This window comes from Devosia sp. MC532, from assembly GCF_016461625.1.
Lineage (GTDB): Bacteria > Pseudomonadota > Alphaproteobacteria > Rhizobiales > Devosiaceae > Devosia.
Map to the genome: position 1 here is coordinate 1 of NZ_JAEMNZ010000008.1, position 57236 is coordinate 57236.

Annotated in this window: 54 protein-coding genes, 1 tRNA gene and 1 pseudogene (1 of these 56 running past the window's edge); 29 read left to right on the top strand and 27 right to left on the bottom strand. The window is 57.5% G+C overall.

All coding sequences use genetic code 11. The features are described 5' to 3' along the window. A partial coding sequence (locus tag JHC09_RS11075; RefSeq protein ID WP_199531983.1) for an integrase core domain-containing protein occupies nt 1-154 on the top strand: 154 nt, incomplete at its 5' end. 140 nt (nt 155-294) lie between these two features. On the opposite strand, the gene JHC09_RS11080 is transcribed toward JHC09_RS11075, so the two are convergent. Next, nucleotides 295-717, bottom strand: coding sequence for a MarR family winged helix-turn-helix transcriptional regulator (locus JHC09_RS11080; protein ID WP_199531984.1), 423 nt, complete (start codon nt 715-717; stop codon nt 295-297). A gap of 73 nt (nt 718-790) precedes the next feature. Between JHC09_RS11080 and JHC09_RS11085 the strand changes: the two genes are divergently transcribed. Both JHC09_RS11085 and JHC09_RS11090 read left to right on the top strand, forming a co-directional pair. Beyond that, on the top strand, nt 791-1471 hold the full coding sequence (locus JHC09_RS11085; RefSeq protein ID WP_199531985.1) for an AAA family ATPase: 681 nt from the start codon (nt 791-793) through the stop codon (nt 1469-1471). A 14-nt stretch (nt 1472-1485) separates the two neighbouring features. After that, on the top strand, nt 1486-1746 hold the full coding sequence (locus JHC09_RS11090; protein WP_199531986.1) for a hypothetical protein: 261 nt from the start codon (nt 1486-1488) through the stop codon (nt 1744-1746). Nucleotides 1747-1947: 201 nt separating this feature from the next. Here the strand turns inward: JHC09_RS11090 and JHC09_RS11095 are convergent, their stop codons facing one another. The 4 genes from JHC09_RS11095 to JHC09_RS11110 form a co-directional block, all read right to left on the bottom strand. Then, on the bottom strand, nt 1948-3732 hold the full coding sequence (locus JHC09_RS11095) for an AAA family ATPase (RefSeq protein ID WP_199531987.1): 1785 nt from the start codon (nt 3730-3732) through the stop codon (nt 1948-1950). Nucleotides 3733-3925: 193 nt separating this feature from the next. Then, on the bottom strand, nt 3926-4333 hold the full coding sequence (locus JHC09_RS11100; RefSeq protein WP_199531988.1) for a hypothetical protein: 408 nt from the start codon (nt 4331-4333) through the stop codon (nt 3926-3928). 38 nt (nt 4334-4371) lie between these two features. Continuing rightward, entirely contained in the window at nt 4372-5181 is an 810-nt protein-coding gene (locus JHC09_RS11105) for a hypothetical protein (protein ID WP_199531989.1), read from the bottom strand. A gap of 617 nt (nt 5182-5798) precedes the next feature. Beyond that, nucleotides 5799-6008 (bottom strand): DNA-binding protein, encoded by a 210-nt coding sequence (locus JHC09_RS11110; RefSeq protein ID WP_199531990.1) that lies wholly within the window; start codon nt 6006-6008, stop codon nt 5799-5801. Between the two features lie 182 nt (nt 6009-6190). Between JHC09_RS11110 and JHC09_RS11115 the strand changes: the two genes are divergently transcribed. Then, nucleotides 6191-7483 carry a site-specific integrase gene (locus JHC09_RS11115; RefSeq protein WP_349236541.1) on the top strand — a complete coding sequence of 431 codons (1293 nt, stop codon included), beginning with the start codon at nt 6191-6193 and terminating at the stop codon, nt 7481-7483. A 200-nt stretch (nt 7484-7683) separates the two neighbouring features. On the opposite strand, the gene JHC09_RS11120 is transcribed toward JHC09_RS11115, so the two are convergent. Continuing rightward, nucleotides 7684-9003: an MATE family efflux transporter gene (locus tag JHC09_RS11120; RefSeq protein WP_199531991.1), complete on the bottom strand. Its 1320-nt coding sequence runs from the start codon at nt 9001-9003 to the stop codon at nt 7684-7686. A 180-nt stretch (nt 9004-9183) separates the two neighbouring features. Between JHC09_RS11120 and JHC09_RS11125 the strand changes: the two genes are divergently transcribed. The 14 genes from JHC09_RS11125 to JHC09_RS11190 all read left to right on the top strand — a co-directional run bounded on the left by JHC09_RS11125 (nt 9184) and on the right by JHC09_RS11190 (nt 25055). Continuing rightward, on the top strand, nt 9184-9903 hold the full coding sequence (locus JHC09_RS11125; protein WP_199531992.1) for a FadR/GntR family transcriptional regulator: 720 nt from the start codon (nt 9184-9186) through the stop codon (nt 9901-9903). 81 nt (nt 9904-9984) lie between these two features. Then, nucleotides 9985-12948, top strand: a complete 2964-nt coding sequence (locus JHC09_RS11130; RefSeq protein WP_199531993.1) for an FAD-binding and (Fe-S)-binding domain-containing protein — start codon at nt 9985-9987, stop codon at nt 12946-12948. A gap of 105 nt (nt 12949-13053) precedes the next feature. Then, complete coding sequence (locus JHC09_RS11135) at nt 13054-14730, top strand: thiamine pyrophosphate-binding protein (RefSeq protein ID WP_199531994.1); 1677 nt, start codon at nt 13054-13056, stop codon at nt 14728-14730. A gap of 15 nt (nt 14731-14745) precedes the next feature. Beyond that, nucleotides 14746-15804 (top strand): amidohydrolase family protein, encoded by a 1059-nt coding sequence (locus JHC09_RS11140; protein WP_199531995.1) that lies wholly within the window; start codon nt 14746-14748, stop codon nt 15802-15804. Further along, nucleotides 15804-16886: an amidohydrolase family protein gene (locus tag JHC09_RS11145; protein ID WP_169195405.1), complete on the top strand. Its 1083-nt coding sequence runs from the start codon at nt 15804-15806 to the stop codon at nt 16884-16886. Before JHC09_RS11140 ends, JHC09_RS11145 begins: the two co-directional genes overlap by 1 nt. 9 nt (nt 16887-16895) lie before the next feature. Then, the gene (locus tag JHC09_RS11150; RefSeq protein ID WP_169195406.1) at nt 16896-17309 is read left to right on the top strand and encodes a Rieske (2Fe-2S) protein; all 414 of its coding nucleotides are present in this window, start codon (nt 16896-16898) and stop codon (nt 17307-17309) included. Nucleotides 17310-17323: 14 nt separating this feature from the next. After that, on the top strand, nt 17324-17644 hold the full coding sequence (locus JHC09_RS11155; RefSeq protein WP_169195407.1) for a non-heme iron oxygenase ferredoxin subunit: 321 nt from the start codon (nt 17324-17326) through the stop codon (nt 17642-17644). 154 nt (nt 17645-17798) lie between these two features. Next, a complete protein-coding gene (locus tag JHC09_RS11160; RefSeq protein ID WP_199531996.1) occupies nt 17799-18905 on the top strand; it encodes an extracellular solute-binding protein in 1107 nt (368 codons plus the stop codon). Between the two features lie 92 nt (nt 18906-18997). Further along, a complete protein-coding gene (locus tag JHC09_RS11165; protein ID WP_199531997.1) occupies nt 18998-19960 on the top strand; it encodes an ABC transporter permease in 963 nt (320 codons plus the stop codon). 3 nt (nt 19961-19963) lie between these two features. After that, the gene (locus JHC09_RS11170) at nt 19964-20764 is read left to right on the top strand and encodes an ABC transporter permease (protein WP_169195410.1); all 801 of its coding nucleotides are present in this window, start codon (nt 19964-19966) and stop codon (nt 20762-20764) included. After that, nucleotides 20757-21836, top strand: a complete 1080-nt coding sequence (locus JHC09_RS11175) for an ABC transporter ATP-binding protein (RefSeq protein ID WP_199531998.1) — start codon at nt 20757-20759, stop codon at nt 21834-21836. Before JHC09_RS11170 ends, JHC09_RS11175 begins: the two co-directional genes overlap by 8 nt. Then, nucleotides 21833-22744: an NAD(P)-dependent oxidoreductase gene (locus tag JHC09_RS11180; protein ID WP_199531999.1), complete on the top strand. Its 912-nt coding sequence runs from the start codon at nt 21833-21835 to the stop codon at nt 22742-22744. Before JHC09_RS11175 ends, JHC09_RS11180 begins: the two co-directional genes overlap by 4 nt. 19 nt (nt 22745-22763) lie before the next feature. Beyond that, entirely contained in the window at nt 22764-23957 is a 1194-nt protein-coding gene (locus tag JHC09_RS11185; protein WP_199532000.1) for an FAD-dependent oxidoreductase, read from the top strand. Nucleotides 23958-23981: 24 nt separating this feature from the next. After that, nucleotides 23982-25055, top strand: a complete 1074-nt coding sequence (locus JHC09_RS11190; protein ID WP_169195414.1) for an NAD/NADP-dependent octopine/nopaline dehydrogenase family protein — start codon at nt 23982-23984, stop codon at nt 25053-25055. 154 nt (nt 25056-25209) lie between these two features. On the opposite strand, the gene JHC09_RS11195 is transcribed toward JHC09_RS11190, so the two are convergent. From JHC09_RS11195 to JHC09_RS11225, 7 genes are all read right to left on the bottom strand, one after another. Beyond that, a complete protein-coding gene (locus JHC09_RS11195) occupies nt 25210-26352 on the bottom strand; it encodes an MFS transporter (protein ID WP_199532001.1) in 1143 nt (380 codons plus the stop codon). A gap of 166 nt (nt 26353-26518) precedes the next feature. Continuing rightward, entirely contained in the window at nt 26519-28177 is a 1659-nt protein-coding gene (locus JHC09_RS11200; RefSeq protein ID WP_199532002.1) for an ABC transporter ATP-binding protein, read from the bottom strand. Continuing rightward, nucleotides 28174-29601 carry an MFS transporter gene (locus JHC09_RS11205; protein ID WP_210338155.1) on the bottom strand — a complete coding sequence of 476 codons (1428 nt, stop codon included), beginning with the start codon at nt 29599-29601 and terminating at the stop codon, nt 28174-28176. Before JHC09_RS11205 ends, JHC09_RS11200 begins: the two co-directional genes overlap by 4 nt. Nucleotides 29602-29609: 8 nt before the next feature. Further along, nucleotides 29610-30269 (bottom strand): isochorismatase family cysteine hydrolase, encoded by a 660-nt coding sequence (locus JHC09_RS11210; protein ID WP_169195417.1) that lies wholly within the window; start codon nt 30267-30269, stop codon nt 29610-29612. 26 nt (nt 30270-30295) lie between these two features. Next, nucleotides 30296-31777, bottom strand: coding sequence for an ABC transporter substrate-binding protein (locus JHC09_RS11215; protein ID WP_199532004.1), 1482 nt, complete (start codon nt 31775-31777; stop codon nt 30296-30298). 47 nt (nt 31778-31824) lie between these two features. Continuing rightward, entirely contained in the window at nt 31825-32682 is an 858-nt protein-coding gene (locus JHC09_RS11220) for an ABC transporter permease (protein WP_199532005.1), read from the bottom strand. Beyond that, a complete protein-coding gene (locus tag JHC09_RS11225) occupies nt 32679-33596 on the bottom strand; it encodes an ABC transporter permease (protein WP_169195420.1) in 918 nt (305 codons plus the stop codon). Before JHC09_RS11225 ends, JHC09_RS11220 begins: the two co-directional genes overlap by 4 nt. A gap of 176 nt (nt 33597-33772) precedes the next feature. On the opposite strand from JHC09_RS11225, the gene JHC09_RS11230 reads away from it, so the two are divergent. Next, the gene (locus tag JHC09_RS11230; protein WP_169195421.1) at nt 33773-34492 is read left to right on the top strand and encodes a FadR/GntR family transcriptional regulator; all 720 of its coding nucleotides are present in this window, start codon (nt 33773-33775) and stop codon (nt 34490-34492) included. Here the strand turns inward: JHC09_RS11230 and JHC09_RS11235 are convergent. The 13 genes from JHC09_RS11235 to JHC09_RS11295 form a co-directional block, all read right to left on the bottom strand. Continuing rightward, nucleotides 34489-34926, bottom strand: a complete 438-nt coding sequence (locus JHC09_RS11235) for a flagellar biosynthesis repressor FlbT (RefSeq protein ID WP_199532006.1) — start codon at nt 34924-34926, stop codon at nt 34489-34491. The two genes, JHC09_RS11230 and JHC09_RS11235, sit on opposite strands and share 4 nt — an antisense overlap. 5 nt (nt 34927-34931) lie before the next feature. After that, the gene (locus tag JHC09_RS11240; protein WP_199532007.1) at nt 34932-35843 is read right to left on the bottom strand and encodes a flagellin; all 912 of its coding nucleotides are present in this window, start codon (nt 35841-35843) and stop codon (nt 34932-34934) included. A gap of 14 nt (nt 35844-35857) precedes the next feature. Further along, entirely contained in the window at nt 35858-37579 is a 1722-nt protein-coding gene (gene flgK / locus JHC09_RS11245) for a flagellar hook-associated protein FlgK (protein ID WP_199532008.1), read from the bottom strand. 11 nt (nt 37580-37590) lie between these two features. Next, entirely contained in the window at nt 37591-38037 is a 447-nt protein-coding gene (locus JHC09_RS11250; protein ID WP_199532009.1) for a hypothetical protein, read from the bottom strand. Then, nucleotides 38027-38305, bottom strand: coding sequence for a hypothetical protein (locus JHC09_RS11255; protein ID WP_199532010.1), 279 nt, complete (start codon nt 38303-38305; stop codon nt 38027-38029). The genes JHC09_RS11250 and JHC09_RS11255 overlap by 11 nt, the downstream gene beginning before the upstream one ends. Continuing rightward, nucleotides 38302-39564 carry a flagellar hook protein FlgE gene (gene flgE, locus JHC09_RS11260; RefSeq protein ID WP_199532011.1) on the bottom strand — a complete coding sequence of 421 codons (1263 nt, stop codon included), beginning with the start codon at nt 39562-39564 and terminating at the stop codon, nt 38302-38304. The genes JHC09_RS11255 and flgE overlap by 4 nt, the downstream gene beginning before the upstream one ends. 8 nt (nt 39565-39572) lie before the next feature. After that, on the bottom strand, nt 39573-39848 hold the full coding sequence (locus JHC09_RS11265) for a flagellar hook capping FlgD N-terminal domain-containing protein (RefSeq protein WP_182394321.1): 276 nt from the start codon (nt 39846-39848) through the stop codon (nt 39573-39575). A gap of 476 nt (nt 39849-40324) precedes the next feature. Then, complete coding sequence (locus tag JHC09_RS11270; protein ID WP_199532012.1) at nt 40325-40567, bottom strand: hypothetical protein; 243 nt, start codon at nt 40565-40567, stop codon at nt 40325-40327. 57 nt (nt 40568-40624) lie between these two features. Next, nucleotides 40625-41008, bottom strand: a complete 384-nt coding sequence (locus JHC09_RS11275) for a flagellar protein FliS (protein ID WP_169195430.1) — start codon at nt 41006-41008, stop codon at nt 40625-40627. Next, nucleotides 41005-42720 (bottom strand): flagellar filament capping protein FliD, encoded by a 1716-nt coding sequence (gene fliD, locus JHC09_RS11280; protein WP_199532013.1) that lies wholly within the window; start codon nt 42718-42720, stop codon nt 41005-41007. Before fliD ends, JHC09_RS11275 begins: the two co-directional genes overlap by 4 nt. A 64-nt stretch (nt 42721-42784) precedes the next feature. Next, a complete protein-coding gene (locus JHC09_RS11285) occupies nt 42785-43615 on the bottom strand; it encodes a flagellin (RefSeq protein WP_199532014.1) in 831 nt (276 codons plus the stop codon). Nucleotides 43616-43750: 135 nt separating this feature from the next. After that, nucleotides 43751-44425, bottom strand: a complete 675-nt coding sequence (locus tag JHC09_RS11290) for an RNA polymerase sigma factor (protein WP_248308985.1) — start codon at nt 44423-44425, stop codon at nt 43751-43753. Between the two features lie 260 nt (nt 44426-44685). Then, nucleotides 44686-46572, bottom strand: a complete 1887-nt coding sequence (locus tag JHC09_RS11295) for a diguanylate cyclase (RefSeq protein ID WP_199532015.1) — start codon at nt 46570-46572, stop codon at nt 44686-44688. A gap of 265 nt (nt 46573-46837) precedes the next feature. Here JHC09_RS11295 and JHC09_RS11300 point away from each other — a divergent pair. Both JHC09_RS11300 and dgcA read left to right on the top strand, forming a co-directional pair. Then, nucleotides 46838-46914: transfer RNA gene (locus tag JHC09_RS11300), tRNA-Pro, on the top strand. 111 nt (nt 46915-47025) lie between these two features. Continuing rightward, nucleotides 47026-48012: an N-acetyl-D-Glu racemase DgcA gene (gene dgcA / locus JHC09_RS11305; RefSeq protein ID WP_199532016.1), complete on the top strand. Its 987-nt coding sequence runs from the start codon at nt 47026-47028 to the stop codon at nt 48010-48012. Here the strand turns inward: dgcA and JHC09_RS11310 are convergent, their stop codons facing one another. Continuing rightward, nucleotides 48013-48864 carry a MurR/RpiR family transcriptional regulator gene (locus JHC09_RS11310; RefSeq protein WP_182394314.1) on the bottom strand — a complete coding sequence of 284 codons (852 nt, stop codon included), beginning with the start codon at nt 48862-48864 and terminating at the stop codon, nt 48013-48015. A 261-nt stretch (nt 48865-49125) separates the two neighbouring features. On the opposite strand from JHC09_RS11310, the gene JHC09_RS11315 reads away from it, so the two are divergent. From JHC09_RS11315 to JHC09_RS11350, 8 genes and pseudogenes are all read left to right on the top strand, one after another. Further along, a complete protein-coding gene (locus JHC09_RS11315; RefSeq protein ID WP_199532017.1) occupies nt 49126-50643 on the top strand; it encodes an ABC transporter substrate-binding protein in 1518 nt (505 codons plus the stop codon). 55 nt (nt 50644-50698) lie between these two features. Continuing rightward, nucleotides 50699-51658, top strand: coding sequence for an ABC transporter permease (locus JHC09_RS11320; protein WP_182394312.1), 960 nt, complete (start codon nt 50699-50701; stop codon nt 51656-51658). Next, a complete protein-coding gene (locus tag JHC09_RS11325; protein ID WP_199532018.1) occupies nt 51658-52500 on the top strand; it encodes an ABC transporter permease in 843 nt (280 codons plus the stop codon). Before JHC09_RS11320 ends, JHC09_RS11325 begins: the two co-directional genes overlap by 1 nt. Then, nucleotides 52497-54224 (top strand): ABC transporter ATP-binding protein, encoded by a 1728-nt coding sequence (locus JHC09_RS11330; protein WP_199532019.1) that lies wholly within the window; start codon nt 52497-52499, stop codon nt 54222-54224. Before JHC09_RS11325 ends, JHC09_RS11330 begins: the two co-directional genes overlap by 4 nt. A 4-nt stretch (nt 54225-54228) precedes the next feature. Next, nucleotides 54229-55221, top strand: coding sequence for a serine hydrolase domain-containing protein (locus tag JHC09_RS11335; protein ID WP_199532020.1), 993 nt, complete (start codon nt 54229-54231; stop codon nt 55219-55221). Between the two features lie 9 nt (nt 55222-55230). Beyond that, entirely contained in the window at nt 55231-56349 is a 1119-nt protein-coding gene (locus JHC09_RS11340) for an anhydro-N-acetylmuramic acid kinase (RefSeq protein WP_199532021.1), read from the top strand. 1 nt (nt 56350) lies between these two features. Beyond that, the gene (locus JHC09_RS11345) at nt 56351-56782 is read left to right on the top strand and encodes a GNAT family N-acetyltransferase (protein ID WP_199532022.1); all 432 of its coding nucleotides are present in this window, start codon (nt 56351-56353) and stop codon (nt 56780-56782) included. Between the two features lie 162 nt (nt 56783-56944). Further along, nucleotides 56945-57236: pseudogene (locus JHC09_RS11350) on the top strand (malic enzyme-like NAD(P)-binding protein) (its annotated part continues 941 nt past the right edge of the window); the annotation flags it as partial.

Here is a 57236-nt window from a genome sequence, read left to right on the forward strand (position 1 = left end):
CCTGAACGCGCACTGGTTCCTGAGCCTTGACGACGCACGGGCAAAGATGGAGGAATGGCGTAAGGACTACAACGAGGTCCGCCCACACAGCGCCATCGGCAACAAACCGCCGATATCGCTCATGAATATGTCAGGGGCATCCGGCCATCCCTGAACGCATACCCCCAGAAAAGCCCCAGGCGGGTGGTCCAAGATCTGGGGGCACGTCAGGTCCAAGTGTCCAAGGGTCCAAGGGTCCAAGGGTCCAAGGGTCGGTAGCGTCTGAGAGCTTTCTCGGGTGAAGCGTCGGTGGCCCTAAGTATAACTCTGTGTATTGCTATCGGACTTTTCGAGAATTTGTGGCGCTAAGATCAAGTCCAATTCGTAGATCAGCGTCTTACCTTTCTCAGAAATACCAACCCAGCGATTACGCCGGTCGTTTGGGTCGGTTTCTTTTTCAATAAGGCCCATGCCTGGGACCTGACCGGTGCCTTCACCTAGCAAATCGAGCTGACGAGCAACTGTTGGGTATTTTTGCCCATTTGTTTTAGCAACAATGTCCGAAACGGAGGTGTTTTCACCTGCGTTTTGAGGGGTCATGCCGACGCGCAACAGTGTAGATAATTGCCCAAGAGTCATATTTGGATATCGAGTCTGCACTATGTCTAGAGCGGCTGAAAATCGTTCTAATTCTTGACTTTCGTGCGGCTCCCTAGCGCCTAGGAAAAAGAAAAACATTACTTCCTCTTGACATGTGAATACATCCCCCCTGATATTATACTATAACATAATATTGAAGGAGGTCGTTGTGATGGAGGTAGATGGCTTAGATTCAGGGACTCATGTCTATTCAAAACCTAAAGTAATTATAGTTGCTGCGACCAAAGGTGGAACCGTGAAAAGGACGCTAGCGATAAATCTCGCCGTTGCAGCCCAGAGTCGCGGTATGAAGACCGTCATTATTGATACTGATATTGAAGGGGATAGTGGACAAGGGTCGTGCTTGAAGTGGAAGTCTCGTCGGGAGAAACCGATGCCTTTCGTAAAAGGGGGCAATCTTAACAACCTGGCAGTACTAATTTCCAAGGCGTGGGTGGCTAGGTACAAAGTGGTCATCGTTGATACTGCGGGGCGCAGTACGCCTGACTTTAAGTCAGCGGGGGGCTTTGCGGATTTCATCCTCATTCCTTCGCAAGCAACAATCTTGGACGCCGAGGCTGTCGAAGCAATTCTTCGGCAAGCTCGGGCTTCGGATGTGCGAACAGGTATTGTGCTGACTCAGGTTCTGCAGGAAAATCATCGACGCACCCAGCGCTACCGCCAAAAATACAGCGCGATGGCGACCGTGTTTCAAACCACCATCCGGAGGCGCGTTGATTATGCTGACGCTATTGCACGTGGGCTAGGGGTGACTGAGTACCACGATGATGGAGATTGTGACGTCGAAGTTCAGACGTTGTTGAATGAAATTCTGGACTCAATTAACCAGTAGAAGGCGGAACGATCATGAGTGATGGTTTTGAGGATGGTCCTGACGACTTTGCTTCACCGCACAATGGTAAGTTCGAAGTCCGAGAGTTGCGGCTACGCCTTCCTCCTGCGGTGGTGCAGGCTTTAAAGGCCCAAGCGCAGGCTGAGGGGTTGACCGTCAATGCGCTCGTTTCACGCTACATCGATCAAGGCTTTAAAGCTGACGGGCGTCTTGGTGTGTTTGAGCTCTCAAAGGGGCTCCATGACTACCTAAAACGCAAAGGTGGTCGGCAGTAGTTCAGCAGATTATTGCGTCAGGTGCCCAATGTGTTTGCACTCGAGCGGATGGCGCTTGGCGAACTGCAGGTAGCCGAAGACTACTTCAGTGTTCGAAATGAGCGCCCAGCTTCTCCTCCAGGCAAAGAGTGTTGTGCTTAGCTGATGGCCGTGGGGACAAGGTCTTACCTGCCCCCACACGCTAGGTTTGCGCTATCATTTTTATAGCGAGTGGTGCGTGGAATGGGCGGCAGAAGCTAGAGCACCATGTAATACGGACCCAGTAAGTACGCGATGTGACTGCAATTTGTCTGCGAGTGCCTCAGCCTGCGGGCTGCGGGTTCGTAAAATCTCGGTCGCTCGGTCTTTCAGTTGCTGCAGTTGAAGCTCTATGGACAGAGCAAGCTGCTCCTCCGCCGTTGAACCGAGGAGCCCAGTTTTGAGAGACCGGTAGAAGCCGAGTTCTGTGTGGGCGGAGTGGAGCATTTTGGTGGCGAGCGCTAGGTCCCGTCGTGCTCCGGCGTTTGGCCTGGCGCCAAGCAGTTCGTCTGCGGCTCTGCCAGCCAAAAGCATGGTCACATGGTCTTCGATGCCTTCCCGAGAGAGTAGGTCCTTGTCGCGGAATGTGGTTTTGACCCAACCGCCGTTGTCGTTGAGATCTAAAACTGAGACTTCCAAAACCGGGATGCCGAGATGGGCTGCCACCACGGCGTGGCCTGCCTCGTGGATGGCAATAGCCCGATCAGCCTGAGCTGTGCGTTGGCTCGGCGAGCAAACAACGCCAAGTACATCAGCGAGTTTGAGCTTGGAGCGTTTGCGTTCGGCATCCGGCCGCACCTGTTGGCACCAAGCTTCGATCTGGGCTTGGTTGGCGTGTGGTGTCAGTCGAGCAAGCGTGGAGAGTTCTGACTCTGTCAGACCGCTGCCAAGGTAAGCTCGAAACAGGCGTTGGCGTGTGTCCTCATTGGGTGGTTGAAGAACGATATGCTGTTCCAATCTCCCGGCTCGGACCAATGCAGGATCGAGTCGCTCTGGGTGATTGGTCGCCCCAAGCAAGAGGACGTCGGGGCACGTCTTACGGGTGCGATCAATTTCCGTGAGCACAAAGGTAACCAGCGGCGCCCACCAACTTGCCTCCTTGGCATCGAGTGCCATGCGGTTGGGGAGTGCATCAATCTCGTCAATGAGCCCGACAATTTTCCCGCTGTTTATATCAAGCGATGAAAAGAAGGATTGCGCGCCGCGAATGGCGTCGCCGAGATTGCCTTTCCCGATGCTCAGCCATTGTGCAACAGAGGTGACGACAATGGTACAGTTGGCCGTGGTCGCCAGTGCTGCAGCTAAGGTGGTCTTTCCAGTTCCAGGCACACCAGAGAGCAGTGCATAGGGCAGGTAGGGCGTGTTCGAAGCTTTCAGTTTTGCCACTGTTTGCTCTGCCCACGCTTCTACGTTTCGGTCCAGAACAAGGTTTGAGAGCTTTGGACCGCGCTGAGGAGCCGCCGTTAGCCGCCTCTTGCTCGCTTGGATACGGCGAAGCGTGGCAATCACGGCTGTTTGCGAAACACCTAGCCGGATGGCATTCAAAAGATCTTGGGTGTCTAAGCCAGTAATGTCCCGTTTGGTCAGCTGAGGGAGCTTCTCACTGGTGACTTCTTGGATGCATTGCCGGACGATGGGCCAGTCTGCGGGTTCAATGGTGAGCTGCAGATCCGCCAAAGTTGAAAGGCTTTCCGGAACAGCGCTTGTTGCACCTATGCTCACGCAGCAAACGCTCTGACCTGTTTGCAGCGCTGCAAAGATTTGCTTTTCTTGGCGTGCTCGGTCTGCCTCTTGGGTCAGGCTGTGACATTGCACAACCAGCATTGCAGGATACATCGCGGTGACGTGCTCGCAGATGACCCTTTCCACTGCTTCATCGCAAGTTCTCAGAACGATCAATGCCGCAGGTGCATTCAATGCGTCAGCATTCGTTTTGCGCAAAGCCTTCTCAAGCATGAGCCGTGCCATCACCTCTTTGGCTAAAACTGGTCGCCGGCCTAGAGGTGTGAGCAGATTGTCTGGAAAATCGACGTCATCGAATTGGTGAAAGTTTGGTAGCCGCGCACTGCGGTTGAGGGACCTTAAGGACATGAGAGTACTCCCGGGCCGCGGCTTTCGCCGCGCCCTTAATGTGCTGTGGATGTTGGCGACTGGAAGGGGTTTAGCGCACCGGCGCTTCGAGCTCTTCCGCGGGAGTGCTCAGTCTTGTCCATTCGAGCTTGCTGATATTGCTTCGGCCCGAGAAGAACTGCGCTAGCTGACGGTGGGATTTGAAGACAAGATCGCGCATGACGATGTAGCTTCTTCCGTCCTCGGCCTTCTCGAGTATGCCACTATAGTTGCCATAAGCTCTTAGGAATGAGATCGCGGCAGGTGATTTAGAGCAGGCGGTTAGCGCAATTTCAGACCCACGCAACAGAAGCGAGGTTCCGTTGTTCTGCTCCGCTGCCAAAGCGGTCATTTCGTTGTAGGTGCTCTCGTAGACAACACCGGGTGGCAACTCAGACCAGTCCCTCCGTTTGCCGAGCATTTCTTGCTCGAAAACAGGGCCAGCGAACATCTTGCGCAATGTGCTTTGCGTAAAGGCGATGCCAGCTTGTCTCAGGATTAAGAGGGCCTCAATGGCAAAGAGCGTGATCTGCTCATAGCGATCGTCGCCAACATGCCGGCATCTGGAGTGTCTTGGGTCATGAGATTGTGCCCGGCAGCCTTCATCCGGTCCCACAAAATGCGTTCAAGAATATAAGCGTCATCGACGGTGAGCCTGTTGTTGGCGTCCGTGATGACAAAGATCTCGTCTGGTTTCCTGTTGAGACCATTGGGTGCCACATTGAGGCGCGACTTAACGCGACTACCGCAGCCAACATAAGCGATGTCGCCAAAGATCTTGATATAGACCCCCGCCTGCTCAAGTTGACGATTGACCCCCACTCCCCTGAGGCGCCGATCGGTGGTGACATGAACCTGGGCACGAAGTTCAAGTGTGTCGAGCGCGAAGAAGGAACACTTGGCATTCTCTTGCTCGATGTCAGCGACAGGTCCGTTCGCGACAGGGGCAGTCGGCGTTCCGTGGTGGGTGCGCTGGCCAATTGGATTGGGGTTCTCACAACGACGAAAGACGAGTGTATTTACGTCGACGAGTTGGTGTTGCCCGAACTCGAGAGTCCCTGCATGAACAAGGGCGGTGACGGCCTCAACCGGTTCTGGATGTCCTTCGAGCACGGCAAGAATGTCCCCGAGGGGAGCTGAACCGGTCTCGTCGACAACGGCAAGAATTCTCACTTGATCGGATGGCGATAACGTCTGGTGGATCACGAAGCCATTTTCGAAATGGGGAAGAGTATTCGTCTGTGCTGTAGATGCTGACGAATAGGCCTTGCGGGCCGCGGTGCGGCCGTTCAAACTGCTATTATGCATTTTTCATGTCCTTCATCGACATTGAATGATGCCTAGGCTGCTGTAGGTGTTCTAGCACCTATGGCAGCCGCCCTTTTATGGGCCACCACCAACCCCTGCATTACACAAGGACCACCTTGGCATCACTGTCAGCGGAATTGCTGATACTTGCTATGTGTAAATGATAATTGTTAATTTCAACTTAATTCGGTTCGAAATACTTCGAACTGAGCCAGTATTTCTTGTTTTGCTTTTTAACTAAATTGTGTTTTTGTGGATTTTGTTAGTAATGTCGGGTCTGCGCGTGTGTGTTGTTGGTGTTTGTCGTGGAGCGGGTAGCTATGTTTTCGTTGTGACGGTTGCCTCAGATTTCATAACGAGGCGCAGAGGCGGGTTGTCGCTCTGCTTGTAGCCAAGAAGGGGCAAGGCCACAAAACCTACGTCATACTGGTTTCACCTAGAAACACGCTGATATGGCTAACCGTAGGGCACCCTGCACCAAAGATTGATACTTATGGGCGTTACGTTTCTTTGACGGCGGAGCAGAACACTTGTCCTCCGCCACCAGTTTGTTGCTGCGCTTCGCAGATGATTGAGCCTGTTCCACTTTGTTTTCTGTGGTTTGGCATAACTTTGATTTATCGCAGGTTTTCAGCGCGTATACTTTCGCTTTGAAAGAATTGGTTCAGCTCACTTTTGCGCGCTGTCCATAGGTGGCCAACCTTTTTACCGGGGATTTGTCCCTTGGTGAGCAGGTGCTTGGTTTGCCGCGGGGTTCGATTGATCGTCGCTGCGATGTCATCGATGCTCCAGACAATATCTGTTGCTAAATTCTCTTCTTGGGACATTTGAACGCCTTTGCTTGAAATGAGCCGCAAGCAAGTCCCTGGTCTAATCAATCTAGATCATCGGCCTGCCCGTATCCGCTCGTCATGAAATTTCGAATTCCAACACATCAACTTGTATACAACTCTGCCATTGCGAATCTAATCTAATGATATTATATTATCACATAATGAAGTTCTGGCAAGTGGCAGTTCGGTTGTTGCTTCTGGCGAACTTTTTGAAGGCACATCGCATGACGCGCGTGTGGCTCGAAGCAAGGTCGAATGGGCAGCAGATGAGTGTACGGAAAAGAACATGGGGAGACCCCAAGGCGCCGCAAACTGCTTGGATTGCGGACTATAAGGACGAACAGGGTAAACGGCGTCAGCAAAGTTTTAAGCTGAAACGGGATGCGGATGAGTTTCTGCAAAAGGCGTCAGTTATGATCCGTGAGGGAACGTTCATCTCGAACAATAATACCGAGACCGTCGCTCAAGCCGGCGCTGCGTGGCTTGAAAAGAGTAAAAGCAAGGGGCTTGAGCTCAGTACAATCGCGCAGTACCGGCAGCACCTTGAGTTTCATATTGCCCCATTCATTGGCAGTCGCAGACTAACGTCACTAACCAGCCGAACAGTCCGCGAATTTGAAGACACCCTTATAAATGCGGGGCGTTCAGGTGCCCTCACCGTTAAGGTGCTGACGAGCCTCAGTTCAATTATTGCTGATGCTAAGGAACGAGGGAAAGTCCAACAGAACGTGGTTCTCGATGTGAAGAGAGATCGTTCAGGAGCTGCTTCCCGACTGGCCAGGCGCAACAAACCTAATCTGATAGTCGGCAAGGACGTGCCGACTCCAGACGAGATTAGACGCTTTATCGCCGTTTCGGACCAAAAGTGGCGGCCATTCTTTATGACCGCAATTTTTACGGGCCTTCGGGCATCAGAATTGCGAGGCTTATCTTGGCGAGACGTCGACCTGAAGAAACAGCAACTCCACGTTCGTCAGCGCGCTGATCGGTATGGTGTGATTGGTGTGCCAAAGTCTGCTGCCTGTTTGAGGACTTTGCCTTTATCGTCAGAGTTGGCTCGGGAGTTGGCTCGATGGAAGCTGGTGTGCCCTCGTCCAGCAGCACCAACGATGACGGAAGATGGATTGGGCCTCGTTTTTCCAAACGGCGCTGGCAATGTTGAGAGCCTAGCCAATCTCATCAATAGGGGGCTGGTGCCACTTATGCTCAAGGCGGAAATTGTAGCGGCCAGAGATGGGCGTGCGAAATACACCGGACTGCATACCCTTAGGCATTTCTATGCATCGTTCTGCATAAACCGCAAGGAAGATGGCGGCCTCGGTGTAAATCCAAAACTTCTGCAAAAACGCATGGGGCATGCGACTATCGGGATTACGCTCGATACCTATTCGCATCTGTTTCCAGTTGAGCATGATCCCGAGGAGCTCGAACATGCTGAGCGCGTTCTGCTGGGGACCCAGCGAATGTGACGCAGGTAGCTGGGGTTAATTTGGTTTCTGTGCAACATGGGTGCAACAAAAGCTCGGTAAGCAGCAGAAATCCTAAGGATTACGCGGATTGAAAATCCGCGTGTCACTGGTTCGATTCCGGTTCCGGGCACCATTTTTTCCTTCACAAAATTCAAAACGTTTCCAGCGATGCCGGTTTTGGCGTTTGTGCGGCTTTGCGCCTAGAAATGGGTCTGCATTTGGTGGCGTAGGCGCATGGCGAGAAGCAGGCCGCGGGACGCCATAAAGCTGACGAGTGCGATCCAAAGGCCGTGGTTATGCCAGAGCGGGATGATCGTGGCGGTGAGGCCGAAGAAGATCAGGGCCGACGCGAACATCATATTACGCAGATCGCGCGACCAACTGGCGCCGATAAAAACACCATCCATGAGGAAGGCGAGGAGGCCTGCAATCGGGATGAGCAAGGTCCACCAATAATAGGTTGAGATAAGCTCGGACACCGTTTCGTTCGGCGACATGGTGGAGATGAGGACATCTTTGCCAAGGAGCAGAACAGCGACATAAATTGCCGTCGCTATGGCGCTGAATTTGGCGGCCAGAGCAATGGCGGCTTTAAAGCCCGCCGCATCGCGCCCGCCGACAAAGCGGCCCGAAAGCTGCTGGGTTGCTGTCGCCAAGCCATCCATGACCGCGCCGGACATATAAAAGACCGTCATCAACACGGCATTGGCGGCCATGACGTCGGGCCCGAAACTGGCGCCGATGCTGGTGAACGAGGCCAAGACGATAATGAGCGCGAGCGAGCGCAGAACCATATCGCCATTGACGAGCAGCATGCGACGGACCGCTGTCCAGTTCGGCACGGCGGCAAAGGCGCGTCGCCAGTTTGGTCGCAGCTGAGCGGTGAGCAGGGCGGCTCCGAAGAGTGCGGTGAGCGTTTCCGCGCAAACAGTGGCAAAGGCCGCGCCTTGTAGCCCCCAATCCAGATGCCAGACGAAAAAGATCGAGAGGGCGATATTGCTCAGGTTGAGCACGAGTTGCAGAGCGAACCCCTTGTGCATCTCGCCTCGCCCGAGCACCCAGCCGGTGAAGCAATAGGTGAGGAGCAGCATGGGCGCTGACCAAACACGAATGCTGAAATAGGTCGCTGCGGCTGCGCGGATCTCGTCGCTGAGACCCATCAGGCCCAGCCCGAGATGCTCAGCGGGAACCTGCAGTCCGATGGCGAGAAGGCCCAAGGTGAGGGCGATGACAATGGCCCGGAGGGGAACGGCCAGGGCTTCGCTGGTGTCTCCGGCGCCAAGGGCCTGAGCGGTCATGCCTGTGGTGGAGGAGCGCAGAAAGTTGAGGCTAAAAAAGAGGAAGTTCAGGAGGATATTGGCGGCGGCGACGCCGCCGAGCAATGCTGTGTCGCCAAGGGGCGCGAGTACTGCCAGGTCAACCGCACCGACGAGCGGCGTCGACATCGACGCCAACATGACGGGGGCGGCCATGACCAAGAGCGTGCGTGCAGTGACTTGTGGCTGCCGGCGGTCATGCATGTGCTCGAAGTCCAAAATCGCTAAATTGGTCGTGTGGTCATATCACCTGATAAAAACTTGCCATATAGTGGGTTATGGTTTTCTTTTCGCTGGCTGTGCTGGGCAAGAGCGCGTATTTTGCGAGCTGGACAAAAGAATTTGGGGGCGGGGATGGCAGATAACGGTGGAAGCGCCGGTGGTGTGAGTCAGTTATCTCGCCGTGTTGAAAAGAGTCCAACGCTCGTCGAGGAAGTTACCACTCGACTATTAGCCGATATTCGCACTGGCAACTTGCAGCCAGGCGCGCGCCTGCCAACCGAACGCGAAATGATGCAGCAACTGGGCGTGTCACGAACAGTGATCCGCGAAGCCGTTGCGCAATTGCGTGCGAGCGGCGTGGTGACGACGCGTCAGGGGCTTGGTGCCTTTGTGTCGGCCGGTGCCCATCACCGGACTTTGCAGATTTCTCCCAATGACATGAAAGTCGTGGGCGACCTGATCAATTTGAATGAGCTGCGACTGGCGATCGAGGTCGAGGCGGCAGCGCGTGCGGCGGCACGGGCCAGCGCTGAAAGCATAGAACGCCTGCGCACGGCTCTGGACGATATTTCTGCAGCAATTGATCGCGGTGAAGACGGTGCTGAGGAAGATTTCCGGTTCCACCAAGCTGTCGCGGAAGCATCTGGCAATCCACATTTCCCTCGAACCTTGGATTTCCTCGGCCAGTATAGCGTGCCACGCCGAGCGACCAATATTGGTGGCGTGAAAGACGCATCCTATCTCAGCCGACTTCAGAACGAGCATCAGCAGATTTTTGATGCGATCAACGATGGCAATGCCAATGCTGCGCGTGATGCGATGCGCCAGCATCTCGAAGCGAGCTTGGCGCGGCTAGGGCGGTTGGCGCAGCAGGCGCTCTAACGTCGGGCGGACGACGATGCAGGCTGAAACACTGCTTTCTGGGGCTTGAGCTCGGGTCGTCGTACAAGTAAAGCTGGGCCCATGATACCAGCTGTAAAATCGCCCGATGTGATGGCCGTGAGCTATCAAAACTTCCTCGATCACCTCAGGGTTGCGGGATTTTCGGGTGATTTGGAAACAGGCTTAGGCCATCGCCTTGTCCAGTCGACGGACAACTCGATCTATCAAATCGTTCCGGACGCTGTCGCTTACCCGCGCAGCATTGTTGATTTGCAACTGATCGCCAGCCTTGCGCGCGAGGAACAGCATCGCGCGATCATCCTGCGGCCTCGTGGCGGCGGCACCGGCACCAATGGTCAGTCGTTGGGCAATGGGGTGATTGTTGATATGTCTCGGCATATGAACAAGATCTTGGCGATTGACCCGGTTCGTCGCGTTGCCATTGTTCAGCCCGGCGTCGTCAAGGATCAGCTGCAAAAGGCGCTCAAGCCTTACGGTCTGTTTTTCCCACCTGAACTCTCAACCTCTAATCGGGCGACGATTGGCGGGATGATCAGCACGGACGCCTCGGGGCAGGGATCTGTGCTCTATGGAAAAACCAGAGATCACGTTCGCGCGGTCAAACTGGTGTTGAGCGATGGGTCTGTACTCGATACGGGCGCGCATGGCGATTTGGACCTCGCGCAGGAACTCGACGCGCTGGAAAGAGACGTTGCTGAGCGCTGGCTGCGCGATGTGCCTCAGCTTAATCGCAATGTGACCGGCTATGATCTGGGGCATCTGCGCAAAGCCGATGGTTCGCTGGACTTGAACTCGGTCATCTGCGGTTCTGAGGGGACGCTCGGGCTCATCGCCGAGGCCGAGTTGGCGTTGACGCCTATTCCGGACCATATGGGTCTTGTGACCATCGTCTATGCGGATTTTGTGTCCATGCTGCGGGAAACAAAGAAGTTTCTCGGTTTTGGTGCGGCGTCGGTCGAGGTGGTGGATGAGCGCGTTCTTGGGCTGGCGCGAACCGATGCGGCCGGTGAGAAAGTCGCGCATTTCTTTAGGCCAAGTGCCGATGGGCGATTTGGCAGCGCCTGCATGGTCGAATTTGTCGCCGATAGCGCCGATGGGCTCGAGCAGCAGATGTTGCGCCTTGTTCAGGCGGTTAAGGCCGATGGGCAGTATTTGTCATTGGCGACCACGAATTCGCGCGCCGATATTGCCGATATATGGGCGATGCGGAAACGCGCAGTGGGCATATTGGGCAATGTGACGGGCACGAGCGCCCCGGTTGCCTTTGTCGAAGATACGGCGGTGCCGCCCGATCAACTGGCGGACTATATTCAGGAATTCCGGGCCCTGCTTGATAGTTTCGGGCTTGGCTATGGCATGTTTGGACATGCGGATAGTGGCGTTATTCACGTCCGCCCGGACATGGACCTTTATGTGCCCGAGCGGCGCGAGCAGGTGCAGGCCATTTCTGACAGTGTCTATGCGCTGACGCAGAAGTATGGCGGGGTGCTGTGGGGCGAGCATGGCAAGGGCGTGCGCGGGGCCTATACGCGCGCGTTCTTTGGGGAGCTTTATCCTGCGATCCAGCGCGTGAAGGCGCTGTTTGATCCGCATGAGCAGTTCAATCCGGGAAAGATTGCCAGCAATTTTGGCCCTCTGACAGATGTTGGGGATGTGCCGATGCGCGGCGAGCGCGAAGCGGGCTTGGCCCACGCGCATAGCGATGGCTATAGCCGTGCGCTGACGTGCAATGGCAATGGCGCGTGCTTCGACTTCGAATTTGACGCGCCCATGTGTCCGAGCTGGAAGGCGACGCGGGACCGCCGCCAATCGCCCAAGGGTCGCGCGACTTTGGTGCGCGAGTGGCTGCGCTTGGTGCAGGCGGCGGAGGGCACTCAATCCGGTACGCGGTCTCGGTCATGGCGTCCGCGACTGTTTGCGCGGATGAGCAAAGGCGCTGACTTTTCTCACGAGGTAAAGGCGGCGCTCGACACCTGCCTTGGGTGTAAGGCGTGTAAGGGCACTTGTCCGGTTAAGGTCGATGTTCCCGCGTTTAAATCGCGATTTCTCGAACAATATCATACGCGCTATTGGCGCACGCCGGCTGATCGGTTGATCGCTGAGATTGAATTGTTCTTGCCTCTTCTGCCGCTCGTTGCGCCGGTTTATCGCCTCATGGCGAATACCAAACTGGGGCAATCTGGCTTGCGGCTCTTGGGGCTTGAGGCGCTGCCTTCTTTGCCTAGAACACCGCTGAAAAGTGAGCTGGCCGAGCGTGGGGTCGGGGCCTTGGCTCCATCGGACATCGAGGCCCTGTCGCCGCGTGAGAGGCAGGATCTCGTTGCTATCGTCCCCGATGCCTTTGTGGCGATTTTTGAGCCAGCGCTGTTGTTGGATCTGGTTGATCTCTTGCAGAGCTTGGGCTTCCGGCCCTTCATTGTGCGGGTGCAAAACGGCAAGCCATTGCATGCCAAGGGGTTGCTGAAGCGTTTTGACGCCGTGGCGCGTCGGACCGCAGCGCGGTTGCGCGCTTACGATGCGCTCGGTGTGCCGCTGATCGGTGTCGATCCGGCGATGACCTTGGTCTATCGCGATGAATATGCGCCGATTGTCAATGGCGCGGTCAATGTCAAAACCATTGAAGAGTTTCTCTCGCAGAACCTTCATCGTCTGGCGGATGCGCGTCGTGATGCGGGGGCGATGAAGGCACGTTTGGCCAATCATTGTACCGCTACGACGAACCTCTCTGCCTCGTCGCGGCAGTGGGGTGAGGTGTTGGCAGCGGCTGGGATTACCACGCAAACTGAAAGTCTGGGCTGTTGCGGCATGGCTGGGACCTTTGGGCACGAGGCCAAGAACCGGCGCCTGTCGCAGCAGATTTATGGGCTCAGCTGGCGGTCTCGCGTTGAGGAGCCCTCTCTTGAGGCAGGCGAGCTGGTAGCGACCGGGTTTTCGTGCCGCTGCCAGGCGAAAAAAGAGAGCGATGCGCGTCTGCGGCACCCGGTTTCGCTGATTTTGGAGCGGCTGCGCGCACGGGGCGCATGAGCGGAGTTTTCAACGCGCGGCGGGCATGGCCTTGACATGGGTCATTTGTACGATAACCATATAACCAATGATAATGCCTCAGTGTTTTAAAGAAGGGCAGGACGAATGGTAGTGCGTACTGGCGGCCGTATTCTGGTTGATCATCTCATCGCTTACGGTGCCAGGGTGAGCTATTGCGTTCCTGGTGAAAGCTTTCTTGGTGCGCTCGACGCATTTTACGACAGTGCTGAGCAGATCTCTCTCATCGCCTGCCGCCACGAAGGTGGCGCTGCGAACATGGCTGAAGCGTATGGCAAGCTGACCGGCGAGCCGGGCATTTGCTTTGTCACGCGCGGTCCTGGCGCGACCAATGCCTCCATTGGTCTGCATACGGCGCGCCAAGATTCGACGCCGATGGTTTTGTTCATTGGCCATGTTTCGCGCGAGCAGATCGGCCGTGAGGCTTTCCAGGAAATTGACTACAGACGCATGTTTGGCGAAGTCGCTAAGCACGTGGAGCAGATCGACGACACCAAGCGGATACCTGAAGTGGTGGCGCGCGCCTTTGCAATCGCAACGAGTGGCCGCAAGGGCCCTGTGGTTGTGGTGCTGCCGGAAGATGTGCTCACCGAATGCGTGGACGTGGCCGATGTGCCGCGCCCAGCGCGCGTTTCAGCAGCGCCGACCTCGCGGGCAATTGATCAGCTTTTGGCCGATTTGAGTGCAGCGGAGCGACCACTGATGGTAGTGGGGGGCTCTGGCTGGAATGATGAGGCACGCGTGCAGGCACAGAGGTTTGCGGAAGCTTATGGCTTGCCTGTGGTTGCGGGTTTCCGGTGTCAGGATCGGTTCGATAACGCGCATCCTCTCTATGTCGGTGAGCTCGGTACATCGGTGACGCCGGACCTTAAGGCGCGCGTGAGCCAGGCTGATTTCCTGCTAGTTGTGGGGGATCGCCTCGGCGAAATGACGACGGCCGGTTACACGATCATTGCGTCACCCGTTCCGACGCAGAAGCTTGTGCATGTCCATGCTGGCGCAGAAGAACTTGGTCGCGTGCACCATGCGGATCTAGCGATCAATGCCGATGTTGCAGCGTTCTTTGATGTTCTTTCGGCAGCGCCCGTGGTTGAGCATAACGACTGGGCTGAATGGGCCGAGGCAGGGCGTGCGGAATTTGACAAGGGTCGCGTAGCGCGTGCGTTTGGCACGGAACTCGAACTCGGTGCGGTGATGGAGCAGCTGAGTGCTCTGGCCGATGAGGATGCGATCTTCACCAATGGGGCCGGGAACTACACGGCCTGGTTGCAGCGTCATTATCTCTTCCGCCAGTATCCGACCCAGATCGCGCCACTGAGCGGGGCCATGGGCTATGGCGTGCCAGCGGCTATCGCGGCGAAGTCTCTTTTCCCCGATCGTCAGGTCTTCTGCTTTGCCGGTGACGGCTGCTTCATGATGACCTCACAGGAAATCGCGACGGCCATGCACTATGGTCTCAACCCGATCTTTATTGTGTTTGATAACGGCATTTACGGCACCATCCGCATGCATCAGGAGCGGGAGTATCCGGAGCGCGTTGTGGCGACGGAATTGACCAATCCAGATTTCGCCGCTTATGCCCGCTCGTTCGGCGCACTCGGAATAACGGTGAAAAAGACCGAGGAATTCACGCCTGCGCTGCAGCAGGCCTTGGCAAGCGATGTTCCGACTGTGCTTCATCTGGTCATACAACCTGATGTCGTGTCTGTTCGGGCGCGACTGTCGGAGATTCGCGCTGCGTCGCTCGCCAAGGCGACGGCTTAAGTGCAGGAGATGAAAATGGCGTACAACACCATCGACTGTGATGTTCACCCGGCCATTAGCGGGTTGCAGGATCTACTGCCCTATTACGATGACTATTGGCGTGACTTCGTCTCGATGCGTGAGCTGAACGGCATGGATCTGGGCATTTACCGCCCATCTTTGCCTTTGAGTGCTCGCCCAGATTGGCTGGGGACTGAACCGCGTGCGGGGGCGAGCCTTGATGTGCTGCAGGGGCAGCTGCTCGATCCGTTTAAGGTTGATATTGCCATTTGCACCGTGCTCAACGGGGCGTCCTCATTCTTCAATCCCTACTTCGCAGCGGCGACGTGTAAGGCCAGCAATGATTGGCTGATCGAGAATTGGTTGGCCAAGGATGCGCGCCTGCGCGGCTCGATCATGGTGTCGATCCAAGACCCAGACCTCGCCGCAGAAGAAATTGAGCGTCTGGCGGGTGATCGTCGCTTTGTGCAGGTGGTGATGCCTGTGGCTGGCGATATGCCCTTTGGGCGCCGCTATTATTGGCCGATTTATCGCGCTGCGGCCAAGCATGGCCTGCCAATCGCGATCCATCCGGGTGGCGGTGGTCGCTACCAGCAGAGCTATATCGGCAATCACTCGCTTTATCTGGAAGACTATGCTTTGCAGGCGTCGACCATGGCGCACCAGATGTTGAGCCTGATCTACGAAGGCGTTTTCTCGGAGTTTCCGGACCTCAAGGTGGTGATGCTGGAATCGGGTGTGACCTGGGTTCCGTCCTATCTGACCGACGCGGAAAACAAGTGGATGGCGCTGCGCCGTGAAGTGCCGTGGGTTGATAAATCCCCATGGGACTACGCGCGCAAACACTTCCGTTTCACCACCCAGCCGTTTGATGCGCCGAACAATGGCGAGATCGTCAATCGGGTCATCGACATGCTGGGTTCGGAGGACATGCTGTTGTTCTCCACGGACTATCCGCACTTCCAGTTCAACGGCGACAACGCCTTGCCAACTGGCCTGAGTGACGAGCGGATCGCTCGCCTCAAAAGCATAAACCCACTCGCAACTTATACGCGTTTGTCTGAGGCGGTCTGATGAGCTCTCCAACCTCTCCTGTTCAGAACGGCATCGTTGACTGCGATATCCATCCTGTCTGCCCGCCTGAATTGCTAAAGACCTTCCTGCCCGCCAAGTGGCACGAAATGCACGACCTCTATCGCGGGGCGTCGAAGGGGCCATTCTTTGGCCTCGACCCCTATGCCGGTATCGAGCCGAACATTTCCCGTCGCGACGCGTATCCGCCGGGCGGTGGCATTCCGGGGACTGATCTAGCGTTTATGCAGGAGCAGTATCTCAATCCGCATAATGTCGAGATTGGCCTTTTGCAGCCTTTGTCGCCGACCGGTGGCATGCAGCGCCATTTGGATCTGGGCGTGGCCATGGCCTCGGCCGTCAACGATTGGCAGCTGGAACGCTGGTCGCAGGAAGACAATCGCCTGCGCACCTCGATCACGGTCACGCAGGATCATACAGAGGCAGCGGTTGAGGAAATCAATCGCCTCGGCAAGAACCCGCTGGTGGCGCAGGTTGGGCTGTTGCAGCGCAATACTGAACCGGCTGGGCGTCGTCGCTATTGGCCGATTTACAAGGCAGCTGTTGAGCATGGCTTGCCGATTGGTGTGCATGTGGGCGGCAATGGCGGCACGCCGCCAATGGGCAATGCAGGCTGGGCCTCCTACCACGTGCAGCAGCACCAGCTGACCCATGGTGGTTTCACCGCCTTTGCTATGAGCATGATCATGGAAGGCGTGTTCGAGGAATTCCCTGACCTCAAGCTTTTGCTGGTGGAAGGGGCGTTTACCTGGGTGCCGTCGACGCTGTGGCGCTTGGACAAGCTCTGGGAAACCATGCGTTCGGAAGTGCCGAACCTCAAGCGCAAGCCTTCGGAATACTTCGCCTCGAACGTCTATGTTTCGACCCAGCCTATGGACGTATACAAGAATCCGGCGGATCTGCGTCAAATCATGGAATGGGTTGGTTGGGACAACCTGTGCTTCGCATCGGACTACCCGCATTGGGACTTTGACGATCCGCGTTACGTGTTCACCTTCCCGCTCTCGGCTGAGGAGCGCCGTAAGGTGTTCTCCGATAACGCCCGCAAGTTCCTGCGTCTCTAGGAGGTTCTGATGGCGAAATACGTTGTTGCCAAGGTCGGTGATATTGCTCCAGGCGCGCAGCTCGCATTCAAGGCGGGTGGTCGTCCGATTGTCGTATACAATCTCGATGGCGAATATTTCGCCCTGCTGGACAAGTGCCCGCACCAAGGTGCGCCGCTGAGTTCGGGTGTGCGCTCTGGTCTGGCGGGCCATGATGGTCCGGGCCGTCCGTGCATGAAACGTCAGGGTGAGATTGTCATGTGCCCCAACCACGGTTGGGAGTTTGACATCCGCACGGGGCAATCATGGTTCGACCCGGCGAACACCAAGGTGAAGACCTATTTCAGCGAAGTTGCCTCCGGCAATGAAGTTGTTAAAGGCCCCTATAAGGCTGAGACTTTTGAGGTTTCGGTCGATGATAACTATATCGTTGTGTCTGTCTAAAGAGCTGTTTGCGTATGTCGTCTAGTGTTCGTGTTGCTGCTGTCGCCGATGTCTCCGAGGGGGAGATTCTCAAGGTGTTTGTTGGGGATCGTCAGATCGCCCTGTACCATATGCCCGGCGGCGAATTCCGCGCCACTGACGACCTCTGCTCACACGGCCAAGCCTTCTTGTCTGACGGCTGGCTGACCGATGAAGGCCATGTTGAATGCCCATTGCATGGTGGGTGTTTCGATACGCTGACTGGGGAGCCCACTTTGGCGCCCTGCGAGGTGGCAATTCGGGCCTATAAGGTCCGGGTTGAAGGAGAAGAGATTCACGTCGAACTGGCTGATTGAAAAGAGAATTTCTAATCAGCGGTAAGGCTTGGATTTCTATTCTAGGGAACGCACCAAGGTTAGTCGTCCGTCAACTGGTACGATAACCCGACGTGTATTAGCGTGTCAGAATTGGGGAATTCCGACACGCATTAGAGGGTGAGAGGATAATAAGATGAATTTCAAGCTGAACCGCCGTGGATTTTTGAAGGCTGGTGCTGCGACGCTCGCCACAGGCTTGGCGATGCCAGCCCTGATCGGCCGCGCACACGCCGCAGGCGTGGTCAACATTGTTGGTCACGACTCTTACGTGCCGAAGGACCTGCGCGAGAAGTTCACGCAGGAAACCGGCATCGTCATCAATCTGCGCTCGACAACCGATCAGTCGCAAATTTTCAATCTGCTGGCTGCCGAAGGTGATCAGCGCCAGACCGATATGTCGATCATCGCGGGCCACCGCATGTTCGCTTACATCGCCACCGATTATCTGGCCGAAATCGACGAGTCCAAGCTTCCGGGCATGTCCAAGATCAACCCGGTCTACCGCGATGCGGACGCTCAGTTCATTCAGGGCAAGCGCTACGGTATCCCAGTCCTGACCGGTTTTGCCATGATGGCAAGCCGCAAGGGCGTGGTTGCGCCGGAAGACACCGAAACCTGGGAAACCATTTTCGGTGACAAATATGCCGGTCGCGTCACCCTGCGTCCGGGCAGCGCGCTCTATGCAGCCATGTTCCATCTTGGTTTGCAGGATGTCTGGACCGGTTACAACGGTGACTCTGCTGCCGTCGAAGCCATGCTCAAGGAATGCCGCGAATACGCCATTTCCCGTAAGCATGTTCTGCGCAAGTGGTATGACACCACTGCTGAATTCCAGCAGCTCTATTTCGGCAATGAAATTGACGCGGGCATGGGCTTTACCGAAACCGCAATGCTCCTTGCCGGTGCAGACAGCAGCGTTCAGCCGGGAATTCCGGTCGAAGGCACCACTGGCTGGACCTACAACTACTCGCTGTTCAAGAATTCAGCGAACCAGGAAAACACCTATAAGTTCATCGACTTCTTGCTGCAGCAGGAGAGCATTGGCTCGTCGATGACCCGTTCGTCCGGCAGCTTGTCGACCTTCCTTGATGCGACATCGGGCCTGACCGAAGCGGAAGCTCAGGCGATCCAATTCTCGGATGAACAGCTCAAGCGCATTACCTGGCTCGACGTGAAGGGCGCCGACGACAACCGTTACGGCTTGCTCGATCAGTACGGCGCTGGCTTGCGCGAAGCTTGATGCAAACACCCGCGCAGCTGAAACGCTGCGCGGGTCCCTGCGGCCCCCACGCATGTCTCGGTCTTTGATATGCGAAAGATATAGAGCAGCCTATGAGCTCAACAGTTGTCGCCACAAAGCGCCGCAGCGAAGGGAAGGTCCACTGGTCGTACCTTCTCATGTCCAACGCGCCTTACCGCGCGCTTTCCGGTTTCCTCAACCGTAACCTGAAGCTGGCCTCCATCCTGATGGTGGTGCTTCCTGTTGCTTGGCTCGTTCTGTGGAACATTTTTCCGCTAGGACAGATGCTCAATATCAGCCTGCTCCAGCAATATCCTGTGCCAGCGGGACAGTCTGAAGTCCGGACTTTTGAGCATTACCTGCTCTTGTTTACCGACTACACGGTCTATCTGCCGTTCTTGAGGACAATGGGCTTTGCGGTTGTGGTGTCGTTCGTCGCGCTCGTGCTGATGACGCCGCTGGCCTATTTCATCGCCAAGAAAGTGCCGAAGAACTGGCAGGTGCGGTTGTTGCTCTTGGCCATGGTGCCATCGTGGGTGGGCGAGCTTATCCGCGTGTTCTCTTATGTGCTGATTTTTGCCTCGAACGGCGCGATCAATCTCGTGTTGATGTGGGCCAATTTCATCGAGCGCCCGATCCCCTTTCTATACACCTGGTTCTCGCTGGGGGCAGGGATGCTGTACGTCGTGGCGCTGTTCATGCTCGTGCCGCTTTATGCCGCCATTGAGAAGATCCCAACCAATGTGCTTGAAGCCGCTTCAGACCTCGGCGCCAACGGCATTACCCGCTTTTTCAAGGTGACGCTGCCGCTCATGCGCGATGGTATCGCGACGGGTGTGACGCTGGTTTTCCTGATTACCACCGGTGTTTACACCGTGCCGATGATCCTTGCTGGCACAGATAGCAATCTGTTTGCGCAGGTCATCGCCTCCTACTTCCATGAATCCAGCCTGACCTGGCCACGCGGCGCAGCGCTCGCGATCATCCTGTTTGTCAGTGCCTTGATCATCAGCGGCGTTCTGCATTCGCTTCTGCGCGCCAAGAAGAAGTACTGATCGATGAAGTTCTTCACCAAACTGACGCAAAACTGGAGCTGGCTCGGCTTCGCTTATGCGGCCTTTGCCTTCTACCTCCTCAGCCCGCTCATGATCGTTGTGATGATGAGCTTTAAGGATGGCGTTTTCCTCGGCTTCCCGATTGAGAAGTGGACCACGCGTTGGTTCCTCGAAGTCGCGCAAGATCGCGAGTTCCACAGCGCGCTGGGCCTGTCGCTCTACATCGCGGTGATTTCGACGCTGATTGCGCTGATCGTCGGTGTTTGGGTGGCGGTGCTGTTGGCCCGCGCCAAGCTTTGGGGCCGCCCGATTATTTTCGCTCTGGCCTGTATGCCGCTGGTTGTGCCGTCCATCGTTTCGGCCATTTCGCTGCGCATCTTTGCGCAGTCAGTGGGTATTCCGCCTGGCACGACAGCCATCATCATGGCGCATGCGATCCATAGTGTGCCTTACATGACCCTGATGGCGCTGACCCGTCTCAATGGGATGCCGAAGAATATTACCGAAGCAGCGCGCGATTTGGGGGCGGATAGCTTCGTCACCTTCGTGCGCGTGACACTGCCCTATCTCATGCCCGCGCTGATCGGCGGGACGGTGTTCTCAATGCTGTCGAGCTTTGACGACTTCGTCCGCTCGTTCTTCTTGGGCGGCTACAACCCGACACTTCCTGTCCTGATTTACGGCCGCATTTTCTCCGGTCTCACGCCTAGTCTGGCGGCTATGTCCACCATGATCCTCGTCGTGACGATTTGTATTGGCCTCTACACCGAGCGCATGGTTCGCAGAAGGATGAACAATGGCTAACGTTCTCAAGGTTGACGCCGTCACCAAAGAGTTTTCTGATTTCGTCGCCGTTAAGTCGCTGTCGCTCGAATTGAAGTCTGGCGAGTTTGTCACCCTGCTTGGACCATCGGGCTGCGGGAAGTCGACGACGCTGCGTATGGTGGGTGGGTTTGAAGAACCGACCAGCGGCAAGATTTACATTGAGGGAGTGGATTCAACGAATATCCCGCCGCATAAGCGCAATGTGAACATGGTGTTTCAAGACTATGCGCTGTTCCCACACCTGACCGTTCGGCAGAACGTTGCCTTTGGCTTGCAGCTCAAGGGGCTGCCGGAAGCCGAGGTTACGGCGCGCGTTGATGAACTGCTTAAGCTGGTTCAGCTCGACACCATGCATCGCCGTATGCCGAGCGAATTGTCTGGCGGTCAGCGTCAGCGCGTGGCTTTGGCTCGTGCGCTTGCGCCGAACCCGCCACTGCTGCTGCTCGACGAACCGCTGGGGGCGCTCGACGCAAAGCTGCGCCGCGAAATGCAGGACGAACTGCGTCGCTTGCAGCGCGCTACCGGCAAAACCTTCGTTCTGGTCACCCATGATCAGGAAGAAGCGCTGACCATGTCCGACACGATTGTGGTGATGAACGAAGGGCGCATCGAACAGATGGGCTCGCCGGAAGAGCTCTACAATTTTCCACGGACCGAGTTCGTTGCCCGCTTTATCGGCGAGATGAACTTTCTGCCGGTTCAAGTCAAAACGCTGGCCGATGGTTTGGCCAACGTGGCCTGGGGGCAGTTCGATTTGCGCGCTGTGCCGGCTTCGGCGGACGTGAAGATTGGCTCGAACCTCATCGGCGTGCGTCCGGACAAGATCACGCTGCATGCCAACCAGCAAGGCGTGGGGCAGGACAATATGCTCAACGGCCGTATTGAAGACCGCGTCTTCCGCGGCAGCTCTGTTCATTACACTGTTGAGGTCAATGGCGTTCGCTTCGCTGTCACCGCGTCAGCCGAGCAGAATTTTCCCGCTGGTGATCAGGTGGTTATGGCCTGGAGCACGCAAAATACCCTTCTCATGAACACGGCAGAAGCTAAGTGATCGAACTTCTCGCGCTCATCAAAATTCCATCGCCTGCGGCTGAGCGTATTGCTGAGCATTTCACGGTCCATCAGCTGCCCGAAGAGGGTGAGGCGCGCAGCGCTATGCTGGCCGAAGTGGGCCCGCGCATCCGTGGGATCGTGACCGGCTCGCGCGGCTATGTGCGCGAAGAGCTGCTGGAGCAACTGCCCGCGCTGGACATTATCGCCTGCTACACGGCCGGTGTTGATCCCATCGACGTGGAGGCGGTTAAGCGTCGCGGCATTGCGCTGTTCAACAACTCTGCGGCGCTGAACGACACGGTTGCGGATTTGGCGCTGGCGCTGTTGCTCGGTATCGCCCGCGATATCACCGGGGCCGATGCGCATGTGCGGGCCAATCTGTGGCCGGAGCGTCGCTATCGTCCGGGCAATCTCTTGCGTGGGCGCAAGGTGGGTATTGTTGGGCTCGGCGGCATTGGCCTTCAGATCGCGCATCGCTGCGCGGCGTTTGGCATGGAGGTCGCCTACTACGGCCCCCGTCCTAAGGACGTCGACTACCGCTATGAAGCGGATCTGCTTGAGCTTGCAAAGTGGTCTGACACTTTGATGTTGTCGTGCCCGGGTGGCCCGGAGACGCAGAACATTATCAACGCAGACGTCTTGGCAGCCTTGGGGCCGGGCGGATGGTTGGTCAATGTGGCGCGTGGGTCTGTGGTCGATGAGGCAGCGCTGATTGCGGCGTTGCAGAACGGCACGATTGAACGGGCCGGACTTGATGTGTTCGCCGATGAGCCGCGCGTTCCGGCAGAGCTGATGCAGATCGACCGTGTGTTGCTGAGCCCACATCAGGGCAGCTCAAGCGTTGAAGTGCTGCCGCTGCGTGCCGAGATCATTCTGGGCCAATTGCGCGACCATTTTGGCAACTGACAAAGAGCGGCCTCTTGGCATGACACAATCGATCGTAATCATTGGGGGTGGCTTGGCCGGCTATGCGCTGGCCACCGCTCTCCGCAAAGCCTCGGCTGATATTGCTCTGACGGTGATTTCTGAGGAAGCGTATGCGCCTTACGATCGGCCGCCGCTGAGCAAGGCGGTGCTGCTGGCCGATGAACCTGCGCCGCCCTATCTGCTCCCTCCGGAGGCTTGGGCGGAGCGCAATATTGCGCTTCTACTCGATAGCCGGGTTGCCGAGATCAATCGCGCAGAGCGTGTGGTGGTGCTGCAATCGGGGCAGACGCTGGCCTATGATCAGTTGATCCTCGCAACGGGCGGAAGCCCAAGGCGGCTTGCTGTTCCGGGCTCGGAGCATGTGGCCTATCTGCGCAGTTTTGAGGATGCTCTGGCAATCCGCCAAAAGCTGACGGCGGGGTCTTCGCTGGTCTGCATTGGCGCCGGGGTGATTAGTCTTGAACTGGCTTCCGTGGCGCGAGACCTCGGGGTGCACGTGCATGTCGTTGAAGCCACCTCAAGCGTTATGGGGCGATTGCTGCCAGCGCCTGAACGTGACTTTTTCCAAGCGGTCCATGTCGAGCGTGACGTCGCGTTTCACTTTAACGCCGGTCTTGCCGCGATTGAGGCAAAAGAGGTGGGCTATCAGCTGGTCTTGGCGGATGGGCAGGCGCTTGAGGCTGGTCTAATCGTCGCGGGCATCGGCATGTCGCCCAATACCGAACTGGCCACTGCGGCGGGGCTCGCGGTCGGTCGCGGGATCATTGTTGATACTTACGGTCAGACGTCCGATCCGGCGATCTATGCGCTGGGCGATGTTGCCGAGTTCTTCCATGACGGCTCCAAAACGCACGCAATGCTTGAGACCTGGTACAACGCCATGGACCACGCTGCGGCCATGGCGAAAACGCTGTCTGGCACGCCGACAGTCTATGCGCCGACAACACGGTTTTGGACCGATCAGTTCGGCCGCAATTTCCAGATGGCTGGCAATGCCGCTCTGGCCACGCAGGTGGTTGAAGAAGGCGACCGTGCGGACGGGAAGTTCTCGGTCCTTTATCTCAATGACGATGGGGTGATCGTGTTTGCGATGAGTGCTGACGACCCGCGACGGCTGCGTATGGCGCTCAAATCCATCCAAGCAGGCGAGGTCTATGGCGATCTCTCCAAGGCGAAGCGCCTCAATTCGTAAATTCAAATCTAGGAACACTTTGTCATGACGAAAGTCGCTATCGCAGGCGCTGGTGCCGTTGGTTTTACGTCCGCCTGTTTGCTCCGCCTCCTCGGCAATGACGTGACGCTCTGGTCGCCGTCGGGTCGTGGGACCATGGGCCTGCGTGAGAACAATAAAATCACCACGACGGGCAGCGTGAACGGCACGTTCGATGTGAATTTCGTCGAAGATCCAAAGCTTCTGGTCGAGTCCGCCAAGCTGATCCTGATCGCTATTCCGGCCTATGGTCAGCGCTCGATTTTCAATCAGCTGGTGCCCTATTTGACCGATGAGCACACCGTGCTGATCACCGGCGGTCAAATGGGTCTGGGCGATCTCTATCTCTCCAAGCTCTTGGCTGATGCGGGCAAGAAGACCCTGATTGCTGTGCTCAATGGTCCAATGACCATGGGGCGTAAGCTTGGCCCAAATGACGCTGTGCAAGTGCCGCCCAAGAAGATGGCGCGCATTTCAGCTATTCCAGCGGACCAGACCGACCGTGCTATCGCTGTTGTCTCTGAAGCCTTCGGTGACCGCTTCAAGGGCTTTGGCAGCGCCTTGGAAGTTGGCCTGATGGCCATGGGCGGCATTGTTCACTCCGGCCTTGTGATGGGCAATATCACCCGCATGGAAGAGGGTGAGGAATGGTGCGGCTATTACTACGTCACCGAGTCCATCAGTCGCCTGATCAATGCGCTCGACCAAGACCGCCGCGCTGTCGCCAAGGCCTTTGGCATCGATAGCCCAAGCGCTGCTGGGATTTTTACCCAGGGTCAGCGTCCTGACGCGACTGTTCGTGAAGTGCTGTTCCCACTGACCTACGAACGCACCTTCCGCAATGGTCCGCGCAAGATCGAGCACCGCTATGTTGAGGAAGAGATACCGTACAACCTTGTAACGCTTGAACGTTTTGGCCGCATTGCGGGCATTCAGACGCCAAATGTGACACGTGTCATCGACATGTATCAAATCATGCGCGATCGCGACTATCGCACCAAAAACACCATGGCCGTGGCGCTGGGTATCGACGAGCTGTCGGTCGATCAGATCAACCAGAAGTTCACTCAGGGCTTTTAAGCTTTTTGCCAGCGGCCGCACTGTGGGCGCTGGCGACTTACCCTGAATATCTGTCGCATGATGAGAAGCTGACCACGGACTGTGGCCAGCTTCTAACTTTTTGAGTGACTTGGTATTGGCAGAAAGGCCATCAGCGATAAGGCGCTTTGGCGTATCAGGGTGATGTTGGTGTCGCGCTGTTGTTTTCTGTACGGACTAACAAGAGGGCGACAATAGACGCGAAGATGCAAGCTATGCTGGTGCATAAGAATACCAGAGCACTGTCGAGGGCGTAAAGCTGTCCGGCGACGAGGATGAAGAGGGCCGAGATGAGCCCTGTCCCAGCGGCATAGGTGCCGGTTGCACTTGAGAGTGCTTCGACTGGGATGTTGCGGCGCATATAGGTGGCGACACCGATTTGGGTCATGGCCAGCGAACCAGTTTGCAAGAGCTGCATGAAGAGCGTGGGGTAGAGATCTGCCGAATAGGCGAAGGTGCCCCAGCGCAGAACGCTCGCTATGGTGCCAATGGCGATAATTTTGCCAGCAGTGAGGCGTGCGGAAACGCGGCTAGAGAGCGCGAAGGCGAACACTTCAGCGCCAACGCCAAGCGCCCAAAACGCGCCAATGGCGAGTGTTGAGTGACCAGCCTCGATCCAGCGGAACGTGCTGTAGGCGTAGAAGACGCCATGGCAGGATTGCGCGATTGCGGCGCTGCCAACGAGCAGCAAGAAGCTGCGGTTCCGTATGGCGGTGCTGATCGTGGCCAGCGAGGTCGCTTGATCGCGGGTGCGGGTTCTGCGCGGGAGGGCGCTGGCCAGAACGGCTTGGCACACCAGCACGACGCTGACCAAGACGATGACGGCCGCAGTGCCCTGCCAATCGACTAGATAGCCACACAGAAGCGTGGTGACGACAACAGCGCCAGAGCCCCAAGCGCGCACCTTGCCGAACTCAAGCCGCGTGGAGGCGAGGTTGGCGAGCAGGATGGACTCGCTCAGGGGAATGAACGGGGCGCTGACGAAGCGCGAGAAGAGGAAAATACCGGCTATGGCAACCGGCGTTGAGGCCAGCTGCAGCCCGGCATTGGCGAACAGGGCAAGAGCGATGAGGCCAAGGAGGATGAACTTGGCTTGGCCGGTTTTGTCTGCCAATCCGCCAACGATGGGATTGATCAAAACTGCCAATAGGGCCCCGGCGGCAGTCATGGTTCCAATGTCTTGGATGCTGAGGCCTTCAGACTGCAGCCACAGCGGCATGAAACTTATGCCAATTGCGATTTGGGCATAGAGCGCAAAATAATAGGCGTAGAACGACATGATGCAAAAACTGCCCTGACCGCATGGCCGGTATCGTATTGCATCCGCTGATTAAGTCAGCATGGCAAAAAGAGATATTTGCCGGTCGTAGGGCGAATATTTTTTGGCGAAGATCTCGTTGCCGCGCGCGACGGCTGCGCCGGAGCGCAGCCGTGGTGGAGGGTGATCAGCTTGCCGCTTTGAGCGCGTGGCTCGGCGGCGCTGCACCTGGAATGGAGGCGATCAACTCGCGGGTATAGGCGTGCTGAGGATTTAGGAAAATTTCGTCGGGCGTACCGGACTCGACGATAGCGCCCGCTTTCATCACATGCACCTGATGGGCGATCATGCGGACGACGGCGAGGTTGTGGCTGATGAAGAGATAGGAGAGGCCTAGCTCCTCCTGCAGCTTGGCCAGCAGAATGAGGATTTGTTCCTGCACCAGAACGTCGAGGGCGGAAACCGCTTCGTCGAGGACGACGAGTTCGGGTTTTAGGGCGAGGGCGCGGGCGATACCGACGCGCTGGCTCTGGCCGCCCGAAATTTCTGCAGGGCGACGATCGGCAAGGGCTGCGGGCAGGGCGACTTGCTGCAAAAGCTCATCGACCCGATCGCGGCGTTCGGCGGCGGTGCCGATGCCATGCAGGATCATCGGCTCTTCGACGGATTGGCGGACCGTGTAACGCGCATCAAGCGAGCCGAAGGGGTTTTGGAAGACGGGCTGAACGCGGCGGCGGAAGTCGAACAGGTCTTTGCCGCGCAAATGGGTGATGGTGCCGCTGTCAAAGACGATGTCGCCCGAGGTGGGCTCTTCGATCTTGAGCAGCATTTTGGCTGTGGTGGATTTTCCCGAGCCGGATTCCCCGACCACAGCGACGGTCTGGCCGCGCTGGATGGTGAAGGAGGAGTTCTGGACTGCGGTGAAATCGGCCCCCTTGGAGAACATGCCCTGACGGCCGGGATAGACTTTCTGGACGGCGACAAGCTCAACGAGGGGTCGACGGCTTGTGTCTTGGGTCGTGGGGAAGGGCCTGACCAGTGGTGGGGTGACCATGGTTGGCACGGCGGCAATCAAGCGGCGGGTGTATTCGTGCTGCGGATTGGCCATGACTTCGGCGGCCGTGCCGGTTTCAACGACATCACCACGATACATCACCACCACATCGTCACAGCGCTCTGCGGCGAGGGCGAGATCGTGGGTGATGAGGATGAGGGCGGTCCCCAACTGCTGGGTGAGGCTCTCGAGCTCTTCGAGAATGACCTTTTGCACCGTGACGTCGAGCGCGCTGGTGGGCTCGTCGGCGATCAGGAGGCGCGGGCGGCAGGCAAGGCCCATGGCGATGAGGACGCGCTGGCGCATGCCGCCGGAAAGCTCATGCGGATATTGGCGGGCGCGGCGGGCGGGCTCGTTGATGCCGACCATGTCGAGTAATTCGACGGCGCGCTTGAACGCTTGGGTGCTATTGGCCTGACCATGCACTTCGAGCGCTTCGGCGATCTGGGTGCCGACGCGCTGAAGCGGGTTGAGATTGGTCATCGGGTCCTGGGGGACGAGCCCGATGCTCTTGCCGCGCAGGGCACGGAGGCCCTTTTGGTCAAGCTTGGTGACGTCCTGACCATCAAAGAAAATCTCGCCAGTGGAGACGCGGCCATTATCGGCCAGAAGGCCATTGATGGCGGCAGCAATGGTGGATTTGCCGGACCCGGACTCGCCAACGATGGCCAGTTTTCGGCCTGCGGGCAGGGTGAGATTGAAATTGCGGACGGCGGTCACAGGGCCGCGCGAGGTCTCAAATTCGATGGACACATCGCGAAGAACGAGCAGTGGGTTCGAGCTTTCAGTCATGACAATGTCTCCTGCGAAAGGGGTGCGGAATTGAGGGTTTTGGTGCTGAGAGCGAGGATGAGCGCGATCAGCGTGGACACGCCGCCAAGGCCGAAGAGCCAGTAAAAACCTTCAGGGCCAGAGCGGGTGACGTAATCAAGGTGGAGCGCAACGATAACGGCTCCGGCGACGCTAGCGGCGGCTGCGCCCATCTGGCGGCTGAGCATATTGAAGCCATTGCTGGCGCCGAGCTTGTCCGTGGGGGTCGCGCTCATCAGGGCCACGGGCAGGGCTGCGAAGGCAAAGGAAATGCCGCCCGAGAGGAACATGGTCGAGAGCGCCACGTAGATGGAGTTATCGAGATAAAAACAGCGCGCCAAAAAGGCTGCGATGGAGACGGCTATGCCGGTGGCAATTGCGGCGCGGACACCTGAACGGACGACCATGAGCCCGGCCAAGGGCGGCGAGACAATGGCGATGAGGCTGGCGGGCAATTGCACAAAGCCGGTGGTGAGGACGGTGCCGCCAAGGCCGACGCCATTGTGCATGGGCATTTGGCTGATGGTGATGGTGCCGGTGAAGCTGAGGAAGAAGCCGAAACCGAGGAAGAGTGCGATGAGGTGGCTGGTCGAGACGGCCGGAACCCGCAGGAGGCTTAGATCCACAAAAGGTTGTGGCGTGCGGTTCTGGTGCCAGACCCAAGCACAGAGGAGCGCAGCGGCGATGATGAGCAGGGTGGCGCTCATGGGAATGGACATTTCGCCATCGGCAGCCAGGCTCAACGGCAAAAGAATGAGGGTAAGGATCAGACCAAGGCCCAGCGCGCCGGTGAGGTCAAAGCGCTGCTTTGAGATGGGGGCGACGGAGGGCACGACGACCCAGATGAGAAGGGTTGCGAGGACGGCGGAGCCGCCCATGATCCAGAATAGGGTTTGCCAGGTGCCGAAGGAGACGATGAAGCCCGCTAAAGGCACGCCCAGACTCGTGCCAATGCCGATGGTGCCGCCGATGATGCCGACGGCCATGGGCAGGCCTTCGACGTGCCAGAGGCGGCGCAGCATGGCCATTGAGAGGCCGACGATGCCGACAGAAAAGCCCTGCAGGACGCGCCCGATGATCATGGTAGTGAAATCGGTGGCGAGGGCGGAGATGAAAGAGCCAATGGCCAAGGCGACCAGCGAGAGCATGATCATCGACTTGAGTCCAAAACGGTCACCCAGCCAACCAACCAAGGGGGCGCCGATGGCGCCGACCAGCATGGTCGATGTCGCTACCCAAGAAGCGGCGGCGATGGAGACGTTGAACATCGAGGGAAAGAGCGGAAGCAGGGGCAGCACAAGGGTCTGCATCAGGGCACCGATGACCCCGGCAAACCCAAGCGCCACCAAGATTGCCGGCCGGGCCAAAGATTGGCCCGACCCTGCTGAGTGTGAAAGTGAAGACACAAGTGTTCCTAAGCAGCGTCGCTTGCAGAAGTCGCTGCCCAAGAGCGGGCGATGTCGGCGACGTTGACGACGTTGGCGAAGGACCAAGCCATGCCGAAAAGGGCATAGTGCTTACGCTCTGGGAGGAACTCGGCGACAGCATCGGCAACAACGAAGGTGCCATAGTCGCGCTGGCCTGCGTCGCGGACGGTGGTTTCCACGCAGATATTGGCGGTGACGCCGCAGACGATGACGTTGCGGACGCCCATGCCGGTGAGCACTGGCTCAAGGCGGGTGCCGTAGAAGGAGCTTGGACGGGACTTGTCGATGACAACTTCATCGGGCTGTACGTTCAGCTCTGGGATGATCTCGATTTCGGCAGTGCCGTAGCCAAGCGAATTGGTGGACTTACGGGCTTCTGGGTTTGCACCGTATTTGCGACCGAAATCGACCATGCCGGGGGAGTAAACGTAGCGGGTGAAGATCACCGGCACGCCATTGGCGCGGGCAAGGTTGACGAGCTCGATGGTGCCCGGAATGGCCTCACGCAAAGGGGTGACGTCGAAACCGGCCTGACCGAGGCTATCGTTATTGTCGAAGAAGGCGCGCTGCATATCGACAACGATTACTGCGGTTTCGTGCTTTGGAACGTCGCCGGTGTATTCGCGGATTGGGTGGAGTTCAGCCATTTTAATATCCCTCTGAAATCAGTGAATTAGTTGAAAACGATCATGCCATCGGGACGCGGGGACCACTCGACGTCTGGGGTGACAGCGTAGGAATAGGTGTCCACGAACAGCGGTGCGTAGAAGGTGTTTTCGGTAACGATGGTGCTGATCTGAGCCAGTGTTGCGGCGCGTGCGTTCTGCGCTGCAGTGCCAACCTGAACGTCGAGCAGAGCGTCGATGTCAGCATTGTTGGCGTAGCCCTGACCGCCCGAGCGGAGCAGCATGTTGAAGGGCAGGTCTGCGTCCATCACCGATGGGGCAAAGGCGTGGAGGTAGAAGCCGCCAAGCGAGGCCGAGAACCACGAATTGGAGAAGGTGTTGGCTTCTTGCGGGTCGAGGGTCACGGTGATGCCCGCTTCGCCGAGGAAGAAGGCGATGGCCTGTGCAACCTGATCAATCTGCGGCAGACCAGTATTTGGGTAGGTCAGGGGGATGGCCGTGCCGTCATAGCCAGCTTCGGCAACTAGAGCCTTGGCCTGATCGAGATTGTAGGTCGTGGGGGCGATGTCTGGGCTGTAGCCGAAGGACACCGGGGCTACGAGCTGGGAAGCTGGCTCGGCAGCGCCATTGAGCAGACGCGAGGACAGCAGCTGACGATCCAGCGCCAGATCGGCGGCCTTACGCAGCTTGGCATTGCTCAGCTGAGCCGTGGTGGCGTTAAAGCCGAGATAGACAACGCGGTTGGACTGCTGGTGGACAACCTTGGCGCTGCCCGAGCCTTCAACGGCTGGCACGCTGGATGGGCCAAGAAGGGCAATGTCGAGATCGCCGGACTGAACCGAGTTGGCGCGGGTGGTCTCATCGGGAACCGGCTGGAAGATGACGGTTTCGTAGGTACCCTTATTGCCCCAATAGGCGTCAAAGCGCTGAAGAGTGATGGTGTCGCTATTGGCCCAGTTTTCGACCGAGTATGGGCCGCTGCCGATGGGCTTGCGGGCATAGGCTTCGACGCCCATGGTCTCAAATGCGGCCTTGGAAATGATCGGGATCAGCGTCGCCTGACGGTCGAACGGTGCGTATGGGATTTTCAGCGAGAAGATGATGCGATTGCCTTCAGCGCTGATGCTTTCGACCGTCGAGAGATAGCCACCGAGACGCGAGGTCTTGTCGGTCATGGCTGTTTCATAGGTGAAGAGCACGTCTTCAGCGGTGACAGGCGAACCGTCGTGGAAGGTGGCGCCTTCACGCAGGTTGAAGGTCCAAGTCTTGAGGTCTTCCGAGGCTGCCCAAGCGTCAGCCAAGCGCGGAACAACAGCGCCCGAGGCGTCAATGCCGGTCAGCTGATCAAAGACGTTATAGAAAACGTTCAGGGCTGGCAGGCTGGTGTCGTAGATCGGGTTGAGGCTGACAGGCTCGGCGACCAGTGCTGCGGTGACGCTGGTTTTGTCGGCAGCGAAGGCTGGCGACAGCGCGGTCATGGCGAGAAGGGCGGTGGTGGTTGCCAGCAGAGTGCGACGTGAGAGGATCATAGTGTTCTCCAGTGTTGGGTAGGTGGAGGAAACGGAAGGGCGGAAGTTCAACCGCGAGACGGGGCGCGATTGAGGGATTGGGAGGCGAACTGAATGCCGCCGATGAGGAAGAAGATGACCAAGGCCGGCAGGAGGGTGAGCGGCAAATTTGTCTGCAGATAACGCTGACCTTCGCTGATCATTAGACCCAGGCTCGGGGTCGGAGGCTGGATGCCCAGACCAATGAAGCTGAGGGAGGATTCAACGGTGATGATGACGCCGACGTCGAAGGCGGCGAGCACGAGCACAGCGGGCAGAACATTGGGCAGGAGATGCTTGCGCATGATCCACCAGCTGGAGCCACCGGCCGTAGTGACGGCGGTGATGAATTCGCGCTCCCGCAGCGAGATGACCTGAGCCCGGACGACGCGACCATAACCGACCCAGTTGACGCAACCGAGGAGGATCACCAGCAAAAGAGGGCTTGAGCCGAGGGCGGCGACCAGAACGATGAGCAGAAGAACAGTTGGGATGGCCAATTGCACATTGCCCAGCGCCATGAGGAGGCTGTCGACCGGGCCGCGCATCCAACCGGCCAAGAGGCCGATGACGATGCCGATGACGGCCGAGATGCACACAGCACCAAGAGCGACTAGAACAGAGACACTGGCCGCGACCGACAGGCGGCTCAAGATATCGCGGCCCAGAGCGTCGGTGCCCAGCGGGTGAGCCGGATTGGTGAAGGCGGGTTCGAGCGCAAAGAACAGGCTCTGCTTATTGGGATCAAACCCTGACCACAGAGGCACCAAGGCCATGAGCGCCAGAACACCGGCGAGCATGATGATGGCGACCCAAAGAGAAAAGGGCAGGCGAGGCAGGCGGATCGTTTTGGTGGTCTTTTCGGGCGTGACAGATGTTGGGGTCATGAGAGCCTCACGCGCGGATCGAGGACCGCATAGAGAATGTCGACAACGATGTTGATGAGGATGAACACAGCAGCGGTGACGACTACGCCGGCCTGCACGATGGGGTAATCACGCTGGGTGACGCCCTGGACGATGAGACGTCCCATGCCCGGCCAATTGAACACCATCTCCAGCACCACAGTGCCGCCGATGAGGATGCCCAGATTGATGCCTGCGACCGTGATGACCGGCAGAATGGCATTTGGCAGCATGTGGCGGAAAACGAGGCGGTTGCGGCTGATGCCCTTGGCAATGGCCGTGCGGACCCAATCGTTACGCCGCATCTCATCAAAGAAGGTGTTGAAGAGGCGCAGGTAGAGCGCGATTTCAAATGTCGCCATGGTCAGAACTGGGATGACATAGCTGGCGGTGGAATTGCGGCCGATGGCGGGCAAGACGCCCATATTCACCGAGAGGATGAGAATGAGCAGGATGCCGAAAAGATAGGGCGGCACCGACTGGCGGAATGTTGCGACCCACAGGAGGCCGTTGCGCAGGCGACGATTGCCCGTCACTTCGCCTAAGACCGCCAGAAGCAGCGCAACGGCAAAGCCGATGACAAAGGATGTGATCGCGAGTTCTAAGGTCGCGGGGAGGCGCTCCAGCACGATTTCGAGGGCGGGACGCTGCTGACGCAGAGAGTCACCCAGATCGCCGGTCACGGCCTTCGCCATGAAGTCGAAGTATTGTTCTACAACAGGACGATTAAGCCCGAGCGTCTCGCGCATGGCGTCGACATCGGCCTGTGTCGCTTGGTCTGGCAGCAGCAAGCGGACCGGGTCGCCGGTCATTCGCGCCAGAAAAAACACGAAGGTAAGGATTGCCAGCAGGGTCAACAGACCCCATGCAATACGGGTGAGAATATAGCGTGGCATCGCTCGCCTCTAAATGTCCAACAATTAGAGGCTAAGGGGCTATCTCGCACTCCGGCAACAAAAAAGCTGTCCGGGAGGCGAAAAAAAGTTTAAATGATGAGCATGAAATCGTTGTGATTAAAATTTAATCGCGCGCTGTGCCGTGCAGGGCCGGAATGCTGATTTTGGGGGCTTCTTTGATAGAAAAACCAACCAAGGGTAAGGCTTTGGCCGTGCGCAAGGTGCAGAGTGCTTATTTGCAGATTGCTGAGCAATTGCGGGACTTAATCCTGCAAGGCGCGCTGCAACCGGGAGAGCAACTGCCTTCGGAGGCTCAGCTGTCTGCCAATTTTGGCGTCAGTCGGAACACCACCAGAGAAGCGCTTCGGGTGTTGAGTTCGCAGGGATTGGTGCAGACGTCGCGGGGAATCACCGGCGGCACATTCGTCGTCATTCCCGATGTGAGCTTTGTGCAGGCCAATATTGAGAACGGCCTGGGCCTCATGACCGCCGGGGAGCAAATTTCGGAAGCCGAGATTCTGGAGACGCGTCTGGCATTAGAACTGCCTGCAGCGCGTTGGGCGGCGGAGCGTCGGACAGAGCAAGACCTTGAGCGCATTCGGCTTGCGGCGCGAAGCGTTGAGCGCGGTAAGGTGTTGAGCGAGCGCACCGACCACAGTGTGGATTTCCATCAGGCCGTGATGGAGGCGGCGGGTAACCGTTTGATGGCTGTTATCGCGCCGCCCGTGTGGCGCATCTTTGCCCATTGCGCCAAGAGCAGTCCGGGTCGTCCCCATCTCTGGCATGACATTGATTGTGATCATGCCGAGATTTTGGATCATATCGAAGCGCGAGAGCCCGATAAGGCAGAGGACGCGATGCGCGTCCATCTGCTGCGTTTGCGCTCGATTGATTAAGCGGCGTTGGTGCGCTGAGGAGCGAGTTTTGGCTCGGGGCCGCTCAGCATCCACTTGTCAGCAGGGGCGTTCATATCGGCAAGGTATTCCTTGGCGATTTTGATGGCGCGATAGACGTCGCCCGTCATCAGACAGCGATTGATCTCGGTGATGAAGGGGACCGAGTTCGGGTGCTCGGCCAACATGTCGTCAACCACTTTGAAATAAGCGTCGTGATGGGTGGCGACATTGGCATCGAGATACATTTTCTGCAGCACCAAGCGCAACTGAGAGGGCGTATCCTGAGCGGTATCAGCATCCACAGCAAACTCACCCCGCAGCACGGGCACGCTCCCACTGATCAACAGCGTAGATGATCCGCGTGAGACAATCTCTACACGCGTGTCGCCAATGAGAACGCTTTCGCCGGGCTTGAGGGTGAGCTTGAGGGACATGGTTCTTACCGCAGGTAGTCGAGTAGGCTCAGATTGCTGACCTTTGCCATGGTGGCGAAGGACGCTTGCAACTGCATCTCATAGGATGTGAGGCGTACCGCCACCTGGGTGACGTCGACGTCGCGAACGCCTGACAGGTCCGCTTTGAACATTTCCTGGAAATCTTCTTCGCGGCGAACTGAGCGTTCGAGTGCTGCAGCATTGAGCGAGAGGGTGCCTTGCACGCCCGCTGCATTGTTGATCGCGTCCATAATCAGGTTCAGCGAGTCATCAACGGTGGTCGCGCCAAAAACGCCGTTTGTATCGGCGATAATGGAAAGCGCGCGGAAGGCCTTTTCAAAGGCTGGATCGCTCGCCGCAACGCCGTAGCTTACCGACTGTTCTGCCGAGACCTGAGCCGACGCCAAGGCGTCGTTGCCCATGTAGTAGTCGGTATAGGGCTGGGTAGGATCTGCAAGAGTGTAGTTGGCCAAATCGACCGGAAGAGTGGTCGTTGCGCTACCGCCGAAGAGATAGCGGCCCTCGTACTGGGAATTGAGCAGAGCGCCCAATTCGGTCATCGTGAAGGATGCATTGTTGGCGAGAGATGCCCGCGTCTCGGCATCGGAATTGACGCTCTTGATGCCGGCCAACGCCACACGGAAATTGCTCAGCAGTTCGTTGACGGTGTCCATGATGCCGTACATGACGGCAACACGGCTCGACGCTTCCTGGGCTGATGCTGTGTAGGTCTGCGAGCGGGCCAGAGAGATTTCGAGATCAATCAGGACCTTGCCGCTGGCGCCATATTCACCAAGCGCGTTGGACTTAATGCCACTCGCTTGCTGCATCTGCATTTCCGCCATGCGGGACTGGGTTTGTAGGGATGCTGCGAGCATCCGGTCATTTAGAGCGAACGTCGCTACGCGCATTGCCATGCGAAGTGCCTCCCTTACTTCACAACGCCCAGAAGGGCATCGAACATGTCATTGAGGACCTGCAGCAGTTGGGCTGCAGTGGTGTATTGCTGCTCAAGCTCAGAAACGCGGGCGATTTCTTCATCAACGTTTACGCCGCTTTGTGCGGAAATGGCGGTGGTGAGGGTCTCGTAGGTGTTCTGCTTGCTGTCGAGCGTGTTGCCAGCTGTGCTCGCGCTGATGGCTGAGCGCGAGGCGATCAGGCCAGCGTATGAGGCAAAGCTTGACGAGGCTGCGGCGAGGCCACCAGCGGCGGGGAAATCATGCTTATCGGTGACGCTCTTTTGGAGGGTCTTAGCGAGGGCAGGCGAGACGCCAGCGGCGCTGGCGCCGACGACGAGCGGATCGTCCGTGCTGAGTGAGGCTGTCGACAGCCCGGTCGGCGCGGCGCGGATGTCCGCCCGAACGGCGACGTTGCGGCCATCGGTTCCAACGATCAGATCGTTAAACCCGAAAGCGGCGGAAACGCCCTTGCCACCAATGTCGCTCGAAATGTCGGCGAAGGAGATGCCATTGCCAGCGGTCGAGCTGATGGAGAATTTGCCGCTCGCGTCAATGCTGGCATCAAGTCCTGGTACGGCATCGATCGCTGCTGCGAAGTCGTCGAACGTTGCGTAATTCGCAAGGTCGAAGTCGCTGTAGGCGACCAGGGTGCCGTCAGGATTGATCTCGGCGACGCGGAAAGTGCCGTTACCGTTGAGCGCGTCCGTGCCAACAACTTGGGCGTTGCTGGTGACGCTGGACGGGGCAGGCAGGCTGGTGCCCTGATTGTAGGCCGCGTTGACGCTTTCGATCAGCGACTGCGCGAAGGTATCAATCTCGGCCTGGGTCGCGGGCAGGTTGACGTCGCGCTGATAGAGCTGCGCGCCAATCTTGCCAGAGGTGATCGCGCTGGTGACGTTCTTGCCGTCCAACATGATCGGGCTGAAGACCGTTTCGGTGGTGACGAAAGCCGAGCCGGTGTAGTTCAGCTTATGGACAGTGCCATCGAGAAGGGCTGCACCAGAGGCGGTGTATATCTTCATGGTGTTGTCTGGGCTGACATAGGCCGAAACATTCATTTCAGCGGCAATGTCCTGAAGCGCTACGGCGCGGCGATCTTCGAGATCTGCCGTCATGTCGCCGCGGGCTGCAGCTTGCTTAATGTCTTTGTTCAGCGCGTGGATGGCTTCGAGGCGCTGATTGACCGTGGTAACGCCGTCGGCAATGCCTTCGTCCGCGCTGGCGCGCAGGCTCTGGGTGCCGGTGGAGATGGCGCGCAGATTGCTGACCAGAGTGTCGAGCGTGTCGACAAGCTGAACCTGCAAGGTCTGGCTTTCCGGGGTGCCAGAGAGCTGAGCCAGTGCGGTTTCAAAAGCCGATACGTGGTTAGCGAGCGTGTTGCTCGAGTCATCGCTAGAGATGGTGCCGAACAGGGCCTGAACGCGATCAGCGAACTGCTTCAGAGCGGATGCTGAAGCGAGTTCGCTGGTTGCTGCATTGAGGCTTTTGAGCAGATATTTATCGGCTGAGCCACTGACTGAGGCGACTTCAACACCGGCTCCCAAACCGCCTGTGGCGGTCATCAATTGGGTGCCGGTTTTCCGCGTGTACCCAGCGGTATCTGCGTTGGCGATATTTGACGCCGCAATCTGCATATTCACCTGGGACGAGGCGAGTGCGCTGGTTGCGGTATTACGGATTGCAGCAAACGACATTGCGCGAGACCTTATACCAATAGGCTTGATGGGGCGTCGGAGATGCGGGCCCGTCGGCCGGTTGCATCATAGGCGCCTTCGGAAGTTGCTTGTTCGCGGATGGCGCTCATGATCGCCTCAACGCGGGTGCGGGTGGTTTCAATGCCCGCCTTCAGCCGCTCCATGTTCTCTTTGACGACAGCGTCAAGAGCTTCGGAGCTGGCGGTGACCTGCTCGCGGACGTCTGGTGATGCCAAGCCGAGATTGATCTGACCACTGCGGACCTGACTAACCCATGTTTCCAACTCGGCGCTGAGTTCGGTCTTGCGCTCGTGGGTTCGCTCTGCAGCGAAAGCCAGAGAAGTGCGCAGTCCGGCCTCAAGGGCGCGGTTTTCACGGTCCAGCAATGCCGTCAGTTCGGTCATCAGAGTGATCAGGACGCCAAATTGAGTGTCGAGTTCGGTCTGTTCACTGGTCATTTCGGTTCGTTCCAAGTCCGGCTGAAGAGCGGTACGCCGCATTGGCTAGAAGGCCACTGGCGGAGCCCTGGAGTTGCTCACCGATTTCATCGCGCATGTGCGAGAGGTCTTCGATGAGGGTCTGTACTGAGGCGAGAAGCGCGATTAGGCGCGCTTCGCGTTCGGCAGGGGGCGGTTCCTTACCCGCGCCGAACTCTTGTTCGATTTGGGCTCTCAGAACGGCAAGACGCGCAAAATGCGCGTCTTCCTTTTGTTCTGAAGAACTCATCTAACGGCGGAGATGAGCGTGTCGAACATCGAGTTCGCCGCCGACATCACCTGGGCGGCTCCCGAGTAGGCCTGCTGCGCAGCCATCATCTTGGAGAACTCGGAGTTGGTATCGGTGGTCGATACTTCGAGACGGCTGCCAGAGATGGTGCCGGCGCCGCCTTCACCTGCGGTGCGCAGTGCTGCATTGCCCGAGGTTGTTGTTGCGTAATAAACGCCACCGTCGGAAACGGTCAGGCCGTTCGCGTTCGAGAAGGTTGCCAGTGGAACCTTGTAAATCGCGCGGGACAGACCGTTATCGTAAAGCGCCTTTACGATACCAGCGTCGGTTACTTCGATGCCGCTCAGAGCGCCCAGGCCTACACCATCGTGCGAGCTTTTCACTTCAACCGCTGGGGTTGTCGCGCCGCTCGAATACTGGCTCAGGCCAGACGACGTGCCCGGCGAGCCGAGGTTCAGCGAAATGGTCGAGTCCGCAGCGCCAGTGGCCCAACCAGTGACGAGCAGTTCTGGTGGGTTCGGGTTGGTGCTGGCCAGTGTGCCGTCAGCGTTGAAGTTGATGGTAATAGCCGGGCTGGCTACGGTACCTGTTGCGGCGCCGCCGCCTGCCATGGTTGGGTCAGCGAACTGTGCCGTCCATTCACGTGGGCCAACCTTGGTCCAGGTGACGTCGATCGAGCCGGCAGTGCCCAAGCTGTCGTAGATTTCGAGCGCGGAGGTGAAGGTCGAACCGTCAGCTGCTTCAGCTGGGAGGTTGGCCATCAGCGTCATGTTCAACGTTGGCAAAGCAATGGTTGCAATGGCGTCTGTGTCGATCGAGCTGAGGGCATCAGCGCTTTCGCTGCCGGTAACGACGCCAGAAGCGTCGGTTGCCCAGCCCATCAGATACTGGCCATTGTTGACGAGGAAACCTTCTTCGTCGACGCCGAATTCGCCGTTACGGGTGTAGCCAAGTTCCTTCGATTCCTGCCCGCCCGAGACGATGAAGAAACCGTTGCCGGTGATCGCCATGTTGGTGGAGCTGGACGAGTGGCTGAGCAGGCCCTGCGAAAGGACGTTCTGACGGCTAGCGACCGATACGCCACCAGTGCCATTGCTGGCCTTGGATGTGCCGCCGGACAGGAGGCTGGCGAAGCTCGCGTCGATGGACTTGTAACCGTTGGTCGAGCTGTTGGCCAAGTTGGTCGAGATGATCGACAGGGCGGAGCTCTGCGAGTTCAAGGCGGTGACGGCTGCGCCCAGTGCTGCTGAAAGGCTCATTTAATAACTCAGACTTGAATATCGAGGGAGGTGGCGATGGTCTTCACGAGCTTGGTCAGCTCGGCCATGCTTTCGCGGGTCGCGGACTGTTCGTTGTAGCTGGCGTAGGAAACCATCTGGCTCAGCAACTGATTGGAGTCAGTCGGATCGAGCGGGTTCTGGTTTTGGAGCTGTTCGACCATGAGGCGCAGGAAGGCGTCGGTATCGAGGCCACCCTTTCGCGCGGTAGACGTTGCTAAAGAGCTGGAGGTGCCCGCTGCGGATGAAAGCGCTGAAATGCTCATGGTGAACCCCAAGGCGTCGGTGGCGCTGGTGGGAGCAGCAAGCCGTCGACAGATTTCAAAAATGGACGCCATAGGGCGCTATTAGTGAAACGGGCGAGGTCAGGAATTCAGGCGCAGATTTTTTGTTGCGAGTAAGTTGTTTAAGGCTTTTAACTTGGAATTATAAAGTTGGTGCGCTGCAAAATTTGCAGGGAGAATAGAAGAAAATAAGTAATGTGATTGTATAGGGTCGGCAATTTTTGCCGTAACAGCCAATGCGCAGCGTCAGGAGTTGCCGGGTGGTTGGTCTGTACTGTTGTAATGCAAGCGCTGCCAAACGCGATATAGCCAAACGGTTTCTGCAGTTCTTGGCAAACTATTCACCGGAGCAGGCGGGGCTGTTCAAGATCATGCACGGTGAATTCGTGCTTGGGCAGCGGAATGACTATGCGCACCCATGTAAAATGGGCGGCAAAAAAATATCAAAAAAAGTTATTTTAGCGCGGATTGGTGTCGGACTGACGTGCCGCTAGCATGATCCGCTCGACGAGGTCCGCAGGAGCTCGGAGCTTGGGCTGTTCGGCAAAGAGGGCCCGGAGGCGACTGTCTTCGTCGAGCAGCGACTTGGCTGTGGGGTTGAGCGAGCTGAGGATAAAGGCAGATGATCGCAGATTGGATGGCCAATCTTCGAACCGGCTGCCGAACTGCGCGAGATGCGCCTCAAACTCTTCGACGTCCACGTCCCCTCCTGGTTGTGGCCGATTGCTTTCACAATCAAGACCACTGAGGGGATCTATTTAGATAGCTGGCATGCCGGCCACTTCGGCCCAAGCATTGCGCAGTTCTTTGAGACCTTCAATGATCTTGTCATACCGTTCAACTGCATCAGGTTTCCCGAATGCGGTGTTCATTGCGATCATGTTCGCAATATAGGTATGCTTTAGTGTTTCAGCCATATCTGCGCCTTTTTCAGTGCGCAAGTTGGCTGCGAGTCCGCGCAAGATGAGGGAAGCGCGTGATATATTATTATACGCGTCTTCCATCCGCTTATTCTGATGGTCTAGTTGCGTCCGTCGAATGCGGCGCAACACTTCATCAAAAAGCTTGACCACTGCGACCATCGGATGAACTTGGGTCGCCGCTTGGCGATAGGCGTTAACCGCCATGGCTTGCTGCATCATGACTTGGCGTTCCAGGTGTCGAGCAGGGTGCTCAGATAGTCCTTCATGGAGTCAGCCTGGGCAATGGCTGCTTGGTATCGGGCATAGCGCAAAGAGATGGTGGTGCGATAGGCTTCTGCCTGCGACCGAATGTTATCGCTCCGCTTGGTCATCTCGGTGCTCTGAGATGATAAGTTGTTGATCAGCAATGTCAAAGAGCCGGAGCCACTGGTGGCGCCATTGGCCGCGTTGAAGAGCTTTTCTGCGATGCCAGTCTTGAAGGAGAGGTCAACGGCAGCTGGAGAGTTGCCGGTGTAAACCAGAGAGATGCCTTCGTACGCCGTGCCAGCGGCACCAACGAGGCGCGAGCCGGAAACTGTGAACAGACCAGCTTGGCCGTTCACGGTCGCGCCGGTCAGAACGCCATTGACGTCGGTTTCGATGTCGAGCGTAAAATCCGGTGGTAGGCTGGAGCCGCGCGCCAACAGCTGGATGTTGGTATTCGACGTTGTCATGCCGAAGCTAAGCAAGTTCTGAACTGCCGATAAATTGGTCAGTAGAATATTATCAAGCTTGTCTTCTTCGATGACGAGTTTGTTCTGATTGTCGTAAGTCAGGCCGAGTAGGCTCATTGATTCTGAGCCAATGGCCGTTGCCAATGCGTCGCCGATAGAAGCGTTAACGCTGCGCATTGTGCCATCGCCAAACAGCGGTGGATCGTAGGTGCGGCTGGGCAATGTCTGCTGCTTTACAGCGAAGTCGCGGTAGGCGTTATAGGCCTCGACCAGCTGGAGAATGGCGGTTTTGACATTGTTGACGTTGGCGTCGACTTCCAGAGTGATCGAGGTGCCGGGCGGTGTGGCCTGATAGAGGTAGAGGGTCGTGCCGGTGATGATGTCGCTGATCTCATTGGACGAGCGGGTAACTTCCAGATCATCGACGCGGACGATCGCCTGCTGGGCGTCCTGAAGTACAGTTGCGAAATCACCTGCCGGATTGGTCAGGCCGAGTGCACCAAGCGCGTCATCGCCCGAGAGGACTTCAGAGGTGATCGACTTGCCTGTTTCGGTCGCCGTCAGGATCAAGCGGAAGTCGTTTGGAGTGACTTGGACGATGCTCGCCTGAACGCCCGATGAGGCCTTGGTCTTGTTGATGGCCTCGGAAATTTCCATTAGCGACATGTCAGCTGTAATGGAGAGGGTCGAGGGGGTGCCGCCTTCAACGCCAAGCGAAATGACGCTCGTGATGTTCAGGTCTGATGTTTTGGTAGCGACTGTGCCGCTGGAAATCTTGTGAGCGGTCGCGAGCTGCACGACTTCGAGCTTATAGGTGCCCTGATCGGCTGCTGGATCTACCGTTGCAGAGAAAACTGAAGCTGCATTGACGTTGCCATTAGCGGTCAAATAGGCGCTACGCGACAGGAAGGCGTCTGTGCTTCTTGCGGTGCTGCCAGATGGCGCGCGCAGAGCATTGGCTGCGGTTTGAAGCGATGACAGTAGGTTTTTGGCGTCTTGATAGGCCGCCATCTTTAGGTCGTTCGCATCGATCTTGAGATCGATGGAAGTCGCTTTCGCCAGTTTGGCGTTGACGGATTCTTCAATCAGTCCGGCCCAGTCGATATTGGTGCCGTCACTCGGCTCTTTTACCGGCTTGGTCGTGGAGGTTTTCGGCGCCGCAACGACGGTCGTGGTCGCAGCGGGGGTTGCGGACGACGTGGTGCTAACAGTGCTCAAAATTCAACTCCATAGATAAAGAGTTCGGGCGCGCTGATGGTCAGCGCGCCCGATTAGACGATGATTAGTTCAGGAGCTTGAGGAGTTCCTGTGGCATCTGCGATGCCTGGGCAGCTGCTGCAACTGCAGCCTGGGTCTTGACCTTAGCCGAAGCGAGCTTTGCGGATTCAGCAGCGACGTCAACGTCAGCGATTGCCGAGTTAGCAGCCGAGAGGTTTTCAACCGAGGTTGCGATCGAAGCGCCGCGGAATGCGAAGCGGGATTCGAGAGCACCGATGTTTGCACGTGCGTTCGATACGGAGTCGATTGCGGTGTCGATCAGAGCGATTGCAGCGAGTGCGTTTACCTGGGTGTCGACAGCTGCTGCGTTAACGCCGAGCGTCGTGGAGTCCAGCAGGTCGATCTTGAGCGAGATCATGTCGCCGGCGTCCGAGCCGACCATGATGTTGATGCCGGCCGCAAAGTCCTGCGAAGAGGTGCCGTCGAGCAGCGATTCGCCGTTGTAGCGGGTGCCGGTCGAGATGCCGTCGATTTCTTCGATCAGCTGAGTGAATTCAGCGTTGATGTAGGTACGTTCGCCGTCGGTTACGGTGCCCGAAGCCGACTGAGCGGCCAGTGCCTTCATACGCTGAAGAATGTCGGAGATGTTTGCAGCGCCGCCGTCAGCAGTCTGCAGGATCGAGATGCCGTGGGAAGCGTTGGTCGCTGCCTGGGTCAGAGTGGTCACGTCGGACGAGATACGGGTCGAGATAGCAAGACCAGCAGCGTCGTCAGATGCCTGTGCGATACGGGTGCCGGAAGCGAGCTTGGCGAGCGATGCGCTCTGCTCAGCCGAGTTTGCGTTCAGGTGACGGACAGCCGAGTTTGCAGCAATGTTCGTGGAAATAACAGGCATGGACCTACTCCTAAGTACTGATGTCTGCGGCCCTTCATTCTGGGGCCGCTGTCGCAGCATCGCCGCGTCTGACAGTAGAACGGTGGGAGTGACGCAAGTCGGGCGGAGAAAATTCAGCCGATGTGAGGCTTATGGTTAACCCTTGGTAAAAGAGTCCAGAATGTCGACTTCGTCATTTCGCAAATTATGCCGCAAATGCTGGCGTCCGCGCTTCAAAAGGGACTCCACCGCCGAGACGGTGGTGTTCAAAATTTCTGCAATTTCGGGGTTAGATAAATTATCGTGGTAGGCCAAAATCACGGCAATGCGCTGATGGTCGGGCAGGCGGCTCATCGCTTTTTCGAGCAAAAGACCCACTTCACCTTGGTGGATGGTGGTGACGGCATCCGGGCGATCATCCTGAACATCAGGGGCAGTTTCGATGTCTTCGGTGCGTGGGCGACGACGCAGGTCAAGGCAGCGATTGGTGACGACGCGATAAAGCCAGGTTGAAAAACGCGCGCGACCTTCCTGCCATGTGCCGCGCGTGGTCCAAACCTTGAGAAGGACATCCTGCACGACGTCATCGGCGTCGGCCTCATTGTTGAGGATACGCTGGGCGAGCGCGAAGGCGCGATCGACGTGGCGTTCAACCAGCGAGCGGAATGCAGCTTCGTCGTGTTCGGCAATGCGGCGTAAAAGGAGGTCGTCTTCGTCCATGGGGCGTTCTGCTGGCATCGGCGCCTGCACAGCACGTGGCGAAAACTTCTGGTTTCGCGCTGGTGTTGTGATGCCTTCGCCGAATTTCTCGGCAGCCATTTCAACCATCATGTCCGCTTCCTGCGTTTCTCCCTCGCAATGAGGGGTCAACAGTTACACGGCTGTCCGGCAGTTTTCAGGCGCTGATATTTTATAAAAATATATATGTTTCAATGAGTTAGTAGGTAATAAGTGCTCGCTTGCTAGGAAAAATGTGCCGCTTGGGCTCATGGTTAATTGAATTCGTTAGGAAATACAAAGCCTAGTGTGCGCAAGTTTTGCCTACTGCGACACAGAAGATTTTTTTCGGAAAGGAAGCGCTTTGCGGCACGTTAGAGCTTTTGCTCGACCTTATCGAACTCTTCGAACATCATGCAGCGGTTCCGACCTGCCGATTTGGCGGCGTAAAGAGCGCTGTCGGCTTGTTTGAGCCACGAGACGATGTCCACGCTGTCGACCGTCAGCAGCGAGATGCCGACACTGGCGCCGATTTCGATCAGCTGACCTGAGAGGTTGTAGGGCCGGGAGAGCGTTTTGACGATGCGCATGCCCACGAGATGGGCGACGCTGGGGTCCTGAATGTCATGCAGGACAAGTGCAAACTCATCCCCGCCCATGCGGGCAGCAATGTCTCCGGGCCGCGTTAGGCCTTGGAGGCGCTCGGCGACATGGCGCAGGATTTCGTCGCCAACGGCGTGTCCATAGCGATCATTGGCCTGTTTGAACCGATCAAGGTCGATATAGAGGAGCGCGCTTTGGCGCTGGTGCTCCAAGCCTTCCCAAGCCTGTTCTAAGTGCTCATCCAATTGACTGCGATTGGCAAGGCCGGTGAGGCTGTCATGATAGGCGAGATGGCTGATGCGCAAATGTTGGCGCTTCTGCTCATCGATATTCTCGAATGTGCCAATCCACTCGATGACGTCGCCCAAATCGTTGAGGATTGGTGCGCCCCGGCATTTAATCCACGCAGTGTCGTCTACGCCTACCCTGATGCGGAACTCCAAGACCAAGGGTTCTGGCGACCGACGTTTTTGTTCCCAGACGTCGGCTGTGTAGGGGCTGTCTTCGGGGTGAACGAGATTTGACCAGCTTGGGTCGTGCTGCCACGGCTCTTTGCTGAGCTCTTCCCATCCCTCCAGTTCAAGCCTCTTGCCTTCAACGTCGGTGCGCCACGTAGCGAGCGCGCCGACTTTGACCAAGGCGCGGTAGCGTTGATTGCTGATGGACAGGTCGCGAGCACGTTCGAGCAGCACTTGTTGGGCGCGCGTCTGAGCAGTCTGGAGCTCGGCCAACTCAATGATAGGGGTTGGAGCCAAGTCTTCGTCCAATGGCTCATCGCGCAAAATGCTGCGGGCGCGCTTCACAAGGCCTGTCACCGGGGTGACGATGAGCGAGGCCATCCAGCTCGAGAGAGCAATCGTTGCGAAGACGGTGATAATTGCGCCAATGGCCAGCACGGCCATCGGTTCTTGCCAACGTGCTTGGAAGACCGCTTTGGGTAGCCCGATTACGACCGCCCAGCCGTCTGTGTTTCTCACCTTCGAGAAGCCGAAGGTGATTGTGTCGCCTTCTAACGTTTCAGCGTCAAAAAGGCCGGTATCGGCGCCGACAGCAAGCAGCGCACTCCATGTTGGCACCGGACGGCCCAGAAACCGCTCTTGCTGGGCCGAGCGAGCAACAATTCGACCATTGCCGTCGACAAGCGCGATCAGCAGGTCTGAATTGGCACTGGATGAGAGATCAATGTTGCGCGTCAACGCCTTGGCGTCGGCGTGTAGATTTATCTGGCTGTCGCCGTTGGCCAGAGGGATGGTGAGGGGCACGCGGGCACTCACCCCTTCTTCAATGTCGTAGAGATTGCCCAGCCGCCAGGTTTGCGCCGCGCTCTCGGCGACGCTCTGACTGGGCTGCCGGGTGACGTCGATATTGCCGCCAAAGTGACGGGCGAGCGGAATGAGTTGATCCTGATCTGCTGTTAGGGAGCTGATCATTGCAGCGTGGGCCGCCACGGCGCTTTCAACGAGCCCGGCAATCAGCTCAGCGTTGTCGAGAAAGCGCTGTTCCGCCGTCTCGCGGTCGGCGTCTGAAACGCGCATTAGGGTTAACGAGAGCATCACTACCGGGGGCAGCATGGCGATAAAAATCACCAAAGCGATAAATGATCGAAGCGGTAATCCGCGTCGAGATTTAGGCATATTGGCTGCTTTGGTGGAGCTCAATCATATCCTCTAAAGTATTGAATTGAAGTCTATTGGGTGTCTTGGGTTGTGGCATCATTGTTATTTCAATGTGTTTAACGATATCGGTGTGGTTGTGCCATTCGAATTATCGCGGAAACGTGATTTGTGATCGGAATGGGATGAACTCCGAGCGTTGCATAAGGTGCCATTGGGCGCACAGAATTTGAGTGCGAGGGTGCTTGAAGATGTTCAATTACGGCGGTATTAGCCAAGCAACGCAGTCAGAAATGATTGCAGTGCCTGACGGAGTATAGCGCAGCCTGGTAGCGCACCTGCTTCGGGAGCAGGGGGTCGAGTGTTCGAATCACTCTACTCCGACCAATTGTGCCCGGTCTCTTCTGAGGCCGGGTTTTTTGTTGCTAGACGTGTTGTGAGCCCGCAGAAATCGCGCAGCGCCGGTTCCTGCTGACCGCCGATAATTGAGCCCATAGTATGACTACACACCTTCGTGCCTCGATCGATGTTTTCCCTATCGCCGGCAAGTTCACGATCTCTCGGGGGAGCCGTACCGAACAGGCCGTGGTCAAAGTTGAGATCGAGCGAGACGGCGTCATTGGGCGGGGCGAATGCGTGCCCTATCCGCGATATGGTGAGACGCCTGCGGAAACGGTCGCAACGATTGAAACTATGGCCAGCTTGATCGCTGGCGGGCTAGATCGTCAGGGATTGCTCAAGGCACTGAAGCCAAGCGCCGCGCGCAATGGCCTGGATTGTGCGCTGTGGGATTTAGAAGCGCGGGAGCGGGGGCTAAGAGTTGCAGATATGTGTGGGCTGGAGTTGCCGTCACATGTCGCGACAGCCTTCACCATTAGCCTTGATCGGCCTGAGAGTATGGCCGAGGCCGCACGTAAGGCCGCGCATATGCCTCTTTTGAAATTGAAGCTTGGTGCTGAGGGCGATGCGGAGCGGCTTAAAGCTGTGCGGGCGGCTGTGCCCAATGCACGGCTGTTGGTGGATGCCAATGAGGGCTGGACCGCGGATATGCTAGAGCCGATGTTGGCGCTCTCGGCGCAATTGGGGGTGGAGCTGGTCGAGCAGCCCCTGCCGGCATCGGAAGATTGGCGTTTGGCCGAAATTGATCATCCGGTTTTGATCTGCGCCGATGAAAGCGCACACGCGCTCGCCGGGATCGACGACTTGGTAACGCGCTATGATGCGATCAACATTAAGCTCGATAAGACCGGTGGCCTGACGGAAGCTTTGGCGGTCGTGGAACGCGCTCAATACCTTAATATGTCGATCATGGTTGGTTGTATGGTGAGCAGTTCGCTCTCCATGGCCCCAGCTGCGCTGTTGGCGGCATCGGCGCGCTGGGTGGATCTGGATGGTCCACTTTTGCTGGCGCAAGATCGTCCCGGTGGTCTTATCTATCGTGATGGGGTCATCGACATGGCGGCAATGACGCTTTGGGGGCAGTGATCAGCGCGGGTGGGTAACGTCGCGCGTGCGTTGTAGGGCGTCGATGGTTTCATCATAGCGCTGACGCGCGACGCCCATAAACAGGCAGTCGACAATGAGCAGTTGCGCAATGCGGCTCACCATAGCGCCCGCGCGGAGGTGACTTTCGCGGGCGCTGGTCGTGAGGCGATCCTGCGCGGCGCGGGCGATAGAGGAATCTGGACTGCCGGTGATGGCCAGTGTGTGCAGGTGAGCGTCGCGGGCCAGTTCTACGAACCGCACCGTGTCGGCTGTTTCGCCCGAGTGCGAGAAGCCGATGGCCACTGTGCCCTTTGGTGCGAGCAGAACTGAAGACCATGCCTCATGGGTATCGGTGAGAAGAAACGCGCTGCGGCCGATGCGGAAAAGCTTGTGATGGAGATCTCGTGCCACAAATTGGCTCGCGCCAATTCCAAACAGTAGAATGCGGGGCGCTTGGTCAATGAGCGCTACAACGCGATCCAGCACTTCATAATCGAGCCCGCTCACAGTCTCATCAATGGCGAGCATTTCGAGCGATGCGATCTTTGAGGCGATCTCTTGGAGGGTGTCGGACTTGGCGATTTCAGCGCCGAGCGTTTGGGCGGAGCCAAATTGAGCGGCTTCGCGGCCCAGTTCGGTCGCGAGCGTCATGCGCAATTGGGCATAACCCGAAAGACCGAGGATGCGGCAGAATCGCACCACGGAAGCCACTGATGTGTCGCAACAACTGGCCAATTCGGAAATCGTCTTTTCCATGACCAAGGTTGGGTTTGCGAGCACCGTCGAGGCCACACGCTGTGTTGCTGGGGTAAATTTACTGGTCGAAGCTTCAATCGTCGACTGTATGCCCAAAGCTGTTCCTCACATCCTCCTCTGCGAAACCGGTCTTAGCCAATTTGTTCGCAGATTTGACTCTTGTGTGTAACAAAAGTTCAGACGAGACAAGGCATCTGAAAATTATTGACAGAGAAGGGTGTGGGTTCATACGCTAGCTGGAATTGCCCCAGACAGGTTTAATCCTGCCGGGCGTTCGCTTTGGCTCCTTAAAAGAGCAAGGGCGTCGATACCAATCCAGCCGAGCTCTGTGTTCAGGCTGGTCCTATGGAGGGAAGTATGAACTGGATGACATCCCGTAAGCTCATCGCTGGGCTTGCCGTGGCAACGGCTCTGTCGACCGCAGCTTTTGCGCTGCCGGCACAGGCCGCAACTTTGAATATGGCTTGGTCGCAGGACGCCACTGGCCTTGATCCACACAAGCAGACTGCGTTTTCTTCGCTCCGCCTGCTTGAGCTGATCTATGAGCCTTTGGTTCGTCTGGACGCAGATCTGAACGTTGTTCCTGCGATCGCTGCGTCTTGGGAATTTGCGCCAGACGCAAAGACCTTGACCTTCAAGCTCGATCCAAAGGCCAAGTTCACCAACGGTGCGGCTGTTACCCCAGCTGACGTCAAGGCTTCGTTTGATCGCCTTATGGACGAAGCAACCGGTGCAGCTGCGCGCGCGAACTTCCTGACCATTGCAAGCATCGACACCCCAGATGCTGAGACCGTTGTGTTCAACCTCTCGACCCCGGACGTGCCGCTGCTGGTTGCTATGGCAACAGTGAACGCAGCGATCGTTCCTGCAAGCGAAATTGAAGCTGGCAACGTCGGTAACACCGCTGTTGGCTCGGGTCCGTTCATTCTTGAATCCTGGGAGCCAAACTCCAAGGAAGTCCTCAAGGCGAACACCGAATGGGCTGGTGGTGAACTGGCCATCGAAGGCATCAACATCTCGGTTCTGCCAGACGAAACCGCGATCCTGGCTTCGCTCCGCGCTGGCCAGACCGACTTCGCTCTGCTTAACGACCCGCTGGTTGCGACCCTCGTTCCAAACGAAGCGAACCTGACGCTCAACCGCGTTACCGGTCTTGCTTACAACGTGCTGCAGCTGAACCCATCGCGTGCGCCGATGGACAATCTGCTCGTGCGTCAGGCTATGAGCTGCGCGATCAACCGTCAGGAAATCGTTGACGCAGCGCTTGCTGGTGAAGGTGCTGTCACCGGTCCTCTGACCATGCCAGCATTTGCTCAGGACCCATCGACCCTGCTTTGCTACAACCAGGACATCGCAACTGCGAAGTCGCTGATGGAGCAGTCTGGCGTTGAACCATTCTCCGTGAAGGTGATTGCAGCGACAGGCGAGCCGCCAACCGCAGCGTCGCAGGCTCAGGTTCTGCAGGCACAGCTGGCAGAAATCGGCGTCACGCTCGAAATCGAAATGATGGAACTCAACGTCTATGTCGACACCTGGCTCAAGGGTGATTTCGATATGGCAGTTGCGCAGAACGGCGGCCGTCCGGATCCATATCCGATGTACAACCGCTACTTCACCAATGAAGGCAACCTGCAGAAGGTTTCCAACTTCCTCGACGAAAAGTCTGACACTCTGCTCAAGCAGGGTCAGTGGGAAACCGATCCGGCTGCCCGCAAGGAAGTCTTCCAGGAATGGGAACGCCACATGGCCGAACAGGCTCCATGGCTGTGGCTCTCGACCGGTTATAGCTACACCGCTTCGCAGAAGAACGTTATTGGCTTTGAATCGTCGCCAACAGGCACTCTGTTTGGTCTGACCACGGTCTCCATTCAGTAATTAATGCAATCTGAGGCTGGTCATTTCGGCCAGCCTCGTCCGCAGGACGGGTTTTATGAATTACGTGGTACAGCGGCTCATCACATTTCCGCTGATCCTTTTGGGGGTTTCGATCCTCGTATTCGTGGCAATCCGGATGGTTCCGGGTGACGCGATCACCGCCATGCTTGGCACTGAAGCAGGGCTGCTTACGCCCGACCAGCGCGCCGCGTTGGCCAATTATTTCGGCATAGATCAACCGGTTTGGTCGCAGTATCTGCGCTGGATTGGTGGCGTGTTCCAGGGCGACCTGGGCATTTCAACGATTTATGGCAAGCCCGTCATGACCGTCATTCTCGAGCGTTTCCCGCTCACCTTGCAGCTGGCGCTGATGAGCATGGTTATTGCCATGTCCATCGGTATTCCGCTCGGTGTGCTGGCCGCGACTCGCAATGAGCGTCCAAGCGATCTTGGTATTCGTATGCTGGCCATGCTGGGGCAATCGACCCCAAGCTTCGTCGTCGGCGTACTGATCATTTTTGTGCTGTCAGTATTCTTCGGCTTTGTGCCTGCAATGGGGACCTTTACCCCGCTGTTGCAGGACCCATTGGCGAGCATTGGTCAGCTTATTTTCCCGGCGATCACGCTTGGTTTTGCCTTTGCTGCGTCTGTGACGCGCATTGCGCGCTCGTCCATGCTGGATGTGTTGAGTGACGACTATATTCGTACGGCGCGCTCCAAGGGCGCGTCGCCGCGCAGCGTTGTTTGGCGTCATGCACTGCCGAATGCGCTGATCCCGGTCGTGACCCTTGCCGGTGTCGAGTTCGGCTATTTGCTGGGCGGTGCCGTTATCGTTGAGCAGATTTTTGCGCTGCCCGGCGTTGGCCGTTTGACGCTCGATGCGATCACACAGCGCGACTATGCGCTGGTGCAGGGCTCGGTGCTGTTTATCGCCTTCAACTTCCTCGTGGTTAACCTGCTGGTCGATCTCGCCTATGTGGCGCTCGATCCGCGTATTCGTATCGGAAACCGCTGATGCGCAAAGTTCTTGGCGCTCTTGCTCGGCATCCGTCAGGTCGGATCGGGCTGGTTATCATTTCCGTCTATCTCATCGTCGCCATTTTGGGCGCGTTGAGCTTGACGCCGCACAACCCACTCAAGTTATTCGCTATCGATCGCCTCAAGGGGCCGAGCGCCACCTATTGGTTCGGAACCGATCTGCTTGGTCGTGACACGTTGAGCCGTCTGATGGTTGGCATTCGTCAGTCGCTGATCATTGCCTTTGCGGCGGTGGCCATTGCGACTGTCGTCGGCACCATTATTGGCCTGTTGTCTGCTTGGTGGGGCGGATTGTGGGATGGCTTGTTCATGCGCATCATGGACATTCTGCTCGCCTTCCCAGCGATCCTGCTTGCCCTGCTCATCATTGCCATTGTTGGTCCGGGCACGTTCACTTCGGTGTTCGCGATTGCGCTGGTTTACATCCCCATCTTTGCCCGCGTGGTGCGTGGCCCGGCGCTGTCGCTCAAAAACCGCGACTTCGTCGATGCAGCGCGCACCTTTGGTTCGTCGCAGCCCTATATTTTGAGCCGCCACTTGCTGCTCAATCTTGTGGCTCCGCTCGCCGTGCAGGTGACTTTGGCTCTGGCGTGGGCGTTGCTCACTGAAGCGGGTCTCTCGTTCCTTGGCCTTGGTACACAGCCTCCGACCCCGTCTCTCGGGGTGATGCTGGCCGAAAGCAAGAATTTGATGCAGCAGGCGCCGTGGCTGATGATCTTCCCAGCCGTGACCATCATGCTCGGCATTTTGGGCTTTAACCTCACCGGCGACGCGCTGCGTGACATTCTTGATCCGCGTACTCAGAGGAGGGCAGTATGACCACCCCACTGCTTTCCGTAACAGACCTGAAGGTCGGCTTTGGCCGTGATCCGCAGGCTAATGAAGTCGTGCATGGCGTAAGCTTTGACCTGCTGCCAGGACAAACGCTCGCCATCGTTGGCGAGAGTGGCTCGGGCAAGTCGGTGACAGCGCTGTCGATCAACCGCCTCGTCGATTTTGGCGGCGGCAAGGTGATCAGTGGGTCGATCAAACTGCAGCGCCAAGACGGCACTGTGGTTGATGTCGCCTCGGCTGATGAAGTGACCATGCGCTCGCTGCGCGGTCGCGACGTTGGCATGATCTTCCAAGAGCCAATGACATCGCTCAATCCGGTTCACACGATTGGCGATCAGATCGAAGAAGCCTTCCGCCTAAGCCACGGGCTCAAAGGCGAAGCGGCCAAAAAGGCGATGCTCGAGGTTTTGGCGCGCGTTCGTATTCCGGATGCGGCAACGCGCTCGACCTATTTCCCGCACCAACTTTCTGGGGGCATGCGCCAACGCGTGATGATCGCGATGGCCCTCGCGGCCAGCCCGCGTCTGCTGATCGCTGACGAACCAACCACAGCACTCGACGTGACCGTGCAAGCCCAGATCATGGCGCTGCTGACTGAGCTTAAGGCTGAGACCGGCATGTCGATGATCTTTATCACCCACGATATTGGTCTGGTCGCTGGTATCGCCGATCGCATCATGGTCATGCAAAACGGGCTGTGTGTGGAGCAGGGCGCTGCCGATGAAGTGCTCGACAACCCGCAGCATGAGTACACCAAGCATCTGCTCAATGCCGTGCCACACTTCACCTCGGGCCGCTCGGTCCGCACCGATAGCCCGCGTGCCGAAGGCATGGAGCCAATCGTCAAGGTGTCTGACCTGGCCGTACGCTTCCCAATGAAGAAGAAATTCTTCAAGTCTACCGGCGCGATCCATGCCGTTGATGGGGTGAGCTTTGATTTGATGCCGGGCGAAACGCTCGGGATTGTCGGCGAAAGCGGTTGCGGAAAGTCGACAACCGCGCGTGCCGTTCTCGGCCTCGTGCAAAAGCACCGTGGTGAGATCGACGCTAAAACCGGTCGCTCGCGTCGTCCTATCCAGATGGTGTTTCAGGACCCGTTTGCGTCGCTCAATCCGCGCTTGAACGTTGAGGCTTTGTTGGCTGAGCCAGCGATTGCCAATGGCGGCAAGATGGATGCTGCATTGCGCGAGCGTATGCTCTTCCTCTTGAAGCGTGTTGGCTTGCCGGAAGACGCGCTGGTGCGTTTCCCGCATCAGTTCTCCGGTGGCCAGCGCCAGCGCCTGTGCATTGCGCGTGCGCTCATGCTCAACCCTGACGTCGTTGTTCTCGATGAAGCTGTGTCGGCGCTCGACGTTTCGGTTCAGGCCAAGGTGATTGAGCTTTTGGTCGAACTGCAAAAAGAGTTCAACCTCGCTTACCTCTTTATCTCGCATGATATGGCCGTGGTGGAACGCATCTCGCACCGCGTGGCGGTTATGTTCGCGGGGCAGGTGGTGGAAATTGGCGACGCCAAGTCGATCCTGGCCGATCCACAGCACAGCTATACCAAGCGCCTGATTTCCGCCGTTCCGGCGGTTGAGCGTCGTCGTCAGAGTTTTGCTGTCGACAATACGCAAGTGCCATCACTCGTGCGTCCGGTGGGTTATGAACCGCCAGCGGCGCAGTGGCGTCAGGCCGGGGCGGATCATCAGGTGCGGTTGGAGGCTTAGGCCTATGGGTATTTTGGAGAGCAAGCTCGATAGGGCGTTCGCGCCGGTTGCGGCAGCGATTAAGGCCGGTAAAATCCCCGGTGGGATTTTGGGCCTTGTCGATCGAGACGGCAATCGTGTTACCCGCGTTATGGGACAGGCACAGACCGTTCCTGCGGCGCGGGCGATGACCGAGGACACTTGGTTCGATCTGGCCTCGCTCTCCAAAGTGCTTTTTACCACCGAGCGTATTCTGGCTTTGGCAGAAGCGGGGACGATCGACCTCGACAAGCCGATCACCTCCGTTCTGCCAGACTTCCGCCACTACAATCTCGACAATTGGGAACGGAAGGTCACCTTCCGTCAGTGCCTCGGGCATCAGACGCCGTTCCCAGCTGTCATTCCCTTCTACGCCTATGGGCGTGACCCGGACCTGCTGCGTACGCTTATTCTGCAATATGAGTATACGTCAGGACCTTCGGTCTATTCCGATATCAACTTCATCCTTCTCGGCTTTGTGCTGGAGCGGCTGAACAAGTGCTGGATCCGCGATCTTGATCCGGGCAAGGGTTTTGCTTGGGGCGCTGATCCGGACAATGTGGCTGCGACCGAAGATTGCTATTGGCGTCATCGCGTGCTCGCTGGCGAAGTGCATGACGACAATTGCTCGGCGCTCAATGGTGCTGGTCACGCAGGGCTGTTTGGCACGGTCTCTTCAGTCCTCGACTTCGCTGCAGAAAAACTGCAGGCCGCTGGCGCAAACGCGCTCATTCGTACGCCGCTATCGGGCCGTCGCACCCATGGCTGGGAGCGCCCCTATGAGGGCTGGTCAGGCGGGGAGCTCAGCTCTTCTTCCACCATCGGGCACACTGGATTTACCGGCACTGGCCTCTGGCTCGATTTCGAGCGCGGTCATGCCTGGACACTTCTTACCAATCGCGTTCACCCCACGCGCCATTTCGACAGCGGTATTATTCCGCTCCGTCGCGCCGTGGCAGACGCTATCAACGCAAACTAGGAGACGCACATGGAGCCGATTTGGGCTGTTGGCCTGATGACAGGCACGGTGCTGGACGGAAACATCGACGTTGCGCTGTTGCGCACCGATGGCGAGACGATCAGCGAATTTGGTGCTTATACGCTCGCGCCCTATCACGCAGACATCCGCGAGATGCTGGAGCAGGCATTGGCGGAAGCCCGGGTTTGGAATTTTGAGGGCGAAGAGCCGGCCATTTTCGCCAAGGCTGAAGATGCGCTGACCCGTGCGCAATCTGCGGCTGTGGCTGACCTCGTCGCTCAGGCCGGTCTCAAGCCGTCGGACATTGGCGTTGTCGGTTTCCACGGCCAGTCGGTTTTGCACCGCGCGCCAGTTCCGGGTCGCATTGGCGCAACCCGTCAGCTGGGCAATGGCAAGCTTATGAACGAAATCCTCGGCATTCCTGTTGCCTATGACTTCCGCTCGGCGGACGTGCGTGCTGGCGGGCAGGGCGCGCCTTTGGCAGCTGTCTATCACCAAGCGTTGCTGCGCACGCTGGGCCATGTTGATGGCAAGACCGCAGTGCTCAATCTGGGCGGCGTTTCCAACGTTACCTATTGGGATGGTGCAGACACGCTCGTGGCTTTCGATACCGGTCCGGCCAATGCTCCGATCAACGACTTTGTAAAGTCGCTGGGCCTAGGCGAAATGGACCGCAATGGTGCCATGGCACTGCGCGGCACGGTTGACGAAGAGCGCCTCGCGCAGCTCTTGACCCATAAATACCTCTCAGCCCCCTATCCCAAATCGCTCGACCGTTTCGACTTCCTCCACACCATGGCCGAAGGCCTTGGCGCGGATGATGGCGCGGCGACGTTGACGGCATTCACCACGGGCGCCGTTGGTAAGGCGCTCGACATTCTGCCCGGACGTCCAGACAAGCTGATCGTTTGCGGTGGCGGTCGTCATAACCCGGCAATCATGGCTATGCTCAATGTCCGTGCGGGCGTGGAAGCCGTGCCGGCAGAAGCTGTGGGTTGGCGTGGCGACGCCGTGGAAGCGGAATGCTTTGCTTTCCTCGCAGTGCGTGTTCTGCGCAATATGCCGATTAGCTTCCCCACCACGACGGGTGCGCCGCATCCGATGACTGGTGGCATTCTGGTTCAGTAAAATGCTTGTATTCGACGTCACTGCCTCGCCTGCTGCTGAAGATCTCGACACCATCAGCAAGGGGCTTGCCTCTTTCAATCAGGCGATGGTGGGGCCGTCGGAAAAGCAAAATCTCGCCGTGGTCGTGCGTAACGAAGGCGGCGAGATTGTTGGCGGGATTTCCGGCTACACCGCTTGGGGCTGGCTCTATACCCAGTGGCTGTGGATCGATGAAAGCACGCGCGGGCAATCGCTCGCCGGTCGCATGCTTGAGGCGGCTGAGAACGAAGCGCGTCAGCGCGGTTGCCATTCGGCCCACATCGACACGTTTAGCCCGCACGCGCTGCATGTTTACAAAAAATCTGGTTACGAAGTTTTTGGCGAACTGCCCGATTTCCCCAAGGGTAACACGCGTAGCTTCCTCAAGAAGTCGCTTGTTGTAGGCCAGGACTAAGGTCTTGCACCGGTAGACGTTTTTGCACTTTATCGTCCATGCGTCGAAAGGCTATGTTCTCTTTTCGATGTAATTTGGGTTCATTCTCCTACTGGCCCAAAATGGGCGAATCTATTGAGGGGCGGTCATCGCTGGCCGCCCCTTCGACATGTGTAGGACCGTATGACCGTCGATAATTCCAGCCTGAAGGACGCAGCGCTTAATTTCCACGAGTATCCGACCCCGGGTAAACTCGCTATCGTCGCGACCAAGCCACTCGCGAACACGCGCGACCTCTCGCTCGCCTATTCGCCAGGCGTCGCCATTCCTTGTGAAGAAATTGCAGCGAACCCAGAGGCGGCTTACCGCTACACCTCCAAGGGCAATCTCGTTGCCGTGATTTCCAACGGTACTGCCGTTCTGGGCCTTGGCAATATTGGTGCGCTGGCGTCCAAGCCGGTGATGGAAGGCAAGG

Excerpts from the sequence above, each read along its gene's own strand:
- JHC09_RS11080 (WP_199531984.1), bottom strand. The coding sequence starts at position 717 with ATGTTTTTCTTTTTCCTAGGCGCTAGGGAGCCGCACGAAAGTCAAGAA.
- JHC09_RS11085 (WP_199531985.1), top strand. The coding sequence starts at position 791 with ATGGAGGTAGATGGCTTAGATTCAGGGACTCATGTCTATTCAAAACCT.
- JHC09_RS11090 (WP_199531986.1), top strand. The coding sequence starts at position 1,486 with ATGAGTGATGGTTTTGAGGATGGTCCTGACGACTTTGCTTCACCGCAC.
- JHC09_RS11095 (WP_199531987.1), bottom strand. The coding sequence starts at position 3,732 with ATGGCACGGCTCATGCTTGAGAAGGCTTTGCGCAAAACGAATGCTGAC.
- JHC09_RS11105 (WP_199531989.1), bottom strand. The coding sequence starts at position 5,181 with ATGCATAATAGCAGTTTGAACGGCCGCACCGCGGCCCGCAAGGCCTAT.
- JHC09_RS11110 (WP_199531990.1), bottom strand. The coding sequence starts at position 6,008 with ATGTCCCAAGAAGAGAATTTAGCAACAGATATTGTCTGGAGCATCGAT.
- JHC09_RS11120 (WP_199531991.1), bottom strand. The coding sequence starts at position 9,003 with ATGCATGACCGCCGGCAGCCACAAGTCACTGCACGCACGCTCTTGGTC.
- JHC09_RS11130 (WP_199531993.1), top strand. The coding sequence starts at position 9,985 with ATGATACCAGCTGTAAAATCGCCCGATGTGATGGCCGTGAGCTATCAA.
- JHC09_RS11135 (WP_199531994.1), top strand. The coding sequence starts at position 13,054 with ATGGTAGTGCGTACTGGCGGCCGTATTCTGGTTGATCATCTCATCGCT.
- JHC09_RS11140 (WP_199531995.1), top strand. The coding sequence starts at position 14,746 with ATGGCGTACAACACCATCGACTGTGATGTTCACCCGGCCATTAGCGGG.
- JHC09_RS11145 (WP_169195405.1), top strand. The coding sequence starts at position 15,804 with ATGAGCTCTCCAACCTCTCCTGTTCAGAACGGCATCGTTGACTGCGAT.
- JHC09_RS11150 (WP_169195406.1), top strand. The coding sequence starts at position 16,896 with ATGGCGAAATACGTTGTTGCCAAGGTCGGTGATATTGCTCCAGGCGCG.
- JHC09_RS11155 (WP_169195407.1), top strand. The coding sequence starts at position 17,324 with ATGTCGTCTAGTGTTCGTGTTGCTGCTGTCGCCGATGTCTCCGAGGGG.
- JHC09_RS11160 (WP_199531996.1), top strand. The coding sequence starts at position 17,799 with ATGAATTTCAAGCTGAACCGCCGTGGATTTTTGAAGGCTGGTGCTGCG.
- JHC09_RS11165 (WP_199531997.1), top strand. The coding sequence starts at position 18,998 with ATGAGCTCAACAGTTGTCGCCACAAAGCGCCGCAGCGAAGGGAAGGTC.
- JHC09_RS11170 (WP_169195410.1), top strand. The coding sequence starts at position 19,964 with ATGAAGTTCTTCACCAAACTGACGCAAAACTGGAGCTGGCTCGGCTTC.
- JHC09_RS11175 (WP_199531998.1), top strand. The coding sequence starts at position 20,757 with ATGGCTAACGTTCTCAAGGTTGACGCCGTCACCAAAGAGTTTTCTGAT.
- JHC09_RS11185 (WP_199532000.1), top strand. The coding sequence starts at position 22,764 with ATGACACAATCGATCGTAATCATTGGGGGTGGCTTGGCCGGCTATGCG.
- JHC09_RS11190 (WP_169195414.1), top strand. The coding sequence starts at position 23,982 with ATGACGAAAGTCGCTATCGCAGGCGCTGGTGCCGTTGGTTTTACGTCC.
- JHC09_RS11195 (WP_199532001.1), bottom strand. The coding sequence starts at position 26,352 with ATGTCGTTCTACGCCTATTATTTTGCGCTCTATGCCCAAATCGCAATT.
- JHC09_RS11200 (WP_199532002.1), bottom strand. The coding sequence starts at position 28,177 with ATGACTGAAAGCTCGAACCCACTGCTCGTTCTTCGCGATGTGTCCATC.
- JHC09_RS11210 (WP_169195417.1), bottom strand. The coding sequence starts at position 30,269 with ATGGCTGAACTCCACCCAATCCGCGAATACACCGGCGACGTTCCAAAG.
- JHC09_RS11215 (WP_199532004.1), bottom strand. The coding sequence starts at position 31,777 with ATGATCCTCTCACGTCGCACTCTGCTGGCAACCACCACCGCCCTTCTC.
- JHC09_RS11220 (WP_199532005.1), bottom strand. The coding sequence starts at position 32,682 with ATGACCCCAACATCTGTCACGCCCGAAAAGACCACCAAAACGATCCGC.
- JHC09_RS11225 (WP_169195420.1), bottom strand. The coding sequence starts at position 33,596 with ATGCCACGCTATATTCTCACCCGTATTGCATGGGGTCTGTTGACCCTG.
- JHC09_RS11235 (WP_199532006.1), bottom strand. The coding sequence starts at position 34,926 with ATGTCCCTCAAGCTCACCCTCAAGCCCGGCGAAAGCGTTCTCATTGGC.
- JHC09_RS11240 (WP_199532007.1), bottom strand. The coding sequence starts at position 35,843 with ATGGCAATGCGCGTAGCGACGTTCGCTCTAAATGACCGGATGCTCGCA.
- flgK (WP_199532008.1), bottom strand. The coding sequence starts at position 37,579 with ATGTCGTTTGCTGCAATCCGTAATACCGCAACCAGCGCACTCGCCTCG.
- JHC09_RS11250 (WP_199532009.1), bottom strand. The coding sequence starts at position 38,037 with ATGACCAGTGAACAGACCGAACTCGACACTCAATTTGGCGTCCTGATC.
- JHC09_RS11255 (WP_199532010.1), bottom strand. The coding sequence starts at position 38,305 with ATGAGTTCTTCAGAACAAAAGGAAGACGCGCATTTTGCGCGTCTTGCC.
- flgE (WP_199532011.1), bottom strand. The coding sequence starts at position 39,564 with ATGAGCCTTTCAGCAGCACTGGGCGCAGCCGTCACCGCCTTGAACTCG.
- JHC09_RS11265 (WP_182394321.1), bottom strand. The coding sequence starts at position 39,848 with ATGAGCATTTCAGCGCTTTCATCCGCAGCGGGCACCTCCAGCTCTTTA.
- JHC09_RS11275 (WP_169195430.1), bottom strand. The coding sequence starts at position 41,008 with ATGATGCAGCAAGCCATGGCGGTTAACGCCTATCGCCAAGCGGCGACC.
- JHC09_RS11285 (WP_199532014.1), bottom strand. The coding sequence starts at position 43,615 with ATGCCTGTTATTTCCACGAACATTGCTGCAAACTCGGCTGTCCGTCAC.
- JHC09_RS11290 (WP_248308985.1), bottom strand. The coding sequence starts at position 44,425 with ATGATGGTTGAAATGGCTGCCGAGAAATTCGGCGAAGGCATCACAACA.
- dgcA (WP_199532016.1), top strand. The coding sequence starts at position 47,026 with ATGACTACACACCTTCGTGCCTCGATCGATGTTTTCCCTATCGCCGGC.
- JHC09_RS11315 (WP_199532017.1), top strand. The coding sequence starts at position 49,126 with ATGAACTGGATGACATCCCGTAAGCTCATCGCTGGGCTTGCCGTGGCA.
- JHC09_RS11320 (WP_182394312.1), top strand. The coding sequence starts at position 50,699 with ATGAATTACGTGGTACAGCGGCTCATCACATTTCCGCTGATCCTTTTG.
- JHC09_RS11325 (WP_199532018.1), top strand. The coding sequence starts at position 51,658 with ATGCGCAAAGTTCTTGGCGCTCTTGCTCGGCATCCGTCAGGTCGGATC.
- JHC09_RS11330 (WP_199532019.1), top strand. The coding sequence starts at position 52,497 with ATGACCACCCCACTGCTTTCCGTAACAGACCTGAAGGTCGGCTTTGGC.
- JHC09_RS11335 (WP_199532020.1), top strand. The coding sequence starts at position 54,229 with ATGGGTATTTTGGAGAGCAAGCTCGATAGGGCGTTCGCGCCGGTTGCG.
- JHC09_RS11340 (WP_199532021.1), top strand. The coding sequence starts at position 55,231 with ATGGAGCCGATTTGGGCTGTTGGCCTGATGACAGGCACGGTGCTGGAC.
- JHC09_RS11345 (WP_199532022.1), top strand. The coding sequence starts at position 56,351 with ATGCTTGTATTCGACGTCACTGCCTCGCCTGCTGCTGAAGATCTCGAC.